The organism is Microbacterium sp. NPDC089188, assembly GCF_040685155.1.
In the GTDB taxonomy this organism is placed as follows: Bacteria; Actinomycetota; Actinomycetes; order Actinomycetales; family Microbacteriaceae; genus Microbacterium; species Microbacterium galbum.
Window position 1 is genome coordinate 1,139,248 of sequence record NZ_JBFBHH010000001.1, and the last position, 53,836, is coordinate 1,193,083.

Below are 53,836 nucleotides of genomic sequence, written 5' to 3' on the forward strand. Positions count from 1 at the left end.
GGATCGAAGACACGGGCGAGATCATCGGGATGGATGCCGATCCCCGTGTCGGCGAAGCGCAGGATGACATCGTCGGGGGACACCTCGCCGGAGATGCGGATGGTGCCGCCGGCCGGGGTGTACTTGATGGCGTTACTGAGGATGTTGTCGAAGGCCTGGCGCAGACGGAAGGCGTCGCCGAGGACGTCGGCCGACGGGGGCAGTTCGTCGATCACGTTGACGCGACGCGCCGCGGCGGCGGGACGGAAGGAGGCGAGCGACGACGCGATGATGCGGCTCGCGTCCGCGGTGGCAGGGGCGCTCTGATCCTTGAAGACACCGCGCGAATTGGCGAGGATCTCCGAGATCAGCGCCTGCATGCGCTCGCCGGCTCCCGCGATGACCTCCAGCTGGTCTCGGACCTTCGGGGGCAGCCCGGGGTCGTCGAGGGCGAGATCGGCGTGTCCGATGATGGCCGTCAGCGGATTGCGCAGCTCGTGCGAGACGGTGGCGGCGAGTCGTTCGCGTGCGCGCTCCGACTCGATCAGCGCGGTGATGTCGTGCACGATCAGCAGCGTGCTCTCCGCCTCGTCCGAGGAGATCAGGCGACGGGTCGACACGGACAGGGCGTGCCATTCGCCGTGCGTGTCGAAGAGCCACACCCTCTCGTCGTCGAACTGCTCGCCTCTGGCTGCGCGGGCGAACGGCCGCTCGGACTCCGGAAGCGGCTCGCCGCGCAGGTTCGCGTACTCGACGGCACCGCCGGGACGCTGGGGCTCGTCCCGCTCCACGCCGTACAGGTCGACGTACGTGTCGTTGAGGGCGAGCACCTCGCCGTCGACGGAGAGGCGGGCGATACCGGTGTCGAGACCGTTCAGCATCTGCGAGACGCGCCGCTCCTGACCGGACACGCGCTGAAGCGTGCCCTGGAGTCGGCTGGCCTGGCGGCGGAGGAGCTGTTTGAACGCCCGCGTCTGACGGGCGGAGAGGAACGACGTGATCGCGATGAACGTCAGCGACAGGAGCACCACGATCAGGCGCAGAGCCGTCACGGGCCCTGTGGCGTTCACGGCGGCGTCGATGACGATCAGCGCACCGACGGTGCCGAGGGCGGAGACGAGGTATGCGAGGGCGAAGTGGGTGGCGATCCAGATGATCGGGAACACCCAGAAGAATCCGAATCGGAGGTCGGTCCCGAAGCTCAGCAACCCGATGCCGATGATGTCGCCGAAGGGGACCGCGGCCACCGCCGCGCGAGGGAGCCGCTGCCACGGTACGACGATCGCGACCGCGGTGAGCGCGATGACCACGCCGACGCCGGACGAGAACGACCACAGGGAGAACAAAGAGGGCTCGAGCGCTTGGACGAGCAGGACGGTGATGACCACGCTGGCGCCGAGCACCAGTTGGAGGAGCCAGACGGAGCGCGTGCGACTGCTGGGGCTCGCGCCGTCTTCGTCGTGTGCGCCTCCCGCGACGACCGCCGGGGGGACGCTCCTCGCGGATGCCATGTCATCGAGTGTATAGAGAGTGGTGTAATGTTCAGCGCGCCATCCTGTCTCTGCTCGCCGCGCGTGAACACGTGTCACGACGCCCGGTCAGATTCCCCCTGAGGCCTGCATCCCGCAGCGTGATGGTCGTTCATCGACCTCTGCGCGATCTCGCGCTGATCCTCAGGAGAATCCCGTGAGCAAGACCTCTCGCCGTCGCGCGCGCGCAATCGCCGCGGCCCTGGCCGTGGCCGTCGTCCTTCCCGCGACGCTGACCGGCTGCACCCAGGTCGCCGATCTGTTCGCCGCGCTGCCCGGCCAGGCCGGCGGAGCGGGCGGGCAGTCCGTCGTCGTCGCCACCCCCGAACCGGCGGCGTCGGCGTCATCCAAGCCGTTCGACTCGCAGTTCACCTACGACGGATCCGTCTCGCTCACCTCCGAGGTGGCCGACGGTCTCGAGGTGCGGTTGGACGTCTGGGCGGTCAACCCCAAGCGCACGATGGAGTGGTCGTCGACGAACGAGAAGCAGTTCGGCTTCGCGATCAACGTCGTCGACAACCGCGTCGACGAGAAGGCCGTCCTCACGCAGAAGCGACGCGTCTACCTGTCCTCCGTGTCGATCTCGTCGCAGACCGCCCAGACCAGCGGTCAGGTCTCCAACCCCTTCCAGTTCAGTGCCGATCCCCGCACCCTGGTTCCCTCGGACACCCTGCGCTCCGACCGCGGCCTGCTCCTGAACAGCTTCCAGGGCGGCCTGCTGGTGCCGACGACCTCCATCCGGCAACTGCCCAACGACACGTACGGCATCACCCTCGAGTTCGCGCTCAACGTCGCCGTCGAAGGCACCGCGAACACCGACTCGTCGTTCTCGCAGCAGACGGTCTACCAGTACCTGCCGATCGCGATCTTCACCGATCAGGGCCAGGGCGCCAGTGCCGGAACGACCGGAACCTCGTCGAGCACCGGCCGTGCCCCCGGGTGGGGGCAGAGCACCGGCTCGAACTGACGCCGTCGACGGGTCGGCCTCAGTCGTCGCGGTGCTCCTGCCGCGGGCGCTGGCGGGTGCTCTCCATCAGGAGGGAGAGGTCGTCGACGTCGCCCACGAGGTAGTGCTCGAAGACGAGGTCGGGAACGTCGTCGTAGTCGATCCCGGGCATGCGTCCGGCGAAGGCGCGGCGGACCGCCTGCTCGAGCTCCGCCGCGTCGAGGATGGCGGGAGCGACGGCGAAGACCGTGTCGCGTGACGGCATCCCGCACGCCGCGTCGTCGATCGCGTCATCGAGCGCCGCTGCCACGGTGCGCAGCATCGTCTCGGCTCGTCCGGTGCTGTGGGCGGCGCGGATCAGGTCGATCTCGGGCACGCGGACGAGCGTGGCCCGCACGGGCGAGTTCCCCGCGATCATCCGGGCGGCCTCGCGGCGGAGGGAGCCCCGGTCGTGCGCACGGGTGCCCGGTGCCGGTGCGTCGTCGAGCTGGCGTCCCAAGCGCACGGCCGCGACGGAGACGAGGGCGATGGCCACGGCGCTGACGGCGGCGGTCGCCTCGGCCGAGACGGGGCCGCTCCCGACGAGGGGCTCCAGCCCCATGACGGCGGCGACCACGAGTCGGTAGAGGTTGTATGCCGCATAGACGCCCAGCGTCCACGACAGGATCTGTGCGCCGGACAGGGCGCCGAGGGGCCGCCGCGAGAGTTCGAGTGCGCTCAGGGCGCCGTAGACGGTGAGGCCGGCGGTCTTCAGCAGCGTCGCATCCTCCAGGGGGATCAGGAACGTGAAGCCCAGCATCAGCACGGCGCCCGCGGCGGTGCTGACCGCCCCGATCGCGCGGCGGTGGTTCAGCCGCCGCGCGCCCGCCCAGAGCAGGCCGACGGCGACCAGATTCGTGGCGTTGCCCACCGCCGCCGCCGTTTCGCCGGCTCCGGCCGTCTCGAGGACGTTCATGGTGCCGCAGAGCAGGGCCGCGACCGCGGCGATCCCGAAGTAGCGGACCATGTCGGCGCGTTGGCCGCCGCGGTCGTCGTCCGGTCGACCATGGGTGAGGAACAGCATGGTCAGCGCGATGCCCGCAGCGACGATGGATGCCAGCAGCGCCAGGAAGATCACGGGGCGCGTCTCCTTCGGGTGTCCGTCGCAAATCTTGCGGAAATCTTGCGGGGACGGTGGTCGTGTGCGGTGGTCGCCTTGCGGTGAACCTACCAGAGTGGGACATGGCCGATCCGCCGCTACACCGACAGGAAGACACCGCCATGACTGATGCGCGAAGCTTCACCCCCACCGCCCGGGAATTCAACCTCCACCAGGGCGAGCTGGCGGCGTCGGCGTCGGCGGAGGATCACGGCTTCGCCGACGACTTCGCCGCGGTACTCGAGCACACCTCGGTGCACCGCTCGACGATCGGTTGCGTCATCCCCGCGTACAACGAGGAGGAGTCGATCGCCGATGTGATCGAGGCGCTGCTCGCGCAGACCCGTGTGCCCGACGTCATCCACGTCGTCGTCAACAACACCTCCGACGCGACCGTCAAGATCGCCTCCGAGTACAGCGGGCCGCACGAGCTGCAGACCGAGTTGGGCGAGCAGTTCACCGAGGTGTTCGTGCACGACATCGGCAAGAACCCCGACAAGAAGGTGGGTGCCCTCAATTACGGGTATTCGCTCGTCGAGGGATACGACTACCTCCTCGGCGTCGACGGCGACACCATCGCCGACACCAAGGCCGTCGAGTACCTGGAGACCGAGGCCGTGTCGGATTCCCGCATCGGCGGCATCTCGGCGATCTACACGATCGACGACAAGCCGATCAAGGGCGCCATCGCCCGCTTCCTGACCGCCGGTCAGCGCACGCAGTTCGCCGCGTTCAACCTGCAGAACATGCTGCGCGGGCGCAACATGGCCGTCCTGGGTGGACAGTTCTCGATCTTCTCGACGAACGCGCTGCGCGACGCCATGAAGCAGAACCACCAGTCGACCCCCTGGGTGAAGGACTCCGAGGTGGAGGACTCGCTCCTCTCGCTGCAGATCAAGAGCGCCGGCTACCTCACCAAGATCAGCCCGTACGCGCGGGCCGACGTGGGCGGCATGACGACGCTGTCGGGCTACGACGCCCAGCAGGTCAAGTGGACCTACGGCGCGATCGAACTCATGTGGCCGGGGCAGCGCGGTGACACCAAGGGCCAGCCCTTCCACCCCAACCTGCGTCTGCGCTGGTTCGAGAACTTCGGCATGCTGACCAACCTGTTCGTGCGCGTCGCGTTCCTCACGTTGCTCGCGGGCTCGCTGTCGATCGGCGCCTTCGTGTTCTCGCCCCTTTGGCTGATCCCGCCGGTCATCGCCATGCTGCTGAACCTGCGCATCGCGCGGACCATGAAGAACTGCAACCGCAGCGACGTCCTCTTCGCCGTGCTGTTCTTCCCCGCCGAGTTGTTCATGTGGATCCGCATCAGCCACTTCGTGCGTTCGTGGACCCGCTTCCTCTCGCGCAAGAAGGTCGACAACTGGGCGATGCAGGCCAAGGCGGAGCGCGGTGGCGGACTGGGGCACTGGACCCCGATGGTGGTCCTCATCGCCGTCGCCATCGCCCTCGCAGTGATCTGGGTCATGGTCGGGCCGATGGTGCAGTCCTCGATCCTGTGGATCGGATGGCCCATCGTCGGCGTGGTCACCGTGCTGCAGACCCTCCTCATGTTCTCCAAGCTCGTTCGTCGCCAGCACGGCTTCAAGGTCTGACGAACACACGATCTGATCGCGCCCGAACGCATCAGAGACACGGATGCCTCGGCCCTGGGGAGGGCCGAGGCATCCGTTATTCGCAAGGGGCTCAGGGCGTGGCCAGCAGCTCCGAGGTCAGCCGGTAACCGACGCCGCGCACGGTCTCGATGTAGCGCGGATTGGCCGGGTTGTCGCCGAGCTTGCGGCGCAGATTCGTCATGTGCGCCTCGATCGCCCTCTTGTCGGCCTCGCCGACGAAGTAGCTCGTGACGTAGGACTCCCCGCGGAGGACGAGCGTGAGATCGGCCTTGCTGCGCACGCGGCGCTTGGACTCCATGAGGGTGGCCAGCAGGTCGAACTCGGTGCGCGTGAGCTCGAGTTCTTCGCCGCCGACGCGGACGAGACGGCTGTCGGGGTCGAGCTGCAGGTCGCGGTGCGCGATCCACGCTCCACCGGTGGGGGTGAGGTCGCCGGCGGCGGGACGGGGCACGAGCTCCGTCCGTGCGGCGGGGGCTACCTGCGCCTCGGCGCGGGGTTCGGGTCCCTGCGACGACGGCACGATCACCGCAGCGCTCGGTGCCGAGGAGGTGACCGGGGGAGTGGTCGCCTCGGGGCGGGGGTTCGGGAAGGAGCGGCCGACGCTGTCCTGCCGAGGTGCGGTGCTCGCGTGAGACTCCCCGCCGCGGGGGCGTCGGAGGAGCGCCTCGATGCGGGCGCGCAGTTCGCGCGGACGGAACGGCTTGACCACGTACTCGTCGGCGCCGGCGCCGAGTCCGAGCACCACGTCGGCCTCTTCCTCGAGGCCGGTCAACATGATGATGTACGTGTCACTCTGCTGACGGATGCGGCGGGCCGCCTCGAAGCCGTCGATGCCGGGCATGTTCACGTCGAGGGTGGTGATCAACGGCTGGTAGGCGAGGACCGCGCGGACACCGTCGATGCCGTTTCCGACCGAGACGGTCGAGAACCCGGCGGACTCGAGCACTTCGACGAGGAGGTGACGGATGTCGGGATCGTCTTCGACGATGACCGCGGTCTTCAGCAACTCGGAGCTGTCGCTCATTTCACCCACTCTTCCGGCTTCGCACGGGATCGTGCCCGCGTACTCCCCCGAGACGCGGTGTCGCGAAGCGACGAGCGCAATCTTGACACACTTCCCGACGATGACGACCGACGGGTTGCGCGCGGCGCGGACTGCGGGTGCGCGGTCAGCGCTGGTCGCGCGTGAGTTCCACGGCCGCCGAGGGCCACCAGGTGCCCGCGGTGGGCCCTCCGTTGCACTCGCCGTCGCTCTCGCCGGGCGGCTTGATCCACAGATTCGTGTCGACGACGCCGTCCCCGAACGAGCCGCCGGGGCTGCCCACGAGACGACCGGCCGGGTTGCACCACTCGGACCCCGCCGGGCCGGCGCCGTTGCGGGACGTGTCGATCACGGCGTGCGTGCCGCCCAGCTCGTCGGACAATGCGTGGGCGTAGTCGAACTCGGCCGCCGTGTCCTGGTAATTGGAGACGTTGAGGGCGACGCCGCGCACGTCGGACAGGAGGCCGGTCGCGCGGATCAGGTCGGCCATCTCCTTCACCGGATGCCAGGACGAATGGCCCCCGTCGATGTAGATCCACGTGTTGGTCCCGCGGATGTTGTCGACGGCCTCCTTGAGGTAGCCGGCGCGGTCGGACGGTGTGCCGCACGTCGACGACAGGGCGATGCTGTCGGGCTCGAGCACCACGATCTTCTGAATGTCCGACGCGTTGCCGAGCGCGTCTCCGATGCGCTGCGTCCACGCGCGATACGACTCCGGGTCGAGACCGCCGGCGGAGTGATTGCCGCAGTCGCGATCGGGAAGGCCGTACACCGCGATGGAGAGGGCGGCATCCTGATCGCGGGCCTCTGCGGCGAGGTGTGCGACGCGGTCCCACACCTCGTCGACGGGGTCGATCTCGGGGGTGAGCCAGTAGGTGGTCGGCTGCGAGGCCAGCCACTGCGCCGCGGCCTGCTCGGTGGCGTCGCCGTCGGGGGCGCTCGCCGCCTGCGCGGCCTTCGATTCGTCGGGCGCCACGATGCGCGTGTCCACGGCGGGCGGGCGGGCGGCCAACGTCTGGAAGAGGGTCGTGACGAGGTTGCCGACGACCGCGATCAGGGCGATGACGGCGACAGCCGCCACCACGGCGAGCGCCACCAGCACGGCGCGGGGAACCCGGCGCCGGGTGCGGAGGGAACGCGGGAGTCGGGGCACGCTGAGCACTCTAGTTGAGGCCCGAGAGAAGCTGTCGAGCAGTAGTTAACCGGGCGGAGCGCGGTACGCTGTCATGGTGGGAAAACTGGTTTACAATACCCTGGGTCACTCGTTCGACATCGAGGATCGAACCCTGTCCCACCTGCGCATGGTGTTCATGAACAAGCTGCGTCGCGGCGAGCCCTTCATGTTCCACTTCCCGCTCGGTGACGGCAGCGGGACGCGCAGCCTGTGGATCTCGCCGTCGATCCCGCTGGTCTTCCACTTCTACGGCAGCCGATCCCCGCAGCTCAATCGTCGATGGATCGACGACCTCATGAATGAGGCGAGCTCGCCCGGGGGCCTGAGCATCACGAACGAGCCCGAGCCGGAGGCGGTCGCGGCGACCTGACGCCGTCAGCGACATTCGGCGTCGACGACTTCGCGAACCCGGTCGAGGAACTGCACGAGTTGACCGGCGGTGTCGGTGGGCAGATCGAGCGCGAACTCCCGGATGCGAGCCGTGACGGGGTCGACGGCATCGGGATCGGCGTCCCGATCCAACGGCATCACGAACTTGCTGCGTCTGTCGGCGGGGTTCGCCTCGAAGGAGATCAGTCCACCGGCATGCAGGCGGTCCAGCATTCCGGTGACGGATGCCGTGGAGATGGCGAGCGACTGGGCGATCTCCGTCGGCGTGATGCGTGCGCCGGCGTCCGCGCGCTCGAGGATGAGGCGCATCGCGGCCCGCGCATTCTCACTCGGACCGCACTCCGTCTGGCGCCGCCGCGCGAGACGGGCTTCGGCGAGGCGGAGGCGTTCGACCGCTTGAGCGGTGGTGGATGCGGGGTCGTGAGCGGTCTCGATCGTCATACGTCTCCTCCGGGTCGGGCCCCCGTGGCGCCATTGTAGTTCGGTCCCCGAGATTCCAGAGGACCGAACTAATTCGCGCCCCCGTCCAACAATTCGATTCCCCTCAGATTCTCCGCGAATTCACTTGGCGATAGTTAGCCAACCTAGTAAAATATCGAAGATGGCATCCTCGGAAGGAGGAGCTGATGGGCTCACTGTTCTACGGTTCCTCCGAGCGCCCGATCGAGATCCCCGATCGTGTCCTCGCGCATGTGAAGGTCGTCATCGCCACCAAGCTGCGTCGCGGGGAGAGCTTCACGATGTCGTGGCGGCATCCATCGGGTGAGGCGACCGGTCGCAGCACGATCTGGATCCAGCCGTCGATCCCGCTGCGCTTCGTCTTCGGAGCGGTCGAGCCCGAGATGCTCGATCCCGCCCTCCTCCAGACGTACGCCAACTCCGCGAATTCCTCGAGCGGTCTGACCGTCGATCTCGAGACGCACGGCGTGATCGCAACCCCCGTCGACGCTTCCTGAACAGCGACGGTCCACCTGGCTCCGGCCTCAGGCCCGCCCGGATGCGTGCCGATGCGCGATGGCCGACACCCACTGCATACCCGGGCACGGGGGAGCGTCACGGCCGCGCATGCGTTCCCACGCCTCGACGTAGATCCCCTCCAGCAGCAGCTCGGCCTTCGCGGCCACACCCGTCAGCGCGAGCAGGGTGGCGTAGATGCGCGGCGCCGTCGCGTCGTAGAAGGCGACGAATGCGTCGCAGTCGCCGGAGGCGGCCCGAATGAGCAGCGCATCGAGATCCTCCTCGCGGATCGACGGGGATCCGGCGTCTGTCATCGTCATGGGGCACCTCCTCGTCTGACGTGTTCCCAGTCAAGCGCGACGCGTCGTCAGCGGCCGGGGGTTGCGTGAACCGGACCGGTGTCGTAGCGCCCGGTTCGAGGGGGCGAAGAGCCCGGACGTGCGTCGTCAAGCCCGCCGGGGGGCGGACGGTCGCGATCTAGCGTGCTGCCATGAAGACCTTCGTGCGCTGGGCGTTGGCCCTGGCAATGATGTTCGCCGGAATCTCGCACCTGACCTTCGCTCGGCGGGATTTCCAGGCGCAGGTGCCGGATGCCCTCGTAGAGCACGGCCCGCTCGATCGAGACGCGGTGGTCGTGGCCTCCGGAGTGGTGGAGGCGGCGTTCGGGCTCGCGCTCGTCGCGCTGCCGAAGGAGCGTCGCCGTGTCGGCGCCGCTTTGGCGGCCTTCTTCATCGCGATCTTCCCGGGGAACATCGATCAATGGCGCAAGGGGCGGTCGGCCTTCGGCCTCGACACCGACCAGAAGCGGTTCGGACGACTCTTCTTCCAGCCGGCACTGGTGGCGGCGGCGTGGTGGTCGACCCGGTGATCCGACCGTGAGCGACATCGTCAGTCTGGAGCTCGTCTTCGACGACGAATCCGACGCGGCGATCCGCGGGGAATGGGATGCCCTCGTCGCAGCCGACCTGCCGAGTCAGGCGCGCCACACCGGAGAGAGCAACCGTCCCCACATCACGCTGCTGGTGCGCCCGACCCTCGCCGACGTGGACGGCGCACTGCTCGCGGACGCCCTTCCCCGGGGGATGACCCTCGGGGCTCCCGTGCTGTTCGGCACGGGGCGCACGCGGGTGATCGCGCGCTCGGTGGTCCCCTCGGCCGCGTTGTTGGACTTTCACGCGCGGGTGCACGACCTCGCGGGGGCGGGAGACGACGGCGACCACACGCGACCGGGAGCGTGGACGCCGCACGTCACGCTCGCCCGCCGGGTTCCGCTGGAGCGCCTCGGCGACGCGCTGCGGGTGCTCGCCGCCGACGCCCCCCTCGAGAGGACGGTCCGAGCCGTCGGCATCCGTCGATGGGAGACGGCCACCAAGACCGTGTCGGAGGTCGTCTCGCGTGGCACGCTGGAGGGGTGCTGACCGATGACGCCCTCGCCTTCCTGAGCGAATACCACCTGGCCACCCTCTCGACCCTCGGTCGGTCGGGACGGATCCATGCCGTCCCGGTCGGCTTCACCTACGAGGACGGCGTCGTCCGCGTGATCGGATCGCGTGGGACGCAGAAGTTCGTCAACGCCGTCCGCGGCGGGCGCGCCGCGGTGTGCTCGGTCGACGGGGCCCGCTGGATGAGCTTCGAAGGCACCGCCCGCGTGAGTGATGATCCGGATGCCGTGGCCCACGCCGTCGAGCTCTACGCCGCGCGGTATCGCCGGCCTCGTGTGAACCCCGAGCGCGTCGTGCTGGAGATCGTCGTCGAGCGCGTCCTGGGCTCGACGGGGCTGCGGGGCTGACGGGCGGCGCGCCGCCGACGGCGTGCCGCGCTTCCCGCCGCGAACGCGGTACTGTTCACTGTCTCCCCCGGACACAGGTTGGCATCCTCGGTTACGGGAGGACCGGATGACACAGGCACCCCTCGACGGGCGTCTCGACGAGGTGCTGCGCACGCTGGCCCGTCACGTGCGCCGGTTGCGCGAAGAGCGCGGCCTGACGGTACTGACCCTGTCGTTCGAGGCGGGGCTGTCGGAGTCCCGCGTGCGGGCGATCGAAGCGGGCCGCACCACGGCGTCGCTGGCGACGCTGGTCGCGCTCGCCGAGACGTTCGAGGTCGAGGTCGGCGAGCTGTTCGGGGATGCCGTCCCCGCCCCCGCCGAGCCGTCCGTGGCCCCGCAGAGCGCCTACGTGGTTCCCAGCGACGTGGTGTGGGGCGGAGACCTGCCTCCGGCTCCCTGGCTCGAGACCGCGCCGGCCCCTCCCGTCGCGAGCTCGTACGTGGTGCCGAGCGAGGTCGTCTGGGGCGGTGAGCTCCCCGTAGCGCCATGGACGTCTGCGAGAGCCGCGCCGACGATGCCCGAACCAATCGGGGAGTCGATCGTCATCGCCCCTCCCGAGGGGCGGCCTCTGCGCGAGCAGGCAGGAGCCGTCGTGCCGGCGATGGAGGTCACCTGGGGCGGCGAGCTACCGCCGGCGCCGTGGACGCGGACCCGCGGGCCGGTCGCGATCAAGGCCGCGCCCACCGGCGCGCCGGAACCGGCTCCGTCAGCGTCCGAGCGTCCGCATCCGCATCGCCGAGCCGTCGAGGCGAGATCGCCCTACGTCCTGGATGCCTCGGGACCCGTCGCGACGCGCCAGCCCCGCACGTTCGCGGAACTGCGGGAGGGGGCCCTCGCCGGTCGCGAGTTCGCGTCGCTGCGGGAATTCGCCATCGCCGCGGTCGTCGAAGGACGCTTCACGGCGGTCGCGGTCGCCCGCGTCTTCCGCCTCCCCGTCTGGCGCCTCGAACAGTGGGTCGCCGAGACGGGACGCATCGGCCGGTGAGCCGCGGGACGCGCCGTCGGGCGCGCCCCGCCGCCGGTCACAGGGCGCGGAGCTTCTCCAGCAGCGGAGCGGCGATCTCATCGACGAATCGCTGCTGTTGCTCGTCGCCCACCTGGACGATGGCGATGTCGGTGAAGCCGGCATCGATGAAGGGACGCACGCTCTCCGCGAGCTCGTCGAGATCCGGGCCGCAGGCGATCGAGTCGGCGACGTCCTCCGGTCGGACGAACTGCGAAGCCCCCGCGAAGCCCGCCGGCGTCGGGAGGTCGGCGTTGACGGCCCATCCCCCCGCGAACCAGCGGAACTGGTCGTGAGCGCGTGCGATGGCGGCATCCTTGTCGGGATCCCAGCTGATCGGGATCTGACCGATCTTGCGCGACTCTCCGTCGTGGTGGGAATCCCACCCGCTGATGAGGTCGCCGTCGGGCTCCGTGGTGATGAGGTGATCGCCGAGCGGAGCGAAGCGCTCGATGGAGTGCTCGCCGGAAACGGCCACACCGATCGGGACCCCGCCGTCGGGGGCATCCCACACGCGGGCGGAGTCGACGCGGAAGTACTCGCCGTCGTAGGTGACGAGGTCGCCGGTGTGCAGCGCGCGGATGATCTCGATCGCCTCGACGAGCATGTCCTGACGGGCATGGACCGCGGGCCATCCCTCGCCGACGACGTGCTCGTTGAGGTTCTCGCCGGATCCGAGACCGAGAGTGAAGCGGCCCTCCGACAGCAGCTGCAGCGTCGCCGCCTTCTGGGCGACGACCGCGGGGTGGTATCGGACGGTGGGGCAGGTCACATAGGTCATCAGCTCGACGTCGGTGGTGGCGTGCGCCACGGCGCCGAGAACGGTCCAGGCATAGGGGGCGTGGCCCTGGCTGGTGAGCCACGGCGAGTAGTGATCGCTGGAGACGAGGAAGTCGTAGCCGGCGCGCTCGGCACCGACGGCGTAGTCGACGAGCGCCCGCGGGCCGCTCTGCTCGGTCATGAGGGTGTAGCCGAATCGCGTCATGTCGGCCACGGTAGGACGACCACCGGAGCGTCTCGCCGGGGTTGCGCTCGTCGGTCGGATGCGGCAGACGACGACGGGCCCGCGGCGAACGCCGCGAGCCCGTCATCGGTTCGGAGGGTCAGTCCTCGGGAGCGTGGATGACCTTCTCGCCGTCGAAGGTCTCGCGCTTCTTCTTCTCGTCGTCGTTCCGGGTCTTGCGCAGGCTCGCGATCGTCGCGACGGCCACCGTGGCGGCGATGAAGAGCAGCGAGAACCAGATCGGGATCTCGGGCACCCAGAGCAGCGGTTCGCCCCCGTTGATGAAGGGGACCTCGTTGACGTGCAGGGCGTGGAACACGAGCTTCACACCGATGAAGGCCAGGATGACGGCCAGTCCCTGCGCCAGGTAGACGAGGCGTTCGAGCAGGCCGCCGATGAGGAAGTACAGCTGGCGCAGGCCCATGAGGGCGAAGGCGTTCGCCGTGAAGACGATGTACGCCTCGTTCGTCAGGCCGTAGATCGCGGGGATCGAGTCCACGGCGAAGACCAGGTCGATGAAGCCGATCGCGATGATGACCAGCAGCATCGGCGTCACGAAGCGCTTGCCGTTCTTACGAACGGTGAGCTTGTCGTCGTTGTACTCCTCGGATACGGGGAGCACGCGGCGGACGAACTGCATGAACTTGCCGTTGGCGGGGTCGCTCTCGCCGTGCGAGAACGCCTGACGGTACGCAAGGAACAGCAGAAGGGCGCCGAAGAGGTAGAAGATCCAGGAGAAGTTCTCGATCAGTGCGGCGCCCACCGCGATGAACGCCCCGCGCATGATGAGCGCGATGACGATGCCGATCATCAGCACCTTCTGCTGGTAGATCTTCGGCACCGCGAACCCGGTCATGATGATCAGGAACACGAACAGGTTGTCGATCGACAGGGCCTTCTCGGTCAGGTACCCGGCGAAGTACTCGCCGCCGTACGTCCAGCCCGACACCACGCCGATGCCGACACCGAACAGCAGCGCGAGCCCGATGTAGAACGCCGACCAGCGGGCGGACTCGGCGATCGACGGCTCATGCGGCTTCCGCACGTGCGCGAAGAACTCGAAGACGAAGAACGCGACCGTGATCGCGATCGTGATGATCCAGATGAGGGGGGTGACGCCCATGGCGGCCTCCAAGGGAGAAAGGTGTACGACAAGACACCAAGGTCTCCTCCACCCGGCGAGATGGGCCGACGTCCCGGGTTCACGATGACGTGGACCGTACTGACGAGATCGTCGCGATGGGAGTACTCCCCTTGCTCCCTCCAGTGTACGGGACGCGGCTGAGCGTTCCCGGTCTGGACGCCGGTCAGCGCCGCGTGGTAGAGATCAGGGTGCTGACGGCCGCGGGGTGGCGAGCGGTGTGCGTCAGCGGCGGGGTGTCGGCGTGCCGATCACGGCGTCGACCAGGTGCAGCATGTCGTCGAAGTCGAACTCCTCACGGCTGAGCGCGCGCAGGATCACGGCGCCGAGGAGGGCGTCGGCCGCCGCGTCGAGTCGAGGTCCCGTCGTTCCGGCCATCGCGGTGGAGAGTCGCTCGACGAGCGGTGCCGCGAGGATCTCCGCGCGCAGTCGTCGACCCGTCTCCGCGCTCCCCGCGGCCGCGGCGACGAGAGAGCGCAGCAACCCCTCGCCGTCGGCGCTGGCCCGTAGCGTGAACAGTCCGTTCAGCCAGGTGGCCAGGTCTCTGCGCGCGTCCCCCGTGTCGGGCAGGTCGCGCTCGCGGCCGAGCAGGCGTCCCTCGAGGATCGCCTCGGCGAGGACGTCGCCCTTGCTCGGCCACCACCGGTAGATCGTCTGCTTCCCCACCCCGGCGCGCCGAGCGATGCCCTCCATGGTGAGGTGGTCGTAGCCGCGCTCGGCGAAGAGGGCCACCGCGGCGTCGAGGATCGCCTGGTGCGCCGCTTCGCTTCGGACCGGTCCGCTTCGCGATAGAACCATGCCCTCATTCTGGGGGATGACGCGGTCGAACAAGACGAGACGGTCCGTGTTATCTTTGCCGGGACTGGTCGGAGCCGACGGTGCTCTTCCGCGTGCACCGCACGAGAGGAACACCGCATGGCCGAACTGCTGCACCGTCTCGGAACCTTCGCCGCCCGGCGCGCCTGGGCCGTGATCGTCGCGTGGGTGGTGATCCTCGGCGTGGTCGTCGGCGGGTTCCTCGTCGGCTTCAAAGGCCTGAGCTCAAGCTTCGACATCCCCGGCACGGCATCCGGCGACGTCATCGCGGAACTTCAGGACGAGCTCCCGGACTTCAGCGGCGCTTCCGGAGCGGTGGTGTTCCGCACGACGGACGGCTCGGCTCTGACGTCCGACCAGAAGAGCGCCATCACCTCTCTCGTCGACTCGTCGAGCGACCTCCCCGACGTCGCCCGCGTCACCGATCCGTTCGCGACCCAGCAGCAGCTCGACGATCAGCGCCAGCAGGTGGTCGACGGCCGCGGGCAGCTCGCCGATGCGCGCTCGCAGGCCGAGTCCGGCCAGCAGCAGCTCGACGCGGGCGCCGCGCAGCTGGACGCCGGTCAGCAGCAACTCGACTCGGCCCGCGCGCAGCTCGAAGCCGCACCCCTCCCGGCCGCACAGAAGCAGGCGCAGCTCGACGCCCTCGACGCGCAGCAGGCGCAGCTCGACCAGCAGCGCAGCGCCCTCGAACAGCAGCAGACCCAGGTGGCCGACGGTCTCGCGCAGATCGCCGCGCAGGAGGCGCAGCTCGACGACGGCGCCGAACTCCTCTCCTTCGCGGACGCCATCCGGCTCGTTTCCGATGACGGATCGACCGCGATCGTCAACGTCTCGTTCGATCAGCCCCGGCTGGAGCTCGCCGAGGCGTCGAAGGAGGCCGTGGTCGAGCACTTCACCGCCGACCCCGTCGCGGGCGTGGACGTCGCCTTCAACACGGAGATCTCCCAGGGCGTGCCCGAGATCCTCGGAGTCGGTGAGGCCATCGGCGTCGCGATCGCGGCGATCGTCCTCGTCGTCGTGCTCGGGTCGCTCCTGGCGGCGTCGTTCCCCATCATCACGGCGCTCGTCGGGGTCGCCATCGGCGCGATGGCGACGCTGTCGTTCTCGGGCCTCGTGCAGATGGCATCCGTCACCCCGATCCTCGGCGTGATGCTGGGACTGGCCGTGGGTATCGACTACGCACTGTTCATCCTCTACCGTCACCGACGGCAGCTGCTCCAGGGCGCGGACGTCGTCGAATCGATCGGTCTCGCCAACGGCACCGCCGGCAATGCGGTCGTGTTCGCCGGGATGACGGTGATCGTCGCGTTGCTCGCGCTCAACATCACGGGCATCCCGTTCCTCGGGCTCATGGGTACCGCGGGCGCCGTCAGTGTGCTCGTCGCCGTGCTGATCGCGGTGTCGCTGACGCCGGCACTCCTGGGCCGCGCGGGGATGCGCGTCCTCGGTCGCGCGGCCCGTGCCCGCGCCGCGGCCGCCGCGGATGCCGCGGAGCACCCCCGTCGCACCGCTCGTACCGCGGCGATCGAAGCCGACGAGCACCCCCGGCGCGCGGCCCGGATCGAGACCGGATCCGTCGCGACGACCGGTCGCCCCGTTCGGCCGATGTCGACGGTGCGCGCGGTGGTCACGATGCTCGTCGCCACGGTCGCCCTCCTCGTCGTCGCCATCCCCGCCCTGTCGATGCGTCTGGGGCTGCCCGACGGAGGGTCCGAGGCGGAGGACTCGACCGCCTACCAGGCGTTCACGTGGACAGAGGATGCCTTCGGTGCCGGCGCGAATGCGCCGCTGCTCGTCACCGCCGCCCTCCCCGGGGGCACCGCCGAAGCCGACGTCCAGGGCCTGCAGCTCGACGTGGCCCGCGAACTGTTCGCGCAGGACGACGTCGCGGCGGTCGCCCCCGTCGCCGTCTCAGACGACCGCACCCTCGCCGCGTTCCAGGTCATCCCCGCCGAGGGGCCGAACGCCGTGTCGACCGAGCAGCTGGTGCGCGACCTTCGCGCGCTGCCGCCCGTGAACGGCGATATCGCCCTCGGCGTGGCCGGAGCAGCGGCGATCAACATCGACATCTCGGAAGGGCTGGCCGACGTCCTGCCGATCTACCTCGTCGTGGTCGTGGGCCTGTCGTTCCTCATCATGGTGGCGGTGTTCCGCTCGCTGCTCGTGCCGCTCATCGCCACAGGAGGTTTCGTGCTGTCGCTGTTCGCGACCTATGGTGCGGTGACCGCGGTGTTCCAGTGGGGCTGGCTCGGCGACCTGTTCGGCGTGCACAATCCCGGCCCGATCCTGAGCTTCCTGCCCGTGATCCTCGTCGGCATCCTCTTCGGGCTCGCCATGGATTACCAGCTGTTCCTCGCATCCGGGATGCGCGAGGCCTGGGCTCACGGCGCGGCGCCGCGCCTGGCCGTCGCCCAGGGCTTCCGCGCGGGCCGCACCGTCGTGACGGCGGCCGCGATCATCATGATCGCGGTGTTCTCCGGCTTCATCGCCTCCGACTCCGTGATCATCAAATCGATGGGACTCGGGCTGGCCCTGGGCGTGCTGTTCGACGCGTTCGTCGTGCGCATGCTGCTCGTGCCGGCGCTCATGCACGTGCTCGGCGGGTCGGTCTGGTGGCTGCCGCGCTGGCTCGACCGCATCGTGCCGAACGTCGATGTCGAGGGCTCCGCCCTCGAGCGGCGTCACCCCGCGCACCACGGCGTCTGAGCATTCCGGGCCGAGCGGCGCAAGCCCCGGTTCCCGGCGGCAGGCAGGGGTCAGGATGCCGTAACACTGTCACCGAGGAGGACGACGATGACCGATCGCGAAGAGACGCAGGACGCCCCCGTCATGGACGGCGCCACGGACGCGGGCGTCGAGGAGAAGAAGGACGGCGCGGAGGAACAGCAGGCGGCGGACGCGGCCGTTCAGGACGGCGCGCCGCAGAACGACATCGTCCCGGGCGACGCCTCGAAGGAGGACCTGAAGGACGACCTCCGCAGCATCCGCGGCTACGGCGAGGACCGCTGACCCGGACGACGACTCCCGTCCGGAGCCGTGTGGGGGACGGGCTCGACGGGCGGGAGTCGTCGGGGACGCCGGATCGGCGTCATCCGCGCCGGCGATGCCGGGGCCGGGTAGAGGCAGCGTACGCCCGCTCGGGCGCGTGCGGCAGGGGTCTCAGCCGATCCGGAGGCGGCGCCGGACGACCTCGCGGATTCGCCAGGTCGCCTCGCGCAGGCGGTGACGCCGTGCGGCACGCGACAGGGTCAGGGCCCACCTGGTGAGCACCCGCGACTCGTCGTAGAGCTGCGCGCGCTCCACCGCCTGTCGACGCATCCGCGAGAGCGTCGTCGGATCGAGGGATGCCGCCCGCACGACCGCCTCGGCGAGGGCGTCGACGTCGCCGGCGGGCACCAGCCACCCCGTGCGGCCGTCGAGGATCAACTCACGCGGACCGTAGGGCACGTCGTACGCGATCGGCAGGCACCCCGCCGCCATCGCCTCGGCGACCACGAGCGAGAAAGCCTCCGAGCGGCTCGTCAGCAGGAGGACCGATGCCCGGCGGAGGGCGTCGCGCGCCGTGGGGTCGAAGCCGTGGAAGCGGACGCCCTCGGCGTCGCCCCGTTCCAGACGCGAGCGGTCCGGGCCGTCGCCGTAGACGTCGAGCGTCAGGGACGGCATGCGCTCGCGGGCGCGGGACACGGCATCCACCGCATGCTCCACCCGCTTGATGGGCTCCAGTCGCGCGAGCACGATCGCGCCCTGGCGCGGGCTGCGCGTGTCGACGTCTCCCGCGACGGCGACGGGGTGGGGCACGACGGACAGAAGGGGCGCGGGGCCGACCTCGCGTCGCACGTCCCCGGCCTGCCGCGCGGTGCAGAACACGACGGCATCGAAGGCGCTTAACCGCGAGAAGACCTCGGCGCGGGACGGGCGGATCGCTGTGCCGTCGTCGGTGCGGTGCGAACCGTGCACGACGTGCAGCACGATCACCCCCGGCCGGCGATAGCCGGCGGCGAACCGCGCCATCGCCTTGCTGTCGACGAGGAGGAAGGACCGCTCGCCCGCCGTGAGGCGGTCCAGCCATGCGGCGTAGAGCTGGCGCACCCCGCGCCACACGGCACGGGGCGCCCCGCTCGCGTCGCACGTCACGATGATCCGTCGCGGTCGTGCGGACGAGTGTGGGACGTCCCGACGATCGCTCGCCGCGAGCGTTCCGTCCGGGCGCAGGTGGTCGATCTGCAGCACCGTGCCGTCGGCATCCCTGCGGAGACGGCGCACGAGAACATCGCCCGTGAACTCCTCCTCCGCGTCGGAGGGGAGAGGCGAGAATCCGGCGCCGCTCGAGACCGGACGCCCGCGCAGCTCGTTCTCGCGCAGCCAATCCCACAGGTTGGTGACGCGCACCCCGGCGCCGAGGGCGTCGCGGCGGGTCAGCTCGGCGCTGACCGCGTCGCGGTCGTCCCGGTCGTCGCACGTCAAGATGTGCACCGGCGTCGCCCCTCGACCGGCGAAGAGACGGGACCGCTGCAGCAGCGCGGCGGTCAGCCCGCCGTACTCGCGCGGAACGCCCCAGGTGAGGACGAACTGGCGCCCGGGCGGCAGGATCGTGCCGCGGGTCATCCGGCGTCGTCGGTGGGGATCTCCCCGGCGGCGATCGCGTCGGCGTAGGTGCGAATATCCGGGCCCGGCTCGTAGTCGATGAAGCGGTCCTTGATCCGCGCGTTGATCTGCGCGAAGGCCTCGTCCGACGAGATCCCGTCGTTCTCGCGCGCGATCGCCACGACGGCCTCCCGCAGCACGTTGTCGGCGTCGTCGAGGATCTTCTGCCGTGCGGGCTCGTTCCAGCGAATGTCAGAGATGTCCATGGCCCGAGCCTAGGGCGGCCTCGAGCGCCGAGATCCCGGGGTTGCGCCCGCTGTGCGGGTGTGCGGCACCGTCGCCGCAACCCCGCAGACGGCCCGCGTCCGAGCCCGCAGGATGGGGGGATGCCGATGGATGCCGTGACCGCCGTGCGGACCGGAGCGCGTGACCTCTCGTGGTGGGCGAAGGACTACGCCTACGCCGTGCGAGCGCAGGTGCGCGCGGCCTGGGGGCGTGCAGTCGATGAGGACCTTCGCGAGGGCTCCGGCCGCCCCCTCGTGCTCCTCCCCGGGATCTACGAGACCTGGCGCTTTCTGGAGCCGCTGGCCCGCGCCCTGCACGAGCGCGGACACCCGGTGCACGTGGTCACGGAGCTGGGCGACAATCGTCGTCCCATCGCCGAGTCGGCCGGTCGCGTCGCGGCTCTTCTGTCGTCCCGCGACCTGCACGACGTCGTCCTCGTGGCCCACAGCAAGGGCGGACTGATCGGCAAGCACCTGATGGCCTTCGACCCGGAGGGGGCTCGGGTGCGGGCGATGGTCGCCGTCGCGACGCCCTTCGGCGGGTCTCGGTACAGCCGCCTCATGCCCACGCCCTCGCTGCGCGCGTTCGCCTCGGGGGATGCCACCATGCGCGCGCTCGCGGCGGCGGCCGACGCGAACGCGAGGATCGTGTCGGTCTACGGCCCCTTCGACCCGCACATCCCCGAGGGCAGCGAGCTCGCCGGTGCCCGGAACGTGGAACTGGCCAGCGGAGGGCACTTCCGCGTGCTCGCCGACCCGCGCGTCATCGCAGAGGTCGTGCGCGTCGCCGAGTGACCGGTCGACTCAGCGTCCGCCGCCTCCGCCGCCACCCGAGCCCCCACCCGAGAATCCGCCCCCGAACGAGCCGCCCGAGAAGCTCCCCGAGCCGCTCGTGGTCGTCGCGACCGGGGTGCTCGCCGTGCGCAGCGTCCCCATCGTCGACATCAGAGCGGCGGAGGAGAACCCGCCGCCGCCCCGGTACCAGTGCAGGTCGTCGCCGCTCTCGCGGACCCGCGTGTCGAGCGCCTCGGACCACTCCTTCTCGACGCCCCACACGATCGCCCACGGCAGGAGGCGCTCGTAGAGGTACAGCACCTGGCGCGCGTCGCCCGCATCGATCCGTCGTCGCTCCGCCCCTTCGGGGCTCTGCAGCACGCGCAGTCGGTCCGCCTCCGCGAGCTGCAGATATTCGCGCAGCCCCCGAAGATGGTCGCGCGCCGGGGCCCCGGCATCCGTGATCCGATCGCGGTAGCGCAGCAGTGTGAAACTCAGGATGCCGAGCACCACCGTCACCGGGATCGCAGCGATCTGCCACCACGCCGGGGTCGTCCCCATCGCGGCGAGGATGAGGGCCAGCACCGCGACGACGAACGCGCCCACGGCGACACCCGCCGCGGCGAGGGAGCGTCCGAGACGCTGCTTCTCGCTCCATCCGCGAGCGCGCAGCTCGGATGCGGCGGCGAGGGGGAGCCGCTGCAGGGCCTTCGCGACGTCCTGGCGCTCGGGGCCCACCGATACGCGAGCTCCCGGGCGTGCGTGCGCCCCGAAGACGGCTCCGAGGATCGCTCCGTGCAGCGCATCGGCTCCCTCGGCCGTGACGAGCTCGAGTGAGAGGCTCCGCGCGTCGCCGTCGTCGACGATGCGGAGGTGCCCCGCCACAGCGGTGTCGACGATGGCCGCGGGGATGCCGGTCCCGCGACGCGCCACCAGTTCCGCGCCCTGCAGCACGTCGACTCCCGCCGGCGGGTCGTACTCCGCGACGATGATGCCGCGCCCCTCGGCGTCGCGTCCGCGACGCCGAGCCATGACCGCTGCGGCCACACCGAGGGCGCCGACACCCACGGCGCCGAGCGACGAACCGGCCAGGAGCGGGGCCGCATCGACGGAGAACTGCTCGAGCGGTGTGCGGACCACCTCACCCGCGACGAAGGTGCCGCGCGCGAAACCGACGGCGATCGTGACGTTCTCTCCCGGGGCCAGCCCTTCGGCCCCCGCTTCGAAGACGAGGCCGCCCCCGTCCGTCGTGCGGTCGAGGGTGCACGTCTGCGATGATCCCTGCGTCCCGACGTAACACGCCGCGGCGCCGTCGAGGGCGGCATCCGTCAGGGCGGGGTCGACCCGGAGGCGAGCGCTCACCGCACCGAACGGCTGCTCCCACTGCGTGCCGTTGATGTCGCGGTAGAACTCGTCGGCGTTCGTGTCGGCGAAGGAACGGATGGCGTCGCGCTGGGTGTACGAGATGACGTAGGTCAGCACGCCGCGCACGAAGGAGTCGTCGCCCGTGAGCACCCGCACCTCGCGCCGGTCCGTCTCGACGTCGTAAGGGATGGGGGCGCCGGAGGCATCGGTCACCGAGACCACCCGCGTGTGCAGGGGGACCCCGTCGTAGTCATCGGGGAGGGAGCGGATGATGCCGCGGTTCTGATCCTCGTCGGGGAAACGTGCGACCAGGGTCTCGGTCACCGCGAGTTCCGCGTGCCCGTCGTCGGCTCGGGAGAGCGTCATGTCGGCCGAGAACGAGTCGAAGGTGAAGTCGCCGACGTCTGCGCGCGCCGGCGCGGGAACGGCCATCGCGCTCAGAACCACGAGAGCGAGGCCGACGAGTCCGACGACGAGACGGGGGAGCAGGCGAGGCGACCGCACGATGAGGTCCATGCCCCGACGCTACCCGGGGTGGCGTGACCGTGCCTCCGTCTCGAGACGGAGTCAGCGCAGCAGGATCGACGCGTCGGGATCGTCCGGGACGAGATCGCCGACGGCCACTGCCGTCACCTCGACCGACTCCAACGTCGCCGTGCCCGACACAGTCGTGAGGAAGGCGGTATCGGCGGCGTCACGACCGGTCGCGATGCGGACGAAGTGCGCACGGGGTGCGAGGCGTGTGGCATCGACGACCTCCCACCGGCCGTCGACGAACGCCTCGACGACGGCGTGGAAGTCCATCGGGTCCAGTCCCGGGGCGAAGACGGACACGAGTCGCGCGGGGATCCCCGCGGCGCGCAGGAGGGCGATGGTCACGTGCGCGTAGTCGCGGCAGACTCCGGCGCCCTCGCGGAGCGTGTCGAGAGCGGTATCGGTGGGGCCGCTGACGCCGGAGACGTAATCGAGCCTCTCTGAAACCCACTGCGTGATCTCGCGTACGCGCTCCCGCGCCGAGGAGGACCGCGAGGGCGCCAGGTCCGAAAGGCGCGGATCGTCCGACGGCGCGTAGCGGCTGGGTCGCAGGTAGCGCACGGGGTCGATCTCGTCGGAGGGGGCGGGCGCGCGAGGAGGGGAGACGGAACCGCGATAGGTGACATGGGTCCGCCCCGCGGGGAGGACGACGCGATGCGCGCGAGTACCGTGCGCGTCCGCGACCTCGACCGCGGGGATCGCCCGTCCGTCCGTGTCGATCGTCAGGGTCTCGTCGTGGGCCCACCCGTCCGCGGGGGTGATCGAGAGGACGACGTCCGCCTCGGCCTCGGTGTGCAGGACGATCCCGACACCGACGGAGGTCCTCACGCGGCAGCGTCCGACGAAAGGGGGGAGGAGTGCTGAGCCCGTGCCGGCGGACAGCACGTTCCGCTTCGGCCGCAGAGGTCGGCGACGGCGCACCGCATCCGGTCGAGGAAGCCCGTGACCGCGACCGTCTCCTCCTCCGTCATGCCACGGGTGGCCCGCATCATGCGCGCGTGCATGCCGGTCAGGGTGTCGCGCATCTCGTCGTCGGCATGGGTCGTGCTCGAGACGAGGACCTTCCGCCGATCGGACGGGTGGGGGCGGCGCTGGAGATGCCCGGACTTCTCGAGCCGGTCGAGGAGGGCGGTCGTGGATGCCGTCGACACGCCGAGATGCCGGGCGAGGTCGATCGGAGTGACGGCGGAGTTCTCTGCGGCCGATCGTGTCAGGAAGCGGAGGACGAGCAGCTCGTTCTCGCCCATCGCCATGGACTCCTGGGTGCGCCGGCGCATCGCCATCTCGGCGGAACGATATGCCCGCATCGCCTCCATGATCCGTGCGCCACGCTCGTCGTCCGAGCTCTCGCTGTACCAATACGACGGGGGCGATGGGGTGTCGATTGTCATCGCTCTCCTAATATCTCGCTTGCCTATTCGCTAGTCTACCTAGTAAGTTCATCCGTGAGCAACGAGCAAAGGGGAATTACCATGGCGAAGCTCTTCTACGGCACCTCGACGGAGCCGATCGACATCGACGACCGCATGCTGGCGCACGTGAAGGTGGTCGTCGCGACCAAGCTCCGCCGGGGGGAGAGCTTCACGTTGTCCTGGGTGCACGGTCCGGATCAGCCTGTCGGCCGGTCCACGATCTGGCTGCAGCCCTCGATCCCGCTGCGTTTCGTCTTCGACTCCGAGCAGCCCGAGGCGCTCGACCAGAACCTCCTGAAGCGCCTGGCGAACGACGCCAACTCCTCGCGCGGGCTCAGCCTCGACATCGCGCTCGACGAGCCCGCGACGGCATCCTCGTCCGCTCGCACTGCCCCTCAGGGCCACAAGGTCGCGCGAAGCCTCGCCCGCGCCGCCTGACCTTCACGTCGCTCGTCGACCCGGGACGGCCGCCCGAACTCAGACACCCACGAACGGAAGAACTGCATGGAACCCCTCGCCTCGTGGGAACTGCCCACCGAACCGATCTCCGTGATCACCGCGGACGCCCTGGAGGCGCTCACTCCTCGGTGACGGGCTCCTCCGGCGGGGCGGTGATGCGTTCGATCCCTTCCGCCCGGATCCGCACCACGGAGACGGCGAACACGACCGTTCCGACCGCCAGGAAACCGAGTTTCGGCTCCGTCGGCGAATCCGCGGGGAAGACCAGGGTCGGGGCTGCCAGGATCACCGCCGCGACGCCGCTGAAGACGGCTCCCCACGGGCGTCGGGATCGCGACATTCGTGGCCTCGTCTCGTCAGCGGTCGGTGCCAGCCTAGGCGACAGGCCGTGCCCCATATCCTCCCCGGACCCTCTCGTCTACCGTCGGGCTGACCGGCCGGAGCGTGCGTAGCCTGGGCGATCCGACGGAAGGAACGCTGTGCGCACCGGAAAATCCCCCCTGATCACCTCGGCGGTGCTCGCCACCGCGATCACTTTCGCACCCATGCCCGCGTTCGCCTCACCCACCGGGTCGGCGAGCGTGCAGGGCGACGTCGCGGTCACGGCCTCCTCGGTATCCGCCGTCGTCGCCGAGCAGGCTCAACCGGATTCCGAGGCGGAAGCCGGGCGTCTTGCCTTCGTCCTGATCCCGCTTCTCGGCGCGGCCATCGTCGTCATCGGCGCCATCGTCGTGATCTCCCGAGGCCGACGCCGTCGTCGCGGCGACTGACGAGCGACGCGCTCAGGGAACGACGTAACCTGCGGCACGCACGAGCGCGTACCACTCCGCCCGGGTGAGCTCGATGTCCGAGCCCTCCGCAGCCTCGGTGACCCGCCCCGGTGTCGTCGTGCCCAGGACGACCTGCATCCCCGCGGGATGCCGCGTGATCCATGCCACCGCGATCGCCATGGGCGTGACGCGGTATCGGGCAGCCAGAGAGTCGATGACCGCGTTGAGTTCGTCGTACTCGGGGTGTCCGAGGAACACCCCGCCGCCTCCACGCGTCCCCTGCAGCGGAGACCAGGCCTGGATCGTGATGCCCTCGATGCGGCAGTACTCGACGAGACCGCCGCCGTCGAGGACGACCGATTGCCGAGCACTCTCCATGTTCGCCGCGAGCCCCTGCGTGATGACGGGCGCGTGCGCGATGGACAGTTGAATCTGGTTGGCGACGATCGGCTGGCGGACCGCCGTCCGCAGGAGGTCGATCTGGCGGGGCGTGTGGTTAGAGACTCCGAAGGCCCGCACCTTTCCGGATTCCTCGAGGTGATCGAACGCCCGGGCCACCTCGTCGGGTTCGACGAGCGCGTCGGGTCGGTGCAGCAGGAGAACGTCCACGTAGTCGGTACGCAGGGCCCGCAACGAGCTCTCGACCGACGACACGAGGTGCTCGTACGAGAAGTCGAAGTACGGCCCTTCCCGCACGATCCCCGCTTTGGTCTGCAGGCGGATCTCGGCGCGCTCCGTGTCGCTCAAGGACAGGGCCTGCGCGAACCGTTCCTCCGCGGAGTGCAGGGACCGCGCGTAGATGTCGGCGTGGTCGAAGAAGTCGATGCCGGCGTCACGCGACGCCTGGTAGAGCGCGCGGACCTCCGCGTCGCTCTTGTCGTCGATCCGCATCATGCCCGCCACGACGTTGGGGGCGGAGAGACCGGAGGAGCCGAGGGGAACGGTGCGCATCGCTCCACGCTAGTGGGAGCAGGAGCGGCTCGGCGCTCACTCTCCGTGATCGGAGGGTGCCGCGAGACCCTCTGCGTCGTCGAGCGCGTCGGCCGCATCGCCGTCGGCGACGCCGGGCCCGGACGGACTCGTGCCGTCGTCGTCGCCGAGGTCGCGCCCGCCCGATCCGCCTCGCGGAACGGCGCGGAGCAGTTCGTTCATCTCAGCCATGAAGCTACCGAGTTGCTGCTGCTGCCAGCGCAGGTCGCGCGTGCGGTCCTCCGCATCGCGCAGAACCGAGGCGGCGTGCTGGGTGATCGTGTCGGCGATCGTCTGAGCCCGTTCGCGTGAGGCATCCAGCACCTCGCGAGCGCGCACCTGCGCATCGGCCTCGACCTGCTGGGCCTGCGCGCGAGCGAGACGTTCGTAGTCGTCGGCCCGGGCCGCGATGCGTCGCGCGTGTTCCAGCGCCGCGGCGACCTGCTCGCTCGCGTCGGAGGTGATCCGCTCGGCGTGGGCCACGGCCTGGTCGTGCAAGACGAGGAACTCCTGCTGGGCCTCGTCCTGCCGCCGGGTGAGGGACTCCTCGAACTCGAGCACCCGCGCCGTCATCTCCCGCACGTCGCGTTCGGCCTTGGCGCGGAGGTCGGCGGTCTCCCTCGACACGAGCGAGCGCAGCGCGGCCGCCCCCTTCTCCGACTCGGTGCGCACCGCGACGGCCTCTCGCTCGGCCTGCGAGACGCGCTCGGCCGCGTGAGCCGCCTCCCGCTCCAGCCGCGCCGCGTGCGCGGTCGCCTCGGTCTCGATGCGGAGACGGATCTGATCGGCATCGTGCTGCGCCTCCGCGCGGAGGCGGGCCTGCTCGGTCACCGCGTCGTCGCGGATCGTCGCGGCCTCGGCGTGCGCGCTCGCGAGCAGCCGCTCCGCCTGCCCGACGGCGTTCTGAACGAGGACCGACGCCTGCTCCTCGGCGACGCGCAAGATCGCGTCGAACTGCTGGCGGCTCTGCTCGGGGTCGTCGTCGCTGCGGCGGCCCGCGAATTCGCTCGAGAGCGCCGAAACCTGCGTCTCCGCCGCCGCCGCGCGGGCAGAGGCCTCGCGCACCTGCTCGCGGAGCGCGCTGTTCTCCTCCGTGTGTCGACGGATGGCCTCCGCGAGCTCCTGATCGTGCTCCGCCCGTTGCTGCGCCAACCTCGCCTCGGCCCGGAGCTGCGCATCGTGCGCCTCCTCGGCACTGCGCCGCACGCGTTCGCCGAGTTCGCGAACGGCTTCGTCCACGGAATCCCGGTCGTATCCGCGGAACCCGACGGGGAAGACGGGACCGGCGTCGCCCTCGACCGCCCTCAGCAGCGCGTCGAGCACGGAGTCGTCCGCTGCGGCTTCGGACGGGTGGTCGTCGCCGAGGGCGTCCGGGCTGCGGTCGGGTCGCTCGGTCACGTGTGCCTCCTGATGATCGCCACCCGCGCCTCGACCCGACCTCATCGGTCATGGTGGTCGTGGATTCGAGGGGGTGGAGGATGCGCGGCCCTGCGGCCGGGTGCCGTGACCGGGGCCGCGCATCCGTGAGCGAGCAGAGCCACGGGAGAGTGAGGTTCTGGGGGAGAGCCACTCGGCATCCGCTCTCTCCGAGCCTCCCAGTCGGGGGCGATGCGCGCCGTCGGAGAGGTCCGTTTCTCACCCGCGGATTCGCCTGTCAGCGGGGGCTGCACGCGTGCCGCGCTGAGCGATCCGCCCGCCCGGCGTGCGCGCAGGGGGTGCGGGCAGAGCGACGGTCCGACGGTGCGGCCCCCCGGCTCGCACGATGACGCTGTCGCTCTGCCCGCACGCCCAGCATCCGACGCGGACGGGATCGGGTCCGCGGACCGCCCCCGGAAAATCACCCATGATGATGCGCACATCACCCCCACCCCGCGGAAGGGGGACCGGTCGAACGGTAATGTGGCGGAGCCCGATCCAGGAGGAGCCGATGACCGAGACCGTCGACCGGTTGGCCGGCATCCGCCCGACCGCGATCGCACGCCGACACGTCACCCAGGCCGCGGGCGGCGCCGCCGCCGCGTTCGCGAGTGCGGCGCTCATCTGGGTCTGCCGCCTGTGGGACCCGAGCGTGCACTACGTCAGTCAGCTTGGGGCGACTGGGATGCCGACGGCCCCGGTGTTCAACCTCGCGCTGCTGCTGCTGGCCGTCGCGGCCGTCCTCGTCGACCGGGCTCTCCACCGGATCCCGGATGGCGCCTATCGTGTCGGGTGGCCCATCGCCACGACGCTTCTCCTGTGCGGCCTGTGCTTCGGTGTCGCGTCGGCCGTCACCTGCTCGCCGGGGTGTCCGGTTCCCTTCACGCCCGGAGCGCTCCCGCAGGATCTCGTGCACATCACATTCGCCGTGATCGGCTTCCTGCTCGCGATCGTCGCGATGGGGCAGGTCGCCCTGGTGCGGCGGCGCCCGTGGATGCGGGGGGCGAGCGTCTTCATCCTCGTCGCGGTCGGAGCGACCTCTCTCACCGGCGCGATGCTCGCCCTGTTCCGGGGCGACACCGTGCTGGGCGGCAACCTGGAGTTCACGGCCGCGACATTGGCGATCGCCTGGTTCGGCGTGTTCGGATCGCAGATCGCGAGCGAGCTGCGGAAATCGACGCCCGATGGACGCGGGTTCTGACGTGGGGTCCCGCCCGCCGCACCGCCGGGCGAAGGGTCTTCTGACGGTTCGCCAGCTGAAGCGGGCGGCGGGCGTCATCCTGCCCGTCGCGGCTGTTGTCGTCGTGCTGATGGTCGTGCGAGGGGCCGGAATCCCGCTGACCGTTCCCGGCGTCGTGTTCGTCTTCGTCCTGCTCTTCGTCGGACGCGCAGTGGTCGGGTGGTCGCGTCGACGGCGGCGCGACCACCCGATCAGCCCTCGCCGTCGCCCTCGATGAGTCCCCATGCGTGGGCCGCACGGATCGCGCTCGACCGGTCCGACACCTCGAGCTTGCGGTAGAGGCTCTGCAGCTGCGTCTTGACCGTATTGGGTGAGACGACGAGTGCGCGGGCGATGTCCGCGATCGTCGAGGTGGGTGTCAGATGCGCGAGGACCACCTGCTCGCGCTTGGTGAGATGGGGCACGCTCACCGACGATGCGAAGAACGACGCGCGTTCGGCGACGTGCGCCCGTGCGGCGGGAGACAGCAGTCGCAGCACCAGAGCGCGATCCTCCGGTGCGACGGCGCTCCACGGACCCCAGAGATCGTGACGCGTGCTGAGCGCCTCCGCTCGTTGCACCGCCGTACGGTGCGCGTCGACGCCGTTGAGCCGCACATCCGCGACGACGCTCACGACGAGACTCTCCAGCGCCGCACGAGCGGACGGCTCGTGGTGCAGGCCCCATTTCACGCTCATGACGAAGGCTTCATGCGTGCGTCCCGCATACAGCTGAGAGAGGGCGATCGCGGGCGCCGTCACCGGCGAGAGCGCGAAGGGTCCTTCGAACAGCGCCAACGCCTTCCTCGCCTGACGGAGCGCGATGAGCACTTTCGCTCGTGCGGTGAGGATCTGCGTGGACTGATAGTGCGAGGGAGGCGTGCTGCGCGCGCGCCCCGTCCAGGCGCGCAGCAGCCCGAGAGCATCGGATGCCGCACCCGAGAGCAGGAATGACAGGGTGTGCGCCGCCGCGGCGAAAGGCCACAACTCACGGGCTCCCTCGGTCGCCGGGATGGCGTCGAAGCGTTCCCTCGCCTCCGCGGCGTCGCCGGTCTCGAGGAGCAGCCAGGCCTCGGCGACGCGCATCCCCTCGCCCCAGGGCGACGCCAGCCAGGGGTCCTCGCGATTGTCGTCGATGATGCGCCGAGCGCCGCGCACGTCCCCCTCGAGGAGGGCGATGACGGCGAGGGCTCCGCGGACGCGCATGCGCCGTGCCGGAGGCGCCGCGCGCTCGGCCTGTCCCAGCCCCACGGTCGCCTCGCGGAGCTTGCCCATCGCGAACGCCGTCATCCCGATCTGGTACCAGCCCTCGTGCACCGGCTCGCCGGCGAGGTCATGACGGCGCCGCAGGGCGTCGGAGAGGAGTGTCGCCGCTTCCGTGGCCAGCGCGAAGCGACCCGCGGCGCGGAGCAGGCTCACGCGCAGGATGAGCGCATCGAGGTCGGCCGCGGCGGCGCTCTTGGCATCCGTGAGTCGGCCGAGGGCGGTGACCGCTTGCGCCGGGGTCTCGGGCGACGACGCCGTCTCGGCGTCGAGAGCGAGCAGGGTGCCGACGACCTTCGGGTCCGCGGGCCCGCTCGCCCGGAGTGCGGAGACGAGACGGGTGAAGGCGTCGTGATCGCGTGCCCAGATCTCGGGTCCCGATGATCGGAGGACTCCCGCGAGGGTGTTCCACTGGCCGGCGTCGGCGGCGAGCTGAGCGGCCAGGAGTGGCTCTCCTCCCTCGACGAGGTGATCGAGGAGCCGGAGCCGTGCGGTGGACACGAGTTGGGGGCTGCGGGCGGCGATGACCCCCGCCCACTGCTCGCGGATCGGTTCGGCGAGGGTGACGCGTGTGGAGCCCGGCCAGACCAGGCCCGCCGCTTGCATGCGACTCAGGAGATCGTGCGAGAGGACGGTGGTGGTGTCCACCCCGATCGCTTCGGCCAAGGGGGCGGTGATGTAGGGCGCGACGGCGAGGAGGCGCATCTCATCGGTGATGGGCAGGGCGAGGCGCTGTTCCATATCGCTGGTCAGGGCGGCGACCGCGTAACGCGCCGCACCGACCGCGTCGTCCTGCGTCCGCAGCGACGTCCCTTCCAGGCGCAGACGAGTGCCCGCCAGCTGCACGAGGGCGGGCCAGCCGTAGGTGAGCTCGGTCAGCACGTCGACGGCGGGGTCCGTCCATGGCACACCGTTCAGGGAGAGGACCGTGGTCAATTCGTCGCGGGTCATGCGCAGGTCGTCCGCGGCGATCACCTGCACGTCGAACTCCAGTGCCACGAGCGGGCTCTCCAGCCCCGTCGACACGCGAGTGGCCACGATGAGGCGAAGGGTGGGATCGCCGCGGAGCATGCCGAGGAGGTCCTCGGTCGTCACCCCGGCTTCGTCGACGAAGTTGTCGATCAGGAGCACGTGGACCGGAGGCCCCTCGGCGAAGGCCTCGAGGACGCGCGGGACGGGGATCGCCGGCACCTGGGCGGCATCGATGAGCTGCACGCCGCGCTCCGGATCGTCCTCGAGCGAAGCGGCGAACTGACGCAGCAAAGAGGTCTTCCCCACCCCGGCCGGACCACGGACCAGCACCACGTCGCCGCTCAGCGCGTCGTGCAGACGAGCGAGCGTGCCGTCGCGGGGCGCCCAGAAACGGCTCGTGCGACGGGTGGAGCGCGCGTTCGTGGGCAGGCTATCCACATCGATCAGCATCGGTACCTCCTGTTCAGGAACCGAACGCCTCCGGTCGGACGCGTTCGTGCGCGCAGCGGGTCGCCGACCGCGCAGGAATGATCCTGGGGGTGAGGGGGAGGAGGAGACGGATCGAGGGCGGCTCTTTCATCCTCCTCGTCATCCCCTCATCACCCCATCCGCGTCACCCCTTGCGACGGCAGCAGAGCGACCCGATCGATTCCTCGCCCGGTCGCGGCGGGGGAGGGACTGGTCCCGCCGTCGCGTCGCGCATGCCTATGCTGCGGGCGGTCCGACGGGTCTGTCCGGCGGGCGCGGAAAGGCGGACACGAGTGGACATGCAGCGAGTGGTGCGCATCCTGCGCGCGTACTGGAAGGCGATCGTCGCCCTGACGATCGCCGGCGGCCTGGTGGGACTGGCGTGGAGCGCCGTGCAACCCCGGGTGTACACCGCGGACGCCAGCGGCTACGTCGCCGCCGTCGCCTCCGACGGATCGACGGGTGCCGCGCTCGCCGGCGATCAGCTCGCGCTGTCGAAAGTGAAGTCCTTCATCGACATGGGGTATTGGCGCAGCGTCGCGGAGACGGCGAAGTCCGAGCTCGGGTTGACCGACAGTCCGGAGGCGTTGGTGCAACGCGTTCGCGTCTCCAACCCCATCGACACGGTGAACGTGCGCGTCGATGCCACCGGCTCGACGCCGGAGTCGGCCCGTGACCTCGCCGAGGCCTGGATCCGGGGGATGACGACGCAGGTCGACCAGCTGCAGACGGGGAAGGGCGGCGAGAGCGCCGTGCGGTTGATCGCGGGCGACTCCGCGCGGTTGCCGACCTCGCCCTCCTCTCCGAACGTGAAGCTCGACATCGGGATCGGCGCCCTCGTCGGGGCGCTCGCGGGAGTCGTGTTCGCCCTCGTGCGCCGGGCCTTCGACCGCCGCGTACGCACAGCCTCGGACATCACCGACACGATCGCGGCATCCGTGGTCGGCATCCTGCCCGTCGACAAGGAGCTGGCGTCGGGGCGCGCGGTCTTCTCCTTCGACGACATCCGCGACGGCCGAGGGTCGTTCGCGCACAAAGAGGCGATGCGCGAGCTGCGCACCAACCTGCAGTATGTCGACGTCGACAGGCCCGCGCGCGTGATGGTGATCACGAGCCCGCTCCCCGGTGACGGCAAGTCGACGACGGCGGCGAATCTGGCCGTGAGCATCGCCGCGACCGGGCAGGCCGTCATCCTCGTCGACGCAGACCTGCGTCGCCCGGTCCTGGGTGGGATGTTCGGCTTCTCCGACGACGTGGGGCTGTCCGACGTGCTCGCCGGGCGCGCCCAGATCGAGCAGGTCGCCCACCAGGTGGACGAGAACGGTCGACTCTTCGTCGTCGCTGCCGGGCGCACCCCGCCCAATCCGAGCGAAATGGTCGGATCGCAGCGGATGCAGGCGCTGGCGCGCAAGCTTGCCGAGGACCTCGTGGTCATCGTCGACTCCCCGCCCACGCTCGCGGTGGCCGACGCGGCCGTCATCGCGAGCTGGGCCGACGGTGCAGTCCTCGTGGTGACCGCGGGACGGACGACCGACGACATGCTCTCCCGGGCCGCCGAGAACATCGGCAAGACGCGAGGACATCTCCTCGGGGTCGTCTTGAACCGGGCTCCCCTCCGTGGCGTCGACTCGTCGTACTACGGGGGCCGGTACGGCGGGTACTACGGATACGGGGCGCCGCGCGGCGCGGTGAAGGCGTCCTGGTGGCGATTCGGTCGGAGAGGCCGGGTCGCGGAGGTCGTGGACGGAGATGAGACCACCGGCCCTCGTCGGCGGACATCGGAGCTGCCCCCGGAGAACGTCAGCGGGCTGCGAACCCTCTCGCAGCGCAGGACCTCCGTCTTGGTCGAGGGTGACTCGTCGAGTGAAAACGAGACCCCCGTGACTCCCGTCTCGTCCGCGACGGGGCGTCGACGCCGCCGGACGAACTGAGCACGCGAATCGAAGACGAGAAGAGGCGCCGGCCAGATGGTCGGCGCCTCTTCTCGTCGGTCGAGGTCAGTGAGCGGTGTCGCCTGGCACCAGGACCGCCTTGAACGTCCGCGCGAGGATGGTGAGGTCTCCCACCAGTGACCAGTTCTCGACGTAGAAGAGGTCGAGCCGGATCGCATCGTCCCAGGCGAGCGCGGACCGACCGCTGACCTGCCAGAGGCCGCTCATGCCGGGGCGCACCATGAGGCGGCGGTGGGCGTCGTCGTCGTAGAACTCCACCTCGGCGTCGCGCTGCGGGCGGGGGCCCACCAAGCTCATCTGGCCTGCTAGCACGTTCAGCAGCTGGGGCAACTCGTCGAGGGAGTATTTGCGGAGCCAGCGACCTATCGGCGTGATGCGGGGATCGTCGACCACCTTGAACAACGGGGTCCCCTCCCGCCCCTGCTCGGCCAGGAGGGCCTGCAGCGTGGCATCGGCGCCGTCGATCATCGACCGGAACTTCATCATGCCGAAGTGCGTCCCGCCCTGACCGACGCGCTCCTGACGGTAGAAGACCGGACCGGGGCCGGATGCACGGACGAGGAGCGCGAGCACGAGGAACACGGGCGACAGTGCGAGCAGGAGCGTCGCGGCGCCGACGATGTCGAAGGCACGCTTGAGGAGGCGCTGCGTCGCCGAGAACTGCGGCGTCTCGATGTGCACGAGGGGGAGCCCGGCGACGGGGCGCGTGTGAAGGCGGGGTCCCGCGACGTCGGTGAGGTTGACGGCCACGATGAGATGCTGCTGGCCCGGGTCGAGGCTCCACCCGATCCGTCGGATGTCGCGCGCCTCGAGCTGAGCGCCCCCCGAGATCAGCACGCTGTCGGCCCGCAGGTCGGTCAGGAGCCGCCGCAGAGACGCCGCCTGCGCGTCGTCCCACGCGGTGGCTGCATCGCCCGCGAGCTCATGGATGCCGACGACCTGCAGTCCGGCGCCGGGCTGTCGCGCGAGTTCCGCTGCGACGCGGGCGTTCTCGTCTGCTGCGCCCACCAGGATCACGCGGGCGTTCATCACGCCGTGACGGCGGCGGTTCCGCAGCCAGAGGCGGCACACCGCCCGCCCCGTCAGCAGGGCGGTCGTCCCGATGGGGAGGCTCAGGAGGAAGTACCCGCGGGAGACGTCGGCCCCTGCCAGGTAGGCGACGATCGCCAGTGCGCCGAACAACTGGAACGATGCCGCGAGCGTCACGCGGTACTCGGTCACCCCGTAGCCGATCACCCGGGGATGGCGCGTCCCCCAGACGGTCAGGGCCGCGAGCCACGCGACGGAGAGGACGAGCGAGAGAGTGGTGTAGTCCAGCGGAGAGGACGCGACGTCCACCGAGTGCGGGCCCAACCAGAAGAGCTGCGACCCGAAGACGGCGACCACGACCACGATGGTGTCGATCGCGAGGACGAGTCGCGCGTACCGGCGTTGCCAGGGAATGCGTCGCTCGGCCGTGAGAGGGGTGACGTCATCTGAGGTGGGGGGTGAGTCGACAATTGAGACGGAAGGGTTCATCTGTGCTCCGCGGACCGCGCCCCGAGGTCGTGAGGAAACCGCCGCCCGGGTGTGGATACGACGGTGGGCGCGGGAAATGTCCCACCCGTGCGCGCGCGCGATGGTCGGCCGCAGAGGAGCAGTGCGCGGGTGAGGCGCGCAGCCACGTCTCCGGGTGCGGGCGGACGCGGTACGAGGAGGTGGGGGGCGACCGGTGGATCGCCGCGACCCGCACGCGGATCGCTCCCCTCATCACCCCAAGGGCCCTCCCGCTCACCATGTCCTCCTGGCGCTGACGGAGTTGCAATCCGCACCAGGGCAGCATGTTCACATGTTCATGTGAGAGTTGGTCGCCGATCAAGCTGGAAGCATGAGCGAAGCGCCCGACCCCTGGACCGAGTTCGCGCGAGAGCTCGGAGTGCGCCTTCTCCGCGCGCGGGCCGGGAAGCACCTGTCGCAGGAGCAGGTGGCGCACGCGGCCGGACTCGCGACCTTCACCTACCGGAAGCTCGAGAAGGGCGAGTCCAACCCGGGAACGGCGGCGAATCCCCGGCTGCGCACCCTGGTGCTGCTGTCGGAGGTCCTCGACGTTCCTCTCCGCGACCTCGTCCCGACGCCGCCGGAAGGCCTCGCGCCCGGGCGCTGACGGCAGTGTCGGAGGTTCGCGGCAGACTGGTGTCGTGCCCACCCCCGTTCGGTCCGCCCTCCCGGGCGGTCCTCTGAGAGAGGTGTGCGCCATGAACCGACAAGACGCTTTCGACTCCGACCCCCGTCCCTGTGCTTTCGACTGGTGCGCGACGGAGCACGGTCGTACCGTTCATCCCGACGACGAAGACCACCGCAGCGGCGGCGTCGCGGTCACTCTCCGCACGCGAGCCGCGACGGGTCGCGGTCTCGGTCACCTCGAGGAATGGGAGATCGGCCTCATCCGCCGATCCGCCGACGCCGAGACATGGCTCGTCGTCGAGGCGCCCCGCGGGGTGTCGATCGCCCTGTCCAGGGAGGCGACGAGGGCACTCGTAGACGCCGTCCGTGCCGACCGTCACCTCCGGGACTTCGTCGACGGACGTCCGTCAGGCGCCTGAGAGCACGCGGCGGGCCTTCCGTCGATCGTGGATCCACGTCCACACAGCGGCGCCGACGTAGAGCACGCACAGGGGCAGAGCCACGAGCACCATGCTCATGACGTCCGAGGCGGGGGTCACCACGGCCGAGAAGACGATGATCGCCACCAAGGCGACCCGCCATCCTCGGATGATCGCCCGGGCGCTCAGCACCCCCGCGGCGTTCAGGGCCACAAGGGCCAGCGGCGAGACGAAGGAGATCCCGATGCCCACGACCAGCTTGAGAAGGAAGTCGAAGTACTGACCCGCGGTCAGCATGGTGGTCGACGCTGCCGGAGCGAATCCGGCGAGCACGTTCACGACCTGGGGGACGATCGTCCATCCGAAGACGACCCCTCCGAGGAAGAGGGGGACGGCGGCGCAGACGAAGCCGACGCCGATCCGCCGCTCGCGCGACGTGAGTCCGGGTACGAGGAACGCCCACACCTGCCAGATCCAGACCGGGGCGGCGAAGACGATGCCCAGCGTCAGGGCGATCTTGAAACGGAGGTCGAAGGCTTCGCCGAGTCGGGTGAAGTTCAGAGTGGCGACCGAGGGACCGTGCACGTGCGACAGCGGCTCGGCGGCCGCACCGATCACGATGTCCGAGAGGAGGAACCCGGCCACGCCCCCGATCAGGATGGCGCCGGCCGCGATCATGAGTCGGCGTCGGAGCTCCGAAAGATGGGAGAGGAGGGGCATCGCCCCTCCTCCCCCATCCGACCGGATCCGTTCGCTCCGACGGCGCTCGCGCGCGTCGCGGCTCACGCCGACGGCGATGTGCGTCCGCTGTCGGCGGCGCGATCGGCCACGGCAGGCGAAGCGGCTGTTGCGGCATCATCGGCGGCCTCGTCGGGCGCCGCGCTCTCCGATCGGAGAATGCGAACGGACTCGCCGACGCTCTTCGCCAGACCCGGCAGCTTCGACGCCCCGAACAGCAGCAGGACGACGGCGAGGATCAGGAGGAGATGCCAGCCGGAGAATGCGTTGCCGAAGATGCCCATGAGGTGACCTTTCGAGGAGGACCGTCCTTTCATGCTCGGGTCCACGCTCTTCCACTCCTCCTGAGGCGTTCGACATTCGCCCGGACCCCGGCATGACTTCACCAGCTTCACCGTCGCAGTCGAGAGGGAGGGACGGCGAGGCGGCACCCCGCAGCACGGCTTTACTGGGTTCACCCCCGCGCCGTCCTTCGCCGGGGGCGACCGTGCCACGAGGAGACGAGGTGACCGTGAGCGCTGACCGCGTCGTGATCGTCTGCACGGCGAACGTGATCCGTTCGGCCTTCGTCGCAGCTCTGCTGTCTTCGCGGTCGCCCGAGGGGCACAAGGCGCACCTGACGTTCCAGAGCGCCGGAACGCTCGCCCGGCCCTCCACCCCGGCCGACGAGAAGGTCGTCACTCTCGGGCGCACGTACGGGCTGAGCCTGGAGGGACATCGCGCACGGCGGCTGGACGAGGGATTCCTCCGCACGGGGGACACCGTTCTGTGTGCGGAGCGCGCGCACCGTCGCGTCGTCCTCGACCTGCGTCCCGATCTCATCTCGTCGGTGTTCACCATCCGCGAGTTCTCGCGTCTGGTGGAGACGGTCCCCGGTCGAGCTCCGAGCTGGGCGGCGCTGGTTCAGGCGGCGTCGCGCTCACGGCTCAGTCGTCCTCCGCGGGATCCCGAGGAGGACGACATGCTCGACCCCGTGGGGGGTGCCGACGCTGCGTGGCTCGCCTTCGAGCGGCAGGCGACGCAGGCGGTCTCGTCGATCCTCGCGGCCCTGACGGCCCTACCGACACCGTCCGACGCAGGGCCATCCGTGGCGCGACCCCTCAGTCGGCGGGAGTATCGCCACGCGCGTGAGAACGCCCTGCGGGTCGCCGGATCGAGCGAACGGAGCTGACGTGTTCGACCTCGGAATAGACAAGATGATCGTCGTCGCCGTCCTGGTCGGTGTGATCATGGGACCCGAGCGGTTGCGCGAGCTCCGGCGGGCGCTTCCGCGCCACATCGGCCGCCTCCACGCGCTGTATCAGCAGGGTCGTGCGCAGGTCGTCGACGAGCTCGACGAGCTCGCACCGAACTGGCGGGAATACGACCCCCGGCCGTTGCATCCCCGTCGCATCCTCAAGGACATCGCGTCGGGGGCGACCGAGTCAGCGATATCGCCCGCAGAGTCGGGCGAGCATCCGGGTGGGGCCACGGGTGAAGCCCAGTGGGGATCCGGCGAGAGTGGGGACGCCGCTCGGTCAGCGCCCGCGAGCGAGACCGCGCAGAAGAAGGAAGCGAGCGGGGAGGGGCGCCGAGTGGGCGACGATGCGCCCTCCGCGGATGACAATCGGCTCCCGCGCGCCCGCGCGTAGCCCATCCCTCGCGTGCAGGGTGGGGGAACGCCCGGCATCCGGCCGCACGGCTCCACGCTCAGGCGCGGGCGGGCGTCAGGGGGCCGGTTCCCCGCTCACGACGGCACCGTTTCCGACAGACGCGGCGTTGCGGGCAGTGAGCCCTTCGCCCTCTCCGAATCCGCACGGGCGATGACCCGTCCGAGTCCGATCCCCGTGGCGAAAGCAGTGATCGCCCAGGTGGCTGCGGCGATGACGACGACGGCGAGAGCGATCATGGGACTTCTCCTTCGGAGCCCGTCCACCGGTCGGTGGTGCGCTCACCGTACTGCCGCGGCGCGGGCGGCATCGCGCACGACGCGCCGCCGCCTCACCGCGGTCGGGTGAACGTCCTCCGCACGATGCGAAGGAGCCCCAGGAACCCGAACAGACCGATCACCGCGCCGAGGACGGCGAACAGGGTCACCGACCCGCCGAGCACCGGACCGCCTCCCGCGATGACGAGGACGACCGCGATCACGACGGCGGCGATCGACACGAGCGTCGACGCGACCTCGGCCGTCACTCGTCCGAGGATCCCGCTGACGTCGTTCCCGTCGTCGCTGCGGAGGGTGACGCCGATCGACCCCTTCTCGACACCCGACAGCAGGGCGTCGAGACGCTGCGGCATCCGTTCCAGGCGCGCCAGCGAGATGACGGCTTGCGCTTGCAGATCGGTGGCCATGCGCTTGAGCGAGAGGGTTCGACGCAGCAGCGTCGGCATGAGGGGGAGAGCACGACCGACCATGTCGAAGTCGTCGACCAGGACGCGCAGACACCCCTCGAGGGTGGCGAAGCTGCGGAAGGCCGAGGCGAGCTCGCCGGGGAGGGCGATGCGGTGCTGACGGATCACGTCGACCATGCGGGTGAAGATCGACCCCTGGCCGTCGGTGCGGAGGTGCTCGGTCGTGAGGACGACGCCGACGTCGTGACGGAACGCGTCCATGTCCAGGCCGTCCGGGGGATCGACGATCAGCAGGAGCGCGTCGGTGGCGGCGACGTCGTTCTCGCTCAATGCGGCGAGGAGGAAAGCGGTCATGTGCTGCCGGCGGCTGCGTTCGATGATCCCGACGGCGCCGAAGTCGATGAGCCCGAGAGTCCCGTCGTCTTTGAGGAGGACGTTGCCGGGGTGCAGGTCGGCGTGGAAGACGCCGTACACCAGGATCTGTTCGATGACCGTCGACATCAGCGTCTGAGCGAGACGATCACGATCCTCGGCGGAGAAGGACGCGAGGCGATCGACGCTGTCGCTCAGCGCCGCGCCGTCGACGAGGTCCATCGTGAGCACGCGTTGTCCCGAAGCCGCCTCGAAGACCCGGGGAGCCGTCACGACTCCGCGGCGGGAGGGCTCCGCGCGGTCGATGAGGTCGAGGGTGGAGAGGATCATCCGGGTGTTCCGGGCCTCGATTCGGTAGTCGAGTTCTTCCACCAGTGTGCTCGTGAACCCCCGCGCGACGGACTCGATCCGCAGATCGCGGCCGACGCGGGTGCGCATCTCGGCCCGGTGCGCGAGACGGCCGATGATGTCGGCATCCGCTTCGACCTGGGCGCGGGCGGCGGGGCGTTGCACCTTCACGACGACAGGGGTGCCGTCGCGCAGGACGGCGCGGTGGACCTGCGCCACCGAGGCCGCGGCGAGGGGCACCGGATCGACCTGCGCGTAGACCTCGTCGATGGCCGCGCCCAGGTCGGCCTCGATGACCCCGCGGACGGTGTCCCACGCGAGCGTGGTGGCGTTCGTCTGGAGGGACGACAGGGCGGAGAGGTACGGCTCGGGGATGAGATCGCGGCGGGTGGAGAGGACCTGGCCCAGCTTGACGAAGCTCACTCCCGCGTCGTTTATGGTCGCGACGATGGCATTCGCTCGCTCTTCCGAGGTGCTGAGCTGCTCCTCGACGCGCGAGCGACCGCCGTGGAACAGCCATCCCACGCCGTGCCGGGAGGCGATCGTCAGGATCTCGAGGTAGCGACGGGTGCGCTTGCGCTGACGCAAGGCGGCGCGCACGAGGTCGATGGGGTTGGGGAGAGGGCGCGTCGGGAAGATCGCCTCGCTCGCGACGAGCGCGGCGACACCGAGGGCGAACACCCACGCGAGCGACAGGGCGATGAGCCCGATCCACAGCCAGACATCGTTCGCCGGAACGGGGGCGGCCGTGTCGGTGAGACCGGTCTGCCGGAGCGTCCACTGGGCCGAGGGCACACCGAGGAAGAAGACGAGCAGTCCGACCACGATGCTGCGCGGCCATCCGACGGCGGTCCCGAGGATGCGCCGAGCGACGAAGCCGACCAGCACCGCCGAGACGACGGCGGAGATCGAGATCAGGATGGTGGCCCCCACGGGCTCAGCGTAGCCGCCCGGTCAGACGATCAGGGGGAGCGCGCACTCGCCGCATCGCCACCACGCGCGCTCGTCGCCCGAGGAGTGCGGCTCCATCGTGCTCGCGCAGGCCGGGCACTTCGGGGGGAAGCCGTCCAGGAGGTCGTCGTCGCCGTGGTGGTCACCGTCTCGCCGCACATCGGAAAGTGATGGGTTCATGGTTCCTCCTCGCGGCAGCATTCTTGCATGCGCATGCCGCGGTGTGGGGGCGTCATCCACAGGCGTGCGTCAGCCCTGCCCGCCGAACCGTTGCACGAACTGCTCGACGACGCTGCCCAGGTCGCCCGCGCGCTCGACGGAGCCCACGATCACGGCGATGAGCGGGAACGCCGTCACGACGACGGTCACGACCACCGCCGTCGCGGAGAACGCCCACGCCGCGGGTGCCCGGCGGCGGGTCGCGGAGGCCGCGAGCAGCGCGATCGTCACGAGGAGCCCGACGAGCGTGACCAGCGAGACGCTCACCGCGGGAAACAGCACCAGTCCGGCGGTGCTCGCCGTCGCGCCCGCGAGGAACCCCACGAGGGGGAAGAAGCCGAGCAGCGCGATGACGGCGACGACTCCCGCGCCGGTCAGCGCGGCAGCGGTGCTGCGGCGCGAGCGGATCAGCGTCCGACTCGAGGCGGTGCGGCCCAAGGTGGGGTGTTCCCTTCTCTCTCGGTGGCGTCGGGTCAGGAGCGCAGGTCGTGCAAGGTGCGGCGGGCGCGCTTGCGGGCGGCGTGGGCGGCCTTCTTCGCCGCCTTGTGCCGACGGCGGCGCGCCTTGGGGTCGTCCCACAGCCGCACGATCTGGTGCCCGACGGACTCCCGCTTCTTGACCTGCACGCGCGGGGTGCGGGTTCCCACGACATAGGCGACGAGCGCGACGGCGCCGATCAGGATGATCTTGTTGCGCATGGCATCCTCCTTCTGCATGGGGTCCGGCGGTGATCCCTTCCGGACCGTCACTACGCAGACGCGTCGCGGGGCGCATTCGTCACGCCCGAGGACGAAAATGCGAGGTTGCTCGCGCGGCGGTCAGTCGCGATCCTCGCCACGGGTCAGCCGGATGCGGCGTCCCTCGGCGACGTCCTTCTCCTTCTTCTCGCGAGCCTTCTCGATCTTCGCCGTGCCCCGTGGGGGCAGCTGCACCCGGCGCTCCGCCGGGATCCCGGCCTGCAGTTCACGTCCGCGTTCGAGCTCGGCATCCAGCTCCGCACCGAAGAGGATGGCGATGTTGGCGATCCAGAGCCAGAGGAGGAACACGATCACGCCGGCGAGCGAGCCGTAGGTGCGGTCGTAGGAGGAGAAGTTGGTCACGTAGAGGCCGAAGCCGACCGTCGCCACCGCGAGGACCACGATCGCGACGATCGCACCCACGCTGATCCAGCGGAAGCGCGGCTGCTTCACGTTCGGTGCGCCGTAGTAGAGCACGGCGAGGATGACGACCACGACGGCCAGGAGGACCGGCCACTTGACGATGTTCCACGTCGTCACGACGGCGCCACCGAGGCCGAGAGCGGATCCGACGGCCTCGGCGACGGGCCCCGACACGACCAGGAGCAGCACGGAGAACGCCACCAGCACCACCGTCACGACGGTCAGCAGGAGCTGGGCGGGAAGCAGGGCGAGGAAGGGGCGCCCCTCGTCGATCTCGTAGATGCGGTTCATCCCTCGGCTGAACGCCCGGACGTAGCCGGATGCCGACCAGATCGCCAGGACCAGACCGGAGACCAGCGCGAAGCCCGCCGCGGGCGAGGCGGCGAGGTCGCGGATGGGTTGGGACAGGAGGTCCGTGGTGCCGCCGGGTGCCACCTGGGCCAGGATGTCCAGAACCGTGTCGGCGGCGGCGTCGCTCTGCCCCACGACGCCGAGGAGGGAGAAGACCGCGATCAGCCCGGGGAAGAGGGCGAGGACGCCGTAATAGACGAGGCTGGCCGCGATGTCGGTGCACTGATCGGCGCCGAACTCGCGGACGCTCGTGCGCAGGACGTACTTCCAGGAACGGGGGTGCAGATCGGTGGGGGAGTCAGGCTTCGCGGTGGGCGATGACATGAGCGGGGGCCTTTCGCACGGAGGGGTCCCCCCGGTCTAGGTCGTGAGCGCCCGCTGCGTCGCGACCGTTGACGTCGCTCCCCTCCTCGTGCGACGAACGCCCCGGCCGATGGCCGGGGCGTCCGTGAGTGCGGCATCTGCGGTCAGGGGCGACCCATGCCGAAGTACGTCCAGCCCGCGGCACGCCATGCGACGGGGTCGAGGCAGTTGCGTCCGTCCACGACGACGCGCCCCCGGGCCAGCGAAGCGGCGTGCTCGGGGGACAGCTCGCGACGGTACTCGTCCCATTCGGTCACGACGATCACGGCATCGGCGTCGCGGAGGGTCTCGTCGAGGTCGGCTTCGTACGTGAGCTGGGGGTGGATGCGCCGGGCGTTCTCGATCGCAGCCGGGTCGGTGAGCGTGACCCGCGCACCGAGGCCGTGCAGGCGCACGGCGACGTCGAGCGCGGGGGAGTCGCGGATGTCGTCGCTGTGGGGCTTGAAGGCAGCGCCGAGGACGGCGACCTTCTTCTCGAAGACGCTGCCGCCGAGGGCGTCGGTGGTCAGTTCGACGGCGCGGTCGCGGCGGCGGAGGTTGATCGCGTCGATCTCGCGGAGGAAGGCGACGGACTCGCCGCGGCCCAGCTCCTCGGCGCGGGCGGAGAAGGCGCGGATGTCCTTCGGGAGGCATCCGCCGCCGAAGCCGATGCCGGCGCCGAGGAAGCGGCGGCCGATGCGGGCGTCGTGACCGATGGCGTCGGCCAGGGTGGTGACGTCGGCTCCGGTGACCTCGGCGATCTCGGCGATGGCGTTGATGAAGCTGATCTTCGTCGCGAGGAACGCGTTCGCCGAGACCTTCACCAGCTCCGCGGTCGCGTAGTCGGTGACGATGAAGGGGGTGCCCTTCGCGATCGACGGGTGGTAGACCTCTCGCAGGACCTCGGCAGTGCGCTCGCCGTCGGCGGTGGGCTTGCCGTCTTCGGACGGGACGCCGGCGACGAGGCGGTCGGGGTCGACGGTGTCCTGGACGGCCCAGCCCTCGCGCAGGAACTCCGGGTTCCAGACGAGCACGGCGCCGCGCTCGGCCACGCGCGGGGCGAGGCGGGCCGCCGTCCCCACCGGCACGGTGGACTTGCCGGCGACGATGTCGCCCTCACTGAGGAAGGGGAGCAGCCCGTCGACGGCGGCATCCACGTACGTGAGGTCGGCGGCGTGGCCGCCGGCCTGCTGGGGCGTCCCGACGCCGACGAAGTGCACCTTCGCGCCCTGCGCGGCCGACATGTCGGTGGTGAACGACAGGCGGCCCGACGCGATGCCCTCGGTGAGGATCTCCTGCAGACCGGGCTCGAAGAACGGCGCCTCTCCCTTCGACAGCGACGCGATCTTGCGCTCGTCGACGTCGATGCCGACCACCTCGTGCCCGATCGACGCCATCGCGGCCGCGTGCACGGCTCCCAGGTACCCGCAACCCACCACAGACAAACGCACGATCAGAGCCTTTCAGATTCACATCGACGCGACACGGACACGCCGGGTCGCGGACCCGCGAGGGAGCGCAGGATTCTCACGCGGCCGTCTCGCCCGGCGCCAAGGCGGCGCGGGCGGTCTTGCCGAGGATGACGAAGTCGCCGAGGAGCGTCCAGTTCTCGACGTACGAGAGGTCGAGGCGGACCGATTCCTCCCACGAGAGCGAGGAGCGCCCGCTGACCTGCCAGAGGCCGGTGATCCCGGGCTTGGCGAGGAAGCGGCGGTGCACGTGATCGGCGTAGACGGCCACCTCGGAGGGCAGCGGCGGGCGGGGGCCGACGAGCGACATCGACCCTCCGATCACGTTGAACAACTGGGGCAGCTCGTCGAGGCTGAACTTCCGCATGATGCGCCCGATGGGGGTCACACGCGGGTCGTTCTTCATCTTGAACAGCACTTCGTTGCCCGAGTCGCGCTCCTGCGCGGCGAGTTGTTCGAGCAGGTCTTCGGCGTTGACGACCATCGAGCGGAACTTGATCATCGTGAATTCACGTCCGCGGAACCCGATGCGGGTCTGGCGGAAGAACACGGGACCGTCGCTGGAGAGACGGACGGCGATGATGAGGAAGATGAGCAGAGGGCTCAGCAGGACGACGCCGACGGACGCTGCCAGGAGATCGACGCTGCGCTTGAGGAAGCTCTGCCCGCGGGAGAACTTCGGCGTCTCCACGTGGATGAGGGGGAGTCCCGCCACGGGGCGCGTGTGCAGTCGGGGGCCGGCGATGTCGATGATGCTCGGAGCCAGGACGAGGTGCTGACGGCCGGCCTCGAGGCTCCACGAGATCTGCTTGACCTTGTCGGCGGGCAGGTCGTCGGCGCTCGTGATCGCGACCGTGTCCGCGCCCGTCACCTGCAGGGCGCGGGTGACGTCTCCGACGTGCCCCATGACGGGGATCGCCGTGCCGGGGATGACGTCCGCGATCTTGCCGTTGGGGACGCATGCGCCCACGACGCGATAGCCCGCGCTCGGCGAGCGACCGAACTCGCGCGCCAACTGCGTGACGGAGGGCAGCGACCCGACGAGCAGCACGTTCGCGGAGTAGAGACCGCGTGAGCGCTGCGCCACCAGCCACTGTCGCCACATCCAACGCGTGAAGATCAGGACCAGGATGCCGAGGGGAAGGCTGATGAGCAGGTAGCCGCGAGCGACGTCGATCTGCGTCAGGAACGCGATGATCGCGACCGTCCCGAACAGGCGGAAGCTGGCGTCGGCGATGCGGACGTACTCCTGAGATCCCGTGCCGATGACCCGGTCGCTGCGGGAGTCGACGAACGACAGCGCCCACATCCAGGTGACGATGAGGATCGCCGAGAAGAGCCAGTACGACAGATCGCTGATCCGGCTGTCGCGACCGGCGGCGACCTGGGCGTTCCCGAGTCCGAACCAGAGCAGCTGCGTGCCGTAGACGACCCAGACCAGGGAGAACAGGTCGGTGAGCGCGAGGTTGAGTCGGTAGCGCCGTCGCCACGGATCGCGGCGGTACATCGGAGTCGGCGCCGCGGCCTCCCGCGGCACCCGCGCGTCGAGCGGTTCCGCGTCGGGAGAGACAGCGCTCACCTGCAGGTCGGACGTCACGATGTGCAGCTCCTCCCCCCACCGGCGAGCTTGTCGGCTTACCCCGTGAACGATAACAGGCGAAAGTCACCCGGCGAGTCACCCTGCCTTAGTTGTCATGAGTCTGAAACACCCCAGTACTCACCCCATAACTCGCCTGTCGTGTGAGGTTGGTTCGCCAGATCACGCGGTTCACGTCAGCGGAGGACGGGGCACGGGTGGCCCTGTGAGAGACGCGTCCCCTACACTCGGGCAGCGGATCGGCCGACACCGGCCGCCTGCGAGATCACCCCCGCGACGCGGGATGGATGCCACACCCGCCGTCCGGAGGAACACGATGACCCGCGTCCCTCCGCCCCTCACCGGCGCGCGACGCGAGGGGTCGGCGGGCCTCATCGCCGCGATCGCGATCGCCGCCGTGCTCTTCGTCGCCGTGGCGGCGATCTTCGCCTTCGCACTTCTGCGGCCCGCCGGGGATCCGGTTGCGATCGACACCACCGCCTCGCCGACCGCGGCGTCGCCTTCTCCGTCGGCGTCAGCGCCCGAGTCCCCGGCCCCGGCTCCCGTGCCGACCCCGACCCCGACACCGACCCCGACGCCGGATCCGCCCACGTCTCCGGCCGCACAGGTCTGCGACGGGGCGCCCACGCTCCTCACCGTCTGGGCCCATCCCGACGACGACATCATCTTCGCCAACCCCACGATCTCCGACGCCATCGCCGCGGGTCAGTGCGTCCGGACGGTCTTCCTCACGGCGGGCGACGCCGGCAAGGGCATGGAGTACGTCCAGGCCCGGGAGCTCGGCATCCTGCGCGCCTACAACGCCATGCGCGGGCAGGAGGGGCTCTGGCACGCCGACGACATCACCCTCGACACCGGCCTGCACATCCGCCGTCTCAGCCCGGACGGCGATCCCCGCATCTCGGTCGCCTACGTACGGCTGCCGGACGGCAACATCACGGACGGCGGCTTCGCGGCGACGGGCTTCGCCACCCTGAGCAAGCTGATCGGCGGCTCGATCGGCTCGCTGGCCCCGGTGGACGGGGGCCCGGCGATCACCCGCGACCAACTCGTCGCATCGCTGCGCGAGCTCGGCGACGCCGTGAGGCCGAGTGCGACGCTCACGCACATTCCGCGCGGGAGCGCCTTCGCCCCCGGCGACCACCCGGATCACTCGGTGGTCGGCACCCTCGTCCGTGAAGCGCTCTCGTCGGACGCGGCGGTGGCGCCCGGCATCCGGTACTTCGTCGGCTACCCGTCCGAGAACCTGCCGCGCAACCTCGACGGCGCCGTGCTGGACCGCAAAGTGGACACCTACCGGATCTACACGCAGCAGGACAAGGTAATCCGCTGCGCCGACCGGGCCAACTGCCTCAAGACCCGCAAGTTCGGTGAGTGGTTGCAGCGCTCGTATCCGAAGACCGAGGCGGAACTGCAGCTCGGCTGATCACGCCTCGGAACCGAGGGCGTCCTCGACGGCCGCGCGGGCGTCGCGCTCCGCGATGATGTCGACGAAATCCTTCACGGGGGCGTCGGCGTACTTGTCGACGGCGGCCACCGCCTCGTCGTGCACGACCTCCGGCGAGGCGTCGGGGAAGCGCACCTTCACACGCTCCTCGACATCCGCGATCGTCTCGTCCTTATCGAAGCCCTCACTGCGTTTCGTCATCGCCCGGCCTCAGTGCTGGTAGGTGCCGTGCAGGATGGCCCGGCCGAGCGTCTTGAAGGCAAGGTTGAACGACACGACGGCGGGGCTCGCGTCCGCGTCGACGCCGAGCGTCTCCTCGCCGACGGCGTGGACGACGAAGAAGTACCGGTGGGGCTGATCGCCCTGCGGGGGAGCGGCGCCCATGAACCCGCTCTCGCCACCGTCGTTGCGCACGTGGAAGGCCGCGCCGGGCAGGTCGTCCGCAGCGGCCCCCGTGGCGAGCTCGTGCACGTCGGCCGGGATGTCGACGAGCACCCAGTGCCAGAAGCCGCTCGGCGTGGGCGCATCGGGATCGAAGCAGGTGACGACGAACGACTTGGTGCCCTCCGGGGCGCCCGACCATCGCAGGTGGGGGGAGGTGTTGCCCTTCTCGGCGACCTGGTCGTCCTTCAGCGGCTGACCGTCGCCGATGTCGTCGCTGGCCACGTCGAACGACGCGGCGGCGGGAAGGAGCGGGTACGGATCGGGCGTCTGAGGGCGGGAGAGATCGACCATGAACCGCACGATAAGACCCGGTCCTGACCGGTCGGCAGGGCTTGCGCCCCGGATCGCCGAGGGTTAGCGGTCAGCGGGACAGGGCGAGAAGCGAGCGGGCCGCGTCGTGGCATCCGTCGGGGGAGGGGAGCCCGTATTCGACCTCGAGGACCTCCCGCAGATCGTCTGCCAGCTCGTCGACGCTCGGGGCGACCTCGAGGGCCTTCAGGATCGGCAGGATGAGGTCGTCGTACTCGTCGTCGGGCCATCCCCGGCCGATGAGATGGACTCCGATCGGGTCCCAGTCGTTGAGGACGGCGCGGATGCGGAGGGCGACGGGCGACAGAGACCGCGGCGGTGAGGACGTCTGCATGGGGCGAGTCTCGTGAGCGTTCTTAGGCGCGGGCTGAGCATCGGCCATGTGTGGGGTGGACCGCTCCGCCGGGCGGTGTCACCCGCGGGATGATCGATGCGGTGACCGGTCCGCTCTGCCCGCGACGTCGCGCCGCCGCGGGGTTTCGTGTGCGGTGAGCGGCGTGCATCGCGATACCGTCGAGGTACGCCCGAGGGCGAGGGGGAACCCGAAAATCCGTCGCCGGGGGGCGCAACACAGGACGGAGTCGCCGTGAGTGACATCGACGAGCCTTCGGGCGGCGACGACGCCGTCGGACGCGACGCGCGGAACGGGTCGGGCACGGCCCGCCGGCCGTCGATCTCGCGCCGCTCGCTCGTCTTCGGCGGCCTCGCCGTCGGGGGCCTCGCCGCGATCGGCGGGGGCGCGCTGGTCTACCGGGAGATGCGACGCTCCGACGGTCCCGACGGCACGTGGGTGAAGCTGAGCCCGATCGTGCCCCAGCCCCGTGACGCGCCCCGTGACGCGTCGCCCGCCTTCGAGGAGCCGGGCGCCGACACCACGGTGGCGGTGTGGGCGCATGCCGATGACGACATCATCTTCGCCAATCCGCACCTCGGCGACGTCATCGCCTCGGGAGCGACCCTGCGGACGATCTTCATCACCGCGGGCGACGCCGGACGCGGCCTCGCGTATGCGCAGCAACGAGAGGCCGGCATCCGCGCGGCTTACGACCGGATGCGCGGCAGTGAGGCCCCGTGGCGGACGAGCGAGATCACCCTCCTGAGCGGGGCCCGCGTCACGCGGTTCGTTCCCAGCGACGAGTCGCGTCTGTCGATCACCGTGCTGCGACTGCCGGACGGCAATCTGAGCGCCAAGGGCTTCCCCGCCACCGGCGGCGCCGGGCTGACGCAGCTCATCAACGGCATCGTGCCGGCCCTGGCGCCCATCGACGACGGCCCCACTCTGGACGCCGTTCGTCTCTCGGACACGGTCGCCGAGCTCATCCACGCGGGGCGGCCCGACCACATCACGACGAACATCCCGCACGAGAGCGCCTTCGCCCGCGGCGATCATCCCGACCACTCGTGCGTCGGCTCGCTCGTGCGGGCCGTGGCGCCGTCCGCGGGGGTGTCGGCCGACGCGGTGACGTACTACATCGGGTATCCGTCGAAGCGTCAGCCGGTGAACGTGATCGGTGCTCCGCTGGATGCGAAGGTCGGGGTCTACCAGGTGTATGCGGCCGAGGACCCGGTCGTCACGTGCGCCGATGAATCGGCCTGTCTCGCCCAGCCGGGATTCGGCCAGTGGCTGCGCCGTTCCTACCCCAAGACCGAGGCCGAGCTGCAGCTGTCCTGACAATCGAGGGTGGCGTCGGCGGATACGACGACGCCGCCCGCACAGAACGGGCGGCGTCGCACGCTGCCGGAAGCAGACCCAGGACGGGACGCGATACGTGGGGCTCAGCGCCCCGCCCCGGGAGTCGAGAGGTCAGTCCTCGGAGACCGTGACGGTCACCTCGATGTTGCCGCGCGTGGCGTTCGAGTAGGGGCACACCTGGTGCGCCTGGTCGGCGAGCTCCTGGGCGAGGTCGTGCTCGATGCCGGGAAGGACCACCTCGAGCAGCACCGCGAGCTGGTAGCCGCCCTGGCCGTTCGGCCCGATGTGAACACGGCCGCCGACCGACGAGTCCTCCAGCGCGATCTTGCGACCGCGTGCGACGGCGTGGAGGGCGCTGTGGAAGCAGGCCGCGTAACCCGCGGCGAAGAGCTGCTCGGGGTTGGTGCCCGCGCCTGATCCGCCCATCTCTTTCGGCGGCGCGACCTCGAGGTCGATGTAGGGACCGGCCGTCACGTGGCCGGTGCGGCCGTGGCCCGTCGAGACGGCTTCTGCGGTGTAGAGAACGTCCATGGGTGTTCCTTTCTGGGGACGAGGGGGAGCGGCGGCATCATGCCGGGTGGCGAGGGGCGCCCACCGCCGACAGAACGGTGTCGGGGTGGTCGCGCAGGTCTTTCATGGCCTCGGTCAACTGGTGCAGAGCATCGATGAGCTCACGTGCGGTGTCGGCGTCGGACAGACCCGCTCCTGCCGCGATGCAATGGGGGACATGGGCCAGCTCCTCGCGAAGCGTGGCACCGCGCGTGGTCAAGGACACCGACACCACGCGCTCGTCGTCGGAGCGACGGCTCCGCTCGATGTAGCCCGCCGCTTCCATCCGGGCGAGCATCGGCGAGAGGGTGCCCGAGTCGAGCTGCAACGCCTCCCCGAGGCTCTTGACGGTCTGGTCGCCGTCGGCCCACAGGGTGACGAGGGCGATGTACTGCGGGTAGGTGAGGTTCCACGGTTCGAGGAGCACGCGGTAGGCCTGCGTCGTCGTGCGGTTGGCGGCGTAGAGCGCGAAGCACACGAGGGCGTCGACGGCGGGCATGAGAGAACTGTTGCACACAATTGAGTTGTGCACAACTCAATCGGCGGAGGTCGGCTCCGGCATCCTGTCAAGCCCTGCCATCGCCCCCGCTCCCGGGCGACGATGGGCGCATGATCCGCCGCAGCGACGCGAGCTTCACGGTGCCGTCGGGCTTCCTGCCCGACGGCGACCGCGATCTGCTCGCCATCAACGGGCATCACTTCGAGCTGGGGGACTCCGTCGCCCCGCTCGGAGGCGACCTCGCCTGAGCCTCCCCACCCGCGGGCGGGCGACGCCCCGCCGGCGACCGGTCGTGCGCCCGGAGCGGGCCCGGACCGTCCGCGGGCGCTCAGTCGCGGGCCGCGGCGTCCTCGTCGTGGTCGACCGGATGCCGCGTGACGAGCAGCTCCGCCACGCGGCGACGGTCGACCGCGCTGACCTGAAGGGTGGCGCCGTCGACCTCCACGGTGTCGCCGACGCGGGCGAGGCGGCCGAGTCGCTCGACCACGAACCCGGCCACGGTGTCGGACGCACCGCGTGGCAGGACCACTCCGGTCGCCTCCTCGAAGTCCTGCAGATTGAGGCGTCCCTCGACGGTTCCGTGCTCGCCCTCGGCCAGGGGCTGCTCGGCGGCGACGTCGTATTCGTCGAAGATCTCGCCCACCACCTCTTCGACGAGGTCCTCGAGGGTCACGATGCCGTCGGTGCCGCCGTACTCGTCGACGACGACCGCGATATGGCTGCCCTCGGCGCGCATCGCGGTGAGGGTGGGCAGCACCCGCGCGGTCGAGGGGATGTAACGGATGTCGCGCATGACGGCGGCGAGGGGGCGCGCAGTGTCCTCGTAGAGGTCACGCACGTGCACGAAGCCGACGACGTCGTCGATCGTGTGCTCGGCGACGGGATAGCGCGAATACGGCAGGTCCCGCACGCGCTCCATGGCTTCGGCGATCGAGCCGCCGGCATCCAGGGTGACGACCTCCGGACGGGGGCGCATGACTTCGCTGACATGTCGATCGCGCAGGGACAGCACGTCGTCGAGGATGCGGCGTTCATCAGCGGGGAGGCCCTCGTGGCTCGAGACGATGTCGCGCAGCTCCTCCTCGGTGAGCTCCTCGCCGGTCTTGTCGGGATCGCCGCCGAGCAGGCGCACCAGCACATTCGTAGAGATCGACAGCAGCCAGATGACGGGCCGCATGAGCTTCGCGAAGCCGTTCAGCACGGGGGCGACGGCGTAGGCGAACGCCGCGTTGCGTTGGATCGCGAGTCGTTTGGGCACCAGTTCGCCCAGGACGAGGGAGAGGTAGGCGATGACCAGGGTGAGCGCGATCGTGGAGACCGTGGCCGCGACCGGCTCCTCCAGCCCCCAGGCGGTGAAGAGCGGGGTCACCGACGGCGCGATCGAGGACGCGCCGTACGCGGCCGACGCGAAACCGGCGACCGTGACGCCGATCTGGACGGCGGAGAGGAACGTGTTGGGGTTTCGAGCGAGGTCTGCCACCTTCTGGCCGCGCCGCCCGCGCGCGGCGAGCGCGTTCACCTGACTCTCGCGGAGGGTGACGAGGGCCATCTCGGTCGCGGCGAACACTCCGCCGATGAGCACGAAGACGACGACCAGGACGATGTTGAGCGCGAGGTCGTTCATCGCCGCTCCGTTCCCCCCGCGATGTGTCCGGTACCCGGGGTCACCCGGGCGCTCGGACTATGTCCGTCGGCGTCGAGAGCGTGGCGCATGCGCCGAGTGTAATGAGACGGGGCGAGCCTCACGGATGCCGGCGCCGGGCTTGCGCATGCGGCATGCTTCTGCTGCCTCAGCGGACACTTCCGTCGACGCCCGAGACGCGGACCGTCGTGCCTCCGGCGATCTCCACCTTCCACACGGGAGTACCGTCCTCCTGCTCGAGGGCCGCCTCCTCCACCCGTGCACCGCCGGAGGCGCGTGCCGCGGCGATGCGGATGGCATCCGCGAGGGTGGTCGTGGCGGCCCGGAGGGCGGCGTCGTCGTCGGCGTCGAGCTGCTCGGAGTCGTCGGACGATTCCGCGCGGGTTCCGTCGGTGGTGACCCGGACCTCGACCTCCCGGTCGCCGACCGCGACGTGCACCTGCCACTGATCGTCATCGCTGTCGAGTTCGAACGCGCGCCCCCCGGCATCGGACTCGGCAGTGGTCACCGCGCGGACGGCATCCTGATCGGTGGGGGTGAGGGATCCGCCCCCACCGGCGGCGGGCGAGCGTGCGCTGAGAGCGAGGGTCGATGCGGCGAGCAGGGCGACGGCGAAGGAGCGGGTCGAGGCCATGGCGCGAGGCTAGCCGGGTGCGAACGGGCCCGCGGAGAGCTTGCGTCGCGGCAACGCCTGTGCGTCGATCGGGGACTTACCAAGACTCGGCGAGGTCGTCAACAGCGGGCTTCCGTTCAGACGACGGGCGAACGATGTCTGCCATGAGCGAGATCACCGCACACCATGGACTCCTGACCGACATCGACCTCCACGTGGACGACACCGGCGGCGCCGGTCGCCCCGTGGTGCTGATCCACGGGTGGCCCTTGTCGGGCGAGTCGTGGGCGCACCAGGTCCCGGCCCTCGAGGCGGCCGGCCACCGGGTCGTGACCTACGACCGCCGCGGCTTCGGCCGGAGCGACAAGCCCCGCACCGGGTATGACTACGACACGTTCGCCGACGACCTGCAGGCCGTGATCGAGACGCTCGATCTGCGGGATGCCACTCTGGTGGGCTTCTCGATGGGCGGCGGTGAGGTGGCGCGCTACCTCACGCGCCACGGCGCCGATCGCATCCACAGCGTCGTCTTCGCCGCCGCGGTGCCGCCGTACCTGGCCAAGACCGAGGACAACCCCGAGGGCCCCCTCGACGACGAGACCGCCGACGGAATGAAGCAGGGGCTCAAGGACGACGAGAAGGCCTTCTACCACCAGTTCACGACGGACTTCTTCTCGGTGGACGGCCAGCTGGCCGTGGCGCCCGAGGAGCAGGCCGAGGCAGAGCGCCTCGCGAACCAGGCCGATCACCACGCGGCGCTGAAGTCCATGGAGGCGTTCGCCACCACTGACTTCCGCGACGACCTGCCGCACGTCACCGTGCCCGCTCTCGTCATCCACGGCGACAGCGACGCGACCGTGCCGTTCGAGGGCTCCGGAAAGCGGACCCACGAGGCCATCGCGGGCAGTGAGCTGCACGTGGTCGCCGGGGCGCCGCACGGCGTCAACGTGAGCCACGCCGACGAGTTCAACCGCGTGCTCATCGACTTCCTGAAGCGCTGACCCGGTCGACGCGCCCCACTCTCGCCCGCACCCGCGGGGGACGCGTCCGATCCGACCGATGCCCCGTCGCCGCCCGGTGATGGGGCATCGGTGCGTGATGAGGGCGGGGGTGAAACGTGGGGGCGCACGTCCACATCCGCCGGGCGAGGAGGGCGAGTAGGCGCA

60 protein-coding genes (1 of these 60 cut by a window edge) are annotated in these 53,836 nt (G+C 70.2%); 24 read left to right on the top strand and 36 right to left on the bottom strand.

Translation table 11 applies throughout. The features are described from left to right. Positions 1–1,490 carry the 5' portion of a PAS domain-containing sensor histidine kinase gene (locus AB0N80_RS05225; protein WP_315993601.1) on the bottom strand. It extends 178 nt beyond the left edge of the window, so only the first 1,490 of its 1,668 coding nucleotides appear in the window; its start codon is at positions 1,488–1,490; the stop codon falls past the left edge of the window. A 175-nt stretch (positions 1,491–1,665) separates the two neighbouring features. On the opposite strand from AB0N80_RS05225, the gene AB0N80_RS05230 reads away from it, so the two are divergent. Then, entirely contained in the window at positions 1,666–2,475 is an 810-nt protein-coding gene (locus AB0N80_RS05230) for a fructose 1,6-bisphosphatase (RefSeq protein ID WP_363387024.1), read from the top strand. Positions 2,476–2,494: 19 nt separating this feature from the next. Here AB0N80_RS05230 and AB0N80_RS05235 read toward each other — a convergent pair whose 3' ends face one another. Continuing rightward, positions 2,495–3,571 carry a hypothetical protein gene (locus AB0N80_RS05235; protein WP_363577951.1) on the bottom strand — a complete coding sequence of 359 codons (1,077 nt, stop codon included), beginning with the start codon at positions 3,569–3,571 and terminating at the stop codon, positions 2,495–2,497. A 143-nt stretch (positions 3,572–3,714) separates the two neighbouring features. Between AB0N80_RS05235 and AB0N80_RS05240 the strand changes: the two genes are divergently transcribed. Beyond that, complete coding sequence (locus AB0N80_RS05240; RefSeq protein WP_315993598.1) at positions 3,715–5,193, top strand: glycosyltransferase family 2 protein; 1,479 nt, start codon at positions 3,715–3,717, stop codon at positions 5,191–5,193. A gap of 91 nt (positions 5,194–5,284) precedes the next feature. Here the strand turns inward: AB0N80_RS05240 and AB0N80_RS05245 are convergent, their stop codons facing one another. Together AB0N80_RS05245 and AB0N80_RS05250 are read right to left on the bottom strand one after the other, a co-directional pair. Next, positions 5,285–6,238: a response regulator gene (locus AB0N80_RS05245; RefSeq protein WP_315993597.1), complete on the bottom strand. Its 954-nt coding sequence runs from the start codon at positions 6,236–6,238 to the stop codon at positions 5,285–5,287. A gap of 145 nt (positions 6,239–6,383) precedes the next feature. Further along, positions 6,384–7,409 carry a glycoside hydrolase family 6 protein gene (locus AB0N80_RS05250; protein ID WP_363577953.1) on the bottom strand — a complete coding sequence of 342 codons (1,026 nt, stop codon included), beginning with the start codon at positions 7,407–7,409 and terminating at the stop codon, positions 6,384–6,386. A gap of 76 nt (positions 7,410–7,485) precedes the next feature. On the opposite strand from AB0N80_RS05250, the gene AB0N80_RS05255 reads away from it, so the two are divergent. After that, positions 7,486–7,800: an ATP-dependent DNA ligase gene (locus AB0N80_RS05255; RefSeq protein WP_315993595.1), complete on the top strand. Its 315-nt coding sequence runs from the start codon at positions 7,486–7,488 to the stop codon at positions 7,798–7,800. Between the two features lie 5 nt (positions 7,801–7,805). On the opposite strand, the gene AB0N80_RS05260 is transcribed toward AB0N80_RS05255, so the two are convergent. Then, positions 7,806–8,261, bottom strand: a complete 456-nt coding sequence (locus AB0N80_RS05260) for a MarR family transcriptional regulator (protein ID WP_363577955.1) — start codon at positions 8,259–8,261, stop codon at positions 7,806–7,808. A gap of 185 nt (positions 8,262–8,446) precedes the next feature. Between AB0N80_RS05260 and AB0N80_RS05265 the strand changes: the two genes are divergently transcribed. Continuing rightward, positions 8,447–8,776: a hypothetical protein gene (locus tag AB0N80_RS05265; RefSeq protein ID WP_315993593.1), complete on the top strand. Its 330-nt coding sequence runs from the start codon at positions 8,447–8,449 to the stop codon at positions 8,774–8,776. Between the two features lie 27 nt (positions 8,777–8,803). Here AB0N80_RS05265 and AB0N80_RS05270 read toward each other — a convergent pair whose 3' ends face one another. Next, positions 8,804–9,097, bottom strand: a complete 294-nt coding sequence (locus AB0N80_RS05270) for a hypothetical protein (RefSeq protein ID WP_315993592.1) — start codon at positions 9,095–9,097, stop codon at positions 8,804–8,806. A 170-nt stretch (positions 9,098–9,267) separates the two neighbouring features. Between AB0N80_RS05270 and AB0N80_RS05275 the strand changes: the two genes are divergently transcribed. The 4 genes from AB0N80_RS05275 (at position 9,268) to AB0N80_RS05290 (ending at position 11,590) form a co-directional block, all read left to right on the top strand. After that, a complete protein-coding gene (locus tag AB0N80_RS05275) occupies positions 9,268–9,645 on the top strand; it encodes a hypothetical protein (protein WP_315993591.1) in 378 nt (125 codons plus the stop codon). A 7-nt stretch (positions 9,646–9,652) separates the two neighbouring features. Beyond that, positions 9,653–10,195 carry a 2'-5' RNA ligase family protein gene (locus tag AB0N80_RS05280; RefSeq protein WP_363387008.1) on the top strand — a complete coding sequence of 181 codons (543 nt, stop codon included), beginning with the start codon at positions 9,653–9,655 and terminating at the stop codon, positions 10,193–10,195. Then, positions 10,189–10,566, top strand: a complete 378-nt coding sequence (locus AB0N80_RS05285) for a PPOX class F420-dependent oxidoreductase (protein ID WP_363387005.1) — start codon at positions 10,189–10,191, stop codon at positions 10,564–10,566. Before AB0N80_RS05280 ends, AB0N80_RS05285 begins: the two co-directional genes overlap by 7 nt. Before the next feature lie 106 nt (positions 10,567–10,672). Beyond that, the gene (locus AB0N80_RS05290; RefSeq protein WP_363577957.1) at positions 10,673–11,590 is read left to right on the top strand and encodes a helix-turn-helix domain-containing protein; all 918 of its coding nucleotides are present in this window, start codon (positions 10,673–10,675) and stop codon (positions 11,588–11,590) included. A 37-nt stretch (positions 11,591–11,627) separates the two neighbouring features. On the opposite strand, the gene AB0N80_RS05295 is transcribed toward AB0N80_RS05290, so the two are convergent. The 3 genes from AB0N80_RS05295 to AB0N80_RS05305 all read right to left on the bottom strand — a co-directional run bounded on the left by AB0N80_RS05295 (position 11,628) and on the right by AB0N80_RS05305 (position 14,550). Then, positions 11,628–12,593, bottom strand: a complete 966-nt coding sequence (locus tag AB0N80_RS05295; RefSeq protein WP_315993587.1) for an LLM class F420-dependent oxidoreductase — start codon at positions 12,591–12,593, stop codon at positions 11,628–11,630. A gap of 118 nt (positions 12,594–12,711) precedes the next feature. Beyond that, on the bottom strand, positions 12,712–13,734 hold the full coding sequence (locus AB0N80_RS05300) for a TerC/Alx family metal homeostasis membrane protein (protein WP_315993586.1): 1,023 nt from the start codon (positions 13,732–13,734) through the stop codon (positions 12,712–12,714). 243 nt (positions 13,735–13,977) lie between these two features. Continuing rightward, a complete protein-coding gene (locus tag AB0N80_RS05305) occupies positions 13,978–14,550 on the bottom strand; it encodes a TetR/AcrR family transcriptional regulator (RefSeq protein ID WP_315993585.1) in 573 nt (190 codons plus the stop codon). Positions 14,551–14,667: 117 nt separating this feature from the next. Here AB0N80_RS05305 and AB0N80_RS05310 point away from each other — a divergent pair, with 117 nt between their 5' ends. Together AB0N80_RS05310 and AB0N80_RS05315 are read left to right on the top strand one after the other, a co-directional pair. Continuing rightward, a complete protein-coding gene (locus AB0N80_RS05310; RefSeq protein WP_363577959.1) occupies positions 14,668–17,277 on the top strand; it encodes an MMPL family transporter in 2,610 nt (869 codons plus the stop codon). 87 nt (positions 17,278–17,364) lie between these two features. Beyond that, entirely contained in the window at positions 17,365–17,580 is a 216-nt protein-coding gene (locus AB0N80_RS05315) for a hypothetical protein (protein ID WP_315993583.1), read from the top strand. Between the two features lie 150 nt (positions 17,581–17,730). Here the strand turns inward: AB0N80_RS05315 and AB0N80_RS05320 are convergent, their stop codons facing one another. Together AB0N80_RS05320 and AB0N80_RS05325 are read right to left on the bottom strand one after the other, a co-directional pair. After that, positions 17,731–19,176: a glycosyltransferase gene (locus AB0N80_RS05320; RefSeq protein ID WP_363577961.1), complete on the bottom strand. Its 1,446-nt coding sequence runs from the start codon at positions 19,174–19,176 to the stop codon at positions 17,731–17,733. Continuing rightward, positions 19,173–19,421 (bottom strand): hypothetical protein, encoded by a 249-nt coding sequence (locus tag AB0N80_RS05325; RefSeq protein ID WP_363386991.1) that lies wholly within the window; start codon positions 19,419–19,421, stop codon positions 19,173–19,175. The genes AB0N80_RS05320 and AB0N80_RS05325 overlap by 4 nt, the downstream gene beginning before the upstream one ends. 120 nt (positions 19,422–19,541) lie before the next feature. Here AB0N80_RS05325 and AB0N80_RS05330 point away from each other — a divergent pair, with 120 nt between their 5' ends. Continuing rightward, positions 19,542–20,234 carry an alpha/beta hydrolase gene (locus AB0N80_RS05330; protein ID WP_363386988.1) on the top strand — a complete coding sequence of 231 codons (693 nt, stop codon included), beginning with the start codon at positions 19,542–19,544 and terminating at the stop codon, positions 20,232–20,234. Positions 20,235–20,243: 9 nt separating this feature from the next. Here AB0N80_RS05330 and AB0N80_RS05335 read toward each other — a convergent pair whose 3' ends face one another. From AB0N80_RS05335 to AB0N80_RS05345, 3 genes are read right to left on the bottom strand one after another with little or no spacing between them, the layout of a single operon-like run. Further along, positions 20,244–22,094 carry a DUF2207 domain-containing protein gene (locus tag AB0N80_RS05335; RefSeq protein ID WP_363577963.1) on the bottom strand — a complete coding sequence of 617 codons (1,851 nt, stop codon included), beginning with the start codon at positions 22,092–22,094 and terminating at the stop codon, positions 20,244–20,246. Positions 22,095–22,145: 51 nt separating this feature from the next. Next, on the bottom strand, positions 22,146–22,940 hold the full coding sequence (locus AB0N80_RS05340) for a transglutaminase family protein (protein WP_363577965.1): 795 nt from the start codon (positions 22,938–22,940) through the stop codon (positions 22,146–22,148). Further along, positions 22,937–23,503, bottom strand: coding sequence for a MarR family transcriptional regulator (locus AB0N80_RS05345; RefSeq protein ID WP_363577967.1), 567 nt, complete (start codon positions 23,501–23,503; stop codon positions 22,937–22,939). Before AB0N80_RS05345 ends, AB0N80_RS05340 begins: the two co-directional genes overlap by 4 nt. Positions 23,504–23,584: 81 nt before the next feature. Here AB0N80_RS05345 and AB0N80_RS05350 point away from each other — a divergent pair, with 81 nt between their 5' ends. Then, on the top strand, positions 23,585–23,962 hold the full coding sequence (locus AB0N80_RS05350; RefSeq protein ID WP_363577969.1) for a hypothetical protein: 378 nt from the start codon (positions 23,585–23,587) through the stop codon (positions 23,960–23,962). A 139-nt stretch (positions 23,963–24,101) separates the two neighbouring features. On the opposite strand, the gene AB0N80_RS05355 is transcribed toward AB0N80_RS05350, so the two are convergent. Continuing rightward, positions 24,102–24,323 carry a hypothetical protein gene (locus AB0N80_RS05355; RefSeq protein WP_315993575.1) on the bottom strand — a complete coding sequence of 74 codons (222 nt, stop codon included), beginning with the start codon at positions 24,321–24,323 and terminating at the stop codon, positions 24,102–24,104. Between the two features lie 139 nt (positions 24,324–24,462). Between AB0N80_RS05355 and AB0N80_RS05360 the strand changes: the two genes are divergently transcribed. Further along, positions 24,463–24,753: a hypothetical protein gene (locus AB0N80_RS05360; protein ID WP_315993574.1), complete on the top strand. Its 291-nt coding sequence runs from the start codon at positions 24,463–24,465 to the stop codon at positions 24,751–24,753. Between the two features lie 12 nt (positions 24,754–24,765). Here the strand turns inward: AB0N80_RS05360 and AB0N80_RS05365 are convergent, their stop codons facing one another. Continuing rightward, the gene (locus AB0N80_RS05365; protein ID WP_363577972.1) at positions 24,766–25,704 is read right to left on the bottom strand and encodes an aldo/keto reductase; all 939 of its coding nucleotides are present in this window, start codon (positions 25,702–25,704) and stop codon (positions 24,766–24,768) included. Between the two features lie 36 nt (positions 25,705–25,740). Further along, positions 25,741–27,120: a cell division initiation protein gene (locus AB0N80_RS05370; protein WP_363577974.1), complete on the bottom strand. Its 1,380-nt coding sequence runs from the start codon at positions 27,118–27,120 to the stop codon at positions 25,741–25,743. Between the two features lie 529 nt (positions 27,121–27,649). On the opposite strand from AB0N80_RS05370, the gene AB0N80_RS05375 reads away from it, so the two are divergent. Both AB0N80_RS05375 and AB0N80_RS05380 read left to right on the top strand, forming a co-directional pair. Then, positions 27,650–28,339: a DUF998 domain-containing protein gene (locus AB0N80_RS05375; RefSeq protein WP_363577976.1), complete on the top strand. Its 690-nt coding sequence runs from the start codon at positions 27,650–27,652 to the stop codon at positions 28,337–28,339. A 1-nt stretch (position 28,340) separates the two neighbouring features. Further along, the gene (locus AB0N80_RS05380; protein WP_363577978.1) at positions 28,341–28,595 is read left to right on the top strand and encodes a hypothetical protein; all 255 of its coding nucleotides are present in this window, start codon (positions 28,341–28,343) and stop codon (positions 28,593–28,595) included. Here AB0N80_RS05380 and AB0N80_RS05385 read toward each other — a convergent pair. Beyond that, complete coding sequence (locus AB0N80_RS05385; RefSeq protein WP_363577980.1) at positions 28,570–31,041, bottom strand: LuxR C-terminal-related transcriptional regulator; 2,472 nt, start codon at positions 31,039–31,041, stop codon at positions 28,570–28,572. The genes AB0N80_RS05380 and AB0N80_RS05385 overlap by 26 nt on opposite strands. 317 nt (positions 31,042–31,358) lie before the next feature. Between AB0N80_RS05385 and AB0N80_RS05390 the strand changes: the two genes are divergently transcribed. Continuing rightward, entirely contained in the window at positions 31,359–32,990 is a 1,632-nt protein-coding gene (locus AB0N80_RS05390; protein WP_363577982.1) for a polysaccharide biosynthesis tyrosine autokinase, read from the top strand. Positions 32,991–33,056: 66 nt separating this feature from the next. On the opposite strand, the gene AB0N80_RS05395 is transcribed toward AB0N80_RS05390, so the two are convergent. Then, positions 33,057–34,529 carry a sugar transferase gene (locus tag AB0N80_RS05395; protein ID WP_363577984.1) on the bottom strand — a complete coding sequence of 491 codons (1,473 nt, stop codon included), beginning with the start codon at positions 34,527–34,529 and terminating at the stop codon, positions 33,057–33,059. 349 nt (positions 34,530–34,878) lie between these two features. Between AB0N80_RS05395 and AB0N80_RS05400 the strand changes: the two genes are divergently transcribed. Together AB0N80_RS05400 and AB0N80_RS05405 are read left to right on the top strand one after the other, a co-directional pair. Continuing rightward, on the top strand, positions 34,879–35,154 hold the full coding sequence (locus AB0N80_RS05400; protein ID WP_315993566.1) for a helix-turn-helix transcriptional regulator: 276 nt from the start codon (positions 34,879–34,881) through the stop codon (positions 35,152–35,154). A 91-nt stretch (positions 35,155–35,245) separates the two neighbouring features. Beyond that, positions 35,246–35,593 carry a hypothetical protein gene (locus AB0N80_RS05405; protein WP_363577986.1) on the top strand — a complete coding sequence of 116 codons (348 nt, stop codon included), beginning with the start codon at positions 35,246–35,248 and terminating at the stop codon, positions 35,591–35,593. Here AB0N80_RS05405 and tatC read toward each other — a convergent pair. After that, positions 35,582–36,313, bottom strand: coding sequence for a twin-arginine translocase subunit TatC (gene tatC, locus AB0N80_RS05410; RefSeq protein WP_315993564.1), 732 nt, complete (start codon positions 36,311–36,313; stop codon positions 35,582–35,584). The two genes, AB0N80_RS05405 and tatC, sit on opposite strands and share 12 nt — an antisense overlap. A gap of 62 nt (positions 36,314–36,375) precedes the next feature. Continuing rightward, positions 36,376–36,615: a twin-arginine translocase TatA/TatE family subunit gene (locus AB0N80_RS05415; RefSeq protein WP_315993563.1), complete on the bottom strand. Its 240-nt coding sequence runs from the start codon at positions 36,613–36,615 to the stop codon at positions 36,376–36,378. Positions 36,616–36,836: 221 nt separating this feature from the next. Here AB0N80_RS05415 and AB0N80_RS05420 point away from each other — a divergent pair, with 221 nt between their 5' ends. Next, a complete protein-coding gene (locus AB0N80_RS05420; protein ID WP_363577989.1) occupies positions 36,837–37,502 on the top strand; it encodes a hypothetical protein in 666 nt (221 codons plus the stop codon). A 1-nt stretch (position 37,503) separates the two neighbouring features. Beyond that, the gene (locus tag AB0N80_RS05425; protein ID WP_363577991.1) at positions 37,504–37,962 is read left to right on the top strand and encodes a twin-arginine translocase TatA/TatE family subunit; all 459 of its coding nucleotides are present in this window, start codon (positions 37,504–37,506) and stop codon (positions 37,960–37,962) included. Between the two features lie 95 nt (positions 37,963–38,057). Here the strand turns inward: AB0N80_RS05425 and AB0N80_RS05430 are convergent, their stop codons facing one another. The 8 genes from AB0N80_RS05430 to AB0N80_RS05465 all read right to left on the bottom strand — a co-directional run bounded on the left by AB0N80_RS05430 (position 38,058) and on the right by AB0N80_RS05465 (position 45,414). After that, the gene (locus AB0N80_RS05430; RefSeq protein ID WP_363577993.1) at positions 38,058–38,219 is read right to left on the bottom strand and encodes a hypothetical protein; all 162 of its coding nucleotides are present in this window, start codon (positions 38,217–38,219) and stop codon (positions 38,058–38,060) included. A gap of 92 nt (positions 38,220–38,311) precedes the next feature. After that, positions 38,312–40,318, bottom strand: coding sequence for an AarF/UbiB family protein (locus tag AB0N80_RS05435; protein WP_363386939.1), 2,007 nt, complete (start codon positions 40,316–40,318; stop codon positions 38,312–38,314). 21 nt (positions 40,319–40,339) lie between these two features. Further along, positions 40,340–40,516 (bottom strand): hypothetical protein, encoded by a 177-nt coding sequence (locus AB0N80_RS05440; protein WP_363577995.1) that lies wholly within the window; start codon positions 40,514–40,516, stop codon positions 40,340–40,342. 69 nt (positions 40,517–40,585) lie between these two features. Beyond that, positions 40,586–40,993 (bottom strand): MFS transporter permease, encoded by a 408-nt coding sequence (locus AB0N80_RS05445; RefSeq protein WP_363577997.1) that lies wholly within the window; start codon positions 40,991–40,993, stop codon positions 40,586–40,588. Between the two features lie 35 nt (positions 40,994–41,028). Next, a complete protein-coding gene (locus AB0N80_RS05450) occupies positions 41,029–41,253 on the bottom strand; it encodes a hypothetical protein (RefSeq protein ID WP_315993556.1) in 225 nt (74 codons plus the stop codon). A 120-nt stretch (positions 41,254–41,373) separates the two neighbouring features. Further along, positions 41,374–42,390, bottom strand: coding sequence for a YihY/virulence factor BrkB family protein (locus tag AB0N80_RS05455; protein WP_315994589.1), 1,017 nt, complete (start codon positions 42,388–42,390; stop codon positions 41,374–41,376). A gap of 143 nt (positions 42,391–42,533) precedes the next feature. Continuing rightward, entirely contained in the window at positions 42,534–43,859 is a 1,326-nt protein-coding gene (locus tag AB0N80_RS05460) for a UDP-glucose/GDP-mannose dehydrogenase family protein (protein WP_315993555.1), read from the bottom strand. Positions 43,860–43,935: 76 nt separating this feature from the next. After that, entirely contained in the window at positions 43,936–45,414 is a 1,479-nt protein-coding gene (locus tag AB0N80_RS05465) for a sugar transferase (RefSeq protein ID WP_315994588.1), read from the bottom strand. A gap of 376 nt (positions 45,415–45,790) precedes the next feature. Here AB0N80_RS05465 and AB0N80_RS05470 point away from each other — a divergent pair, with 376 nt between their 5' ends. Beyond that, positions 45,791–46,900 carry a PIG-L family deacetylase gene (locus tag AB0N80_RS05470; protein WP_363578000.1) on the top strand — a complete coding sequence of 370 codons (1,110 nt, stop codon included), beginning with the start codon at positions 45,791–45,793 and terminating at the stop codon, positions 46,898–46,900. Here the strand turns inward: AB0N80_RS05470 and AB0N80_RS05475 are convergent, their stop codons facing one another. The 3 genes from AB0N80_RS05475 to AB0N80_RS05485 all read right to left on the bottom strand — a co-directional run bounded on the left by AB0N80_RS05475 (position 46,901) and on the right by AB0N80_RS05485 (position 48,008). Then, on the bottom strand, positions 46,901–47,122 hold the full coding sequence (locus tag AB0N80_RS05475) for a three-helix bundle dimerization domain-containing protein (protein WP_363386920.1): 222 nt from the start codon (positions 47,120–47,122) through the stop codon (positions 46,901–46,903). Between the two features lie 9 nt (positions 47,123–47,131). After that, entirely contained in the window at positions 47,132–47,656 is a 525-nt protein-coding gene (locus AB0N80_RS05480; RefSeq protein WP_315993552.1) for a YbhB/YbcL family Raf kinase inhibitor-like protein, read from the bottom strand. A 70-nt stretch (positions 47,657–47,726) separates the two neighbouring features. Then, positions 47,727–48,008, bottom strand: coding sequence for a hypothetical protein (locus AB0N80_RS05485; RefSeq protein WP_363578002.1), 282 nt, complete (start codon positions 48,006–48,008; stop codon positions 47,727–47,729). Positions 48,009–48,260: 252 nt separating this feature from the next. On the opposite strand from AB0N80_RS05485, the gene AB0N80_RS05490 reads away from it, so the two are divergent. Then, on the top strand, positions 48,261–49,346 hold the full coding sequence (locus tag AB0N80_RS05490; protein WP_363578004.1) for a PIG-L family deacetylase: 1,086 nt from the start codon (positions 48,261–48,263) through the stop codon (positions 49,344–49,346). Between the two features lie 132 nt (positions 49,347–49,478). Here the strand turns inward: AB0N80_RS05490 and AB0N80_RS05495 are convergent, their stop codons facing one another. Continuing rightward, complete coding sequence (locus AB0N80_RS05495; RefSeq protein ID WP_315993549.1) at positions 49,479–49,898, bottom strand: organic hydroperoxide resistance protein; 420 nt, start codon at positions 49,896–49,898, stop codon at positions 49,479–49,481. 37 nt (positions 49,899–49,935) lie between these two features. Continuing rightward, positions 49,936–50,415: a MarR family winged helix-turn-helix transcriptional regulator gene (locus tag AB0N80_RS05500; protein ID WP_363578006.1), complete on the bottom strand. Its 480-nt coding sequence runs from the start codon at positions 50,413–50,415 to the stop codon at positions 49,936–49,938. A gap of 110 nt (positions 50,416–50,525) precedes the next feature. On the opposite strand from AB0N80_RS05500, the gene AB0N80_RS05505 reads away from it, so the two are divergent. After that, the gene (locus AB0N80_RS05505) at positions 50,526–50,663 is read left to right on the top strand and encodes a hypothetical protein (protein WP_315993547.1); all 138 of its coding nucleotides are present in this window, start codon (positions 50,526–50,528) and stop codon (positions 50,661–50,663) included. 80 nt (positions 50,664–50,743) lie between these two features. On the opposite strand, the gene AB0N80_RS05510 is transcribed toward AB0N80_RS05505, so the two are convergent. Together AB0N80_RS05510 and AB0N80_RS05515 are read right to left on the bottom strand one after the other, a co-directional pair. Then, entirely contained in the window at positions 50,744–52,039 is a 1,296-nt protein-coding gene (locus tag AB0N80_RS05510; RefSeq protein WP_363578008.1) for a hemolysin family protein, read from the bottom strand. A 166-nt stretch (positions 52,040–52,205) separates the two neighbouring features. Then, complete coding sequence (locus tag AB0N80_RS05515; protein WP_363578010.1) at positions 52,206–52,691, bottom strand: PepSY domain-containing protein; 486 nt, start codon at positions 52,689–52,691, stop codon at positions 52,206–52,208. A gap of 143 nt (positions 52,692–52,834) precedes the next feature. On the opposite strand from AB0N80_RS05515, the gene AB0N80_RS05520 reads away from it, so the two are divergent. Further along, positions 52,835–53,671, top strand: a complete 837-nt coding sequence (locus AB0N80_RS05520) for an alpha/beta hydrolase (RefSeq protein ID WP_363386901.1) — start codon at positions 52,835–52,837, stop codon at positions 53,669–53,671. Positions 53,672–53,836 lie beyond the last annotated feature (165 nt).

What these genes read in the sequence shown, in the direction of transcription:
- AB0N80_RS05390 (WP_363577982.1), top strand. Translation starts at nt 31,359, where the DNA reads ATGCAGCGAGTGGTGCGCATCCTGCGCGCGTACTGGAAGGCGATCGTC.
- AB0N80_RS05415 (WP_315993563.1), bottom strand. Translation starts at nt 36,615, where the DNA reads ATGGGCATCTTCGGCAACGCATTCTCCGGCTGGCATCTCCTCCTGATC.
- AB0N80_RS05275 (WP_315993591.1), top strand. Translation starts at nt 9,268, where the DNA reads ATGAAGACCTTCGTGCGCTGGGCGTTGGCCCTGGCAATGATGTTCGCC.
- AB0N80_RS05505 (WP_315993547.1), top strand. Translation starts at nt 50,526, where the DNA reads ATGATCCGCCGCAGCGACGCGAGCTTCACGGTGCCGTCGGGCTTCCTG.
- AB0N80_RS05470 (WP_363578000.1), top strand. Translation starts at nt 45,791, where the DNA reads ATGACCCGCGTCCCTCCGCCCCTCACCGGCGCGCGACGCGAGGGGTCG.
- AB0N80_RS05515 (WP_363578010.1), bottom strand. Translation starts at nt 52,691, where the DNA reads ATGGCCTCGACCCGCTCCTTCGCCGTCGCCCTGCTCGCCGCATCGACC.
- AB0N80_RS05485 (WP_363578002.1), bottom strand. Translation starts at nt 48,008, where the DNA reads ATGCAGACGTCCTCACCGCCGCGGTCTCTGTCGCCCGTCGCCCTCCGC.
- AB0N80_RS05480 (WP_315993552.1), bottom strand. Translation starts at nt 47,656, where the DNA reads ATGGTCGATCTCTCCCGCCCTCAGACGCCCGATCCGTACCCGCTCCTT.
- AB0N80_RS05355 (WP_315993575.1), bottom strand. Translation starts at nt 24,323, where the DNA reads ATGTCGCGATCCCGACGCCCGTGGGGAGCCGTCTTCAGCGGCGTCGCG.
- AB0N80_RS05375 (WP_363577976.1), top strand. Translation starts at nt 27,650, where the DNA reads ATGACCGAGACCGTCGACCGGTTGGCCGGCATCCGCCCGACCGCGATC.
- AB0N80_RS05320 (WP_363577961.1), bottom strand. Translation starts at nt 19,176, where the DNA reads ATGACCCGCGGCACGATCCTGCCGCCCGGGCGCCAGTTCGTCCTCACC.
- AB0N80_RS05330 (WP_363386988.1), top strand. Translation starts at nt 19,542, where the DNA reads ATGCCGATGGATGCCGTGACCGCCGTGCGGACCGGAGCGCGTGACCTC.
- AB0N80_RS05290 (WP_363577957.1), top strand. Translation starts at nt 10,673, where the DNA reads ATGACACAGGCACCCCTCGACGGGCGTCTCGACGAGGTGCTGCGCACG.
- AB0N80_RS05240 (WP_315993598.1), top strand. Translation starts at nt 3,715, where the DNA reads ATGACTGATGCGCGAAGCTTCACCCCCACCGCCCGGGAATTCAACCTC.
- AB0N80_RS05430 (WP_363577993.1), bottom strand. Translation starts at nt 38,219, where the DNA reads ATGATCGCTCTCGCCGTCGTCGTCATCGCCGCAGCCACCTGGGCGATC.
- AB0N80_RS05405 (WP_363577986.1), top strand. Translation starts at nt 35,246, where the DNA reads ATGAACCGACAAGACGCTTTCGACTCCGACCCCCGTCCCTGTGCTTTC.
- AB0N80_RS05295 (WP_315993587.1), bottom strand. Translation starts at nt 12,593, where the DNA reads ATGACGCGATTCGGCTACACCCTCATGACCGAGCAGAGCGGCCCGCGG.
- AB0N80_RS05400 (WP_315993566.1), top strand. Translation starts at nt 34,879, where the DNA reads ATGAGCGAAGCGCCCGACCCCTGGACCGAGTTCGCGCGAGAGCTCGGA.
- AB0N80_RS05510 (WP_363578008.1), bottom strand. Translation starts at nt 52,039, where the DNA reads ATGAACGACCTCGCGCTCAACATCGTCCTGGTCGTCGTCTTCGTGCTC.
- AB0N80_RS05260 (WP_363577955.1), bottom strand. Translation starts at nt 8,261, where the DNA reads ATGACGATCGAGACCGCTCACGACCCCGCATCCACCACCGCTCAAGCG.
- AB0N80_RS05455 (WP_315994589.1), bottom strand. Translation starts at nt 42,390, where the DNA reads ATGTCATCGCCCACCGCGAAGCCTGACTCCCCCACCGATCTGCACCCC.
- AB0N80_RS05500 (WP_363578006.1), bottom strand. Translation starts at nt 50,415, where the DNA reads ATGCCCGCCGTCGACGCCCTCGTGTGCTTCGCGCTCTACGCCGCCAAC.
- AB0N80_RS05335 (WP_363577963.1), bottom strand. Translation starts at nt 22,094, where the DNA reads ATGGACCTCATCGTGCGGTCGCCTCGCCTGCTCCCCCGTCTCGTCGTC.
- AB0N80_RS05345 (WP_363577967.1), bottom strand. Translation starts at nt 23,503, where the DNA reads ATGACAATCGACACCCCATCGCCCCCGTCGTATTGGTACAGCGAGAGC.
- AB0N80_RS05395 (WP_363577984.1), bottom strand. Translation starts at nt 34,529, where the DNA reads ATGAACCCTTCCGTCTCAATTGTCGACTCACCCCCCACCTCAGATGAC.
- AB0N80_RS05365 (WP_363577972.1), bottom strand. Translation starts at nt 25,704, where the DNA reads ATGCGCACCGTTCCCCTCGGCTCCTCCGGTCTCTCCGCCCCCAACGTC.
- AB0N80_RS05350 (WP_363577969.1), top strand. Translation starts at nt 23,585, where the DNA reads ATGGCGAAGCTCTTCTACGGCACCTCGACGGAGCCGATCGACATCGAC.
- AB0N80_RS05300 (WP_315993586.1), bottom strand. Translation starts at nt 13,734, where the DNA reads ATGGGCGTCACCCCCCTCATCTGGATCATCACGATCGCGATCACGGTC.
- AB0N80_RS05325 (WP_363386991.1), bottom strand. Translation starts at nt 19,421, where the DNA reads ATGGACATCTCTGACATTCGCTGGAACGAGCCCGCACGGCAGAAGATC.
- AB0N80_RS05450 (WP_315993556.1), bottom strand. Translation starts at nt 41,253, where the DNA reads ATGCGCAACAAGATCATCCTGATCGGCGCCGTCGCGCTCGTCGCCTAT.
- AB0N80_RS05475 (WP_363386920.1), bottom strand. Translation starts at nt 47,122, where the DNA reads ATGACGAAACGCAGTGAGGGCTTCGATAAGGACGAGACGATCGCGGAT.
- AB0N80_RS05265 (WP_315993593.1), top strand. Translation starts at nt 8,447, where the DNA reads ATGGGCTCACTGTTCTACGGTTCCTCCGAGCGCCCGATCGAGATCCCC.
- AB0N80_RS05385 (WP_363577980.1), bottom strand. Translation starts at nt 31,041, where the DNA reads ATGCTGATCGATGTGGATAGCCTGCCCACGAACGCGCGCTCCACCCGT.
- AB0N80_RS05310 (WP_363577959.1), top strand. Translation starts at nt 14,668, where the DNA reads ATGGCCGAACTGCTGCACCGTCTCGGAACCTTCGCCGCCCGGCGCGCC.
- tatC (WP_315993564.1), bottom strand. Translation starts at nt 36,313, where the DNA reads ATGCCCCTCCTCTCCCATCTTTCGGAGCTCCGACGCCGACTCATGATC.
- AB0N80_RS05270 (WP_315993592.1), bottom strand. Translation starts at nt 9,097, where the DNA reads ATGACGATGACAGACGCCGGATCCCCGTCGATCCGCGAGGAGGATCTC.
- AB0N80_RS05495 (WP_315993549.1), bottom strand. Translation starts at nt 49,898, where the DNA reads ATGGACGTTCTCTACACCGCAGAAGCCGTCTCGACGGGCCACGGCCGC.
- AB0N80_RS05245 (WP_315993597.1), bottom strand. Translation starts at nt 6,238, where the DNA reads ATGAGCGACAGCTCCGAGTTGCTGAAGACCGCGGTCATCGTCGAAGAC.
- AB0N80_RS05520 (WP_363386901.1), top strand. Translation starts at nt 52,835, where the DNA reads ATGAGCGAGATCACCGCACACCATGGACTCCTGACCGACATCGACCTC.
- AB0N80_RS05305 (WP_315993585.1), bottom strand. Translation starts at nt 14,550, where the DNA reads ATGGTTCTATCGCGAAGCGGACCGGTCCGAAGCGAAGCGGCGCACCAG.
- AB0N80_RS05440 (WP_363577995.1), bottom strand. Translation starts at nt 40,516, where the DNA reads ATGAACCCATCACTTTCCGATGTGCGGCGAGACGGTGACCACCACGGC.
- AB0N80_RS05315 (WP_315993583.1), top strand. Translation starts at nt 17,365, where the DNA reads ATGACCGATCGCGAAGAGACGCAGGACGCCCCCGTCATGGACGGCGCC.